This window comes from Kluyvera sp. CHPC 1.2972, assembly GCF_036759925.1.
Taxonomy (GTDB): Bacteria; Pseudomonadota; Gammaproteobacteria; order Enterobacterales; family Enterobacteriaceae; genus Kluyvera.
The window spans coordinates 1-56,639 of record NZ_JAPKIB010000021.1 but is presented as its reverse complement, the minus strand read 5'-3'; the positions used below and the strand labels follow the sequence as shown (position 1 = coordinate 56,639).

Below are 56,639 nucleotides of genomic sequence, written 5' to 3'. Positions count from 1 at the left end.
GCACTTAGACAGGCTGAAAAGGCTGGTGCAGTAATAACATCCCTTGCAACACTGGCGGCGCAACTGGCTCCTGACTTTTCCAAAGAGCCGGGTAGGACAATGTTGTCTGTCATCTCAAATATCAAATGCTGACAGGATAATGGCATGGGGACAACCTGAGCATGTGGGGCGTTTTCACTACACAATAAAAATGTGTGCTTCCCGCTCACAGCAGACCTGGCCAGGGGTGGGTCCCCCCTTCTCCATTCATAACCCTCTCGCCCCATTTCCATAAAAAACAACGCATTAAAGATTTCAACGTTGTGCCATTTTATTTACAATTGTAATGATAACCATTCTCATATTAATATAGCCGTGTGATAATTAACTTTTGATGCACTCCGTATGTCTGACCGCGCCACCACCACTGCTTCCTTAACGCTCGAGTCGCTTTACGGCGCACATCACGGCTGGCTGAAAAGCTGGCTGACGCGCAAACTCCAGTCTGCCTTTGATGCCGATGATATTGCCCAGGACACTTTTCTTCGGATAATGGGCAGCGATACGCTCTCGACAATCCGCGATCCTCGCTCCTTCCTATGCACTATCGCCAAGCGCGTGATGGTCGATCTGTTTCGCCGACATGCGCTGGAAAAAGCGTATCTGGAGATGCTGGCGCTGATGCCGGAAAATCTCGCGCCTTCGCCCGAAGAACGGGAAAGCCAGCTCGAATCCCTACAACTCATTGACAGCATGCTTGACGGGCTGAACGGAAAAACACGCGAAGCCTTTCTGCTTTCACAACTGGACGGTCTGACATACAGCGAGATTGCGCTGAAGCTCGGGATCTCCGTTAGTTCGGTGAAAAAGTACATGGCAAAGGCTACCGAACATTGTCTGCTGTTTCGTCTGGAGCACGGTCTGTGAACGCGTCTATCACCGATTCTCGCCGCCAGGCCTTGCGCTCGGCATCACACTGGTATGCCGTGTTGAGCGGTGAGCGCGTCAGCCCGCAGCAGGAAGCGCGCTGGCAACAATGGTACGAAGAGGACAAGGATCATCAGTGGGCCTGGCAACAGGTTGAAAACCTGCGCAGCCAGATCAGCCGCGTACCGGGTGATGTCGCCAGTCGGGCGTTGCACGATACGCGCCTCACCCGTCGTTACGTCATGAAAGGGCTGCTGTTGCTGCTCGGCGTGGGCGGCGGCTGGCAGCTCTGGCAATCTGAAACCGGTGAAGGTCTGCGTGCGGACTACCGCACCGCCAAGGGCGCGGTCAGTCACCAGCGGCTGGACGATGGCTCGCTGCTGACGCTCAACACGCAAAGCGCCGCGGACGTTCGTTTTGATGCGCATCAGCGCGCTATCCACCTCTGGTACGGCGAAATTGCTATCACCACCGCGAAAGACGCGCAGCTGCGGCCTTTCCGCGTAGTGACCCGCCAGGGCCAGCTCACCGCGTTAGGGACAGAATTTACCGTCTACCAGCAGGACAACATCACGCAGGTTGCCGTTCAACAACACGCTGTCGAAGTCATACTGGCAAACCGTCCACAGGAAAAACGTATCGTCAACGCTGGCGAGAGCCTGCGGTTTAGCGCGTCTGAATTTGGGGCAATAGCCTCAGAGGATGATGAAAGCGCCGCCTGGACACAGGGCGTTCTGAGCTTCAGCGATAAACCGTTGGGTGAGGTGATTGCCACGCTGAGCCGTTATCGCAACGGTGTGCTGCGCTGCGATCCGGCAGTGGCCGATCTGCGCCTGAGTGGGACGTTCCCGCTGAAAAATACGGATGCCATCCTGGACGTTATCGCCCGAACCCTTCCAGTTAAAATTCAGTCAGTTACGCGATACTGGGTCAATATCACACCGTTGTAAGAAAAATAATTCTCATTTCGATTGTCCTTTTTCCCCTTCTCATTCGACTCATAGCTGAACACAACAAAAATGATGATGGAGAAGGTATGACCCCTTTACGCGTTTTTAGCAAAACAACACCTCTGGTTAACGCCATTCGCCTGAGCCTGCTGCCGCTGGCCGGGCTGTCGTTATCCGCCTTCGCCGCGCAGGTTGATATCGCGCCGGGATCGCTCGACAAGGTCCTTAACCAGTATGCCGCACGCAGCGGAATTACCCTGTCGGTTGACGCCAGCCTGACGCGCGGCAAACAGAGTGACGGTCTTCACGGTGACTATGACGTTGAAACCGGTCTGCAACGCCTGCTGAACGGCAGCGGTCTGCAGGTGAAACCGCTGGGCAATAACAGCTGGACGCTGGAGCTTGCACCCACACCGCAAGAAGATGCTCTGACCGTGGTGGGCGACTGGCTCGGGGATGCGCGCGAAAACGACGTCTTCGAACATGCTGGCGCGCGTGACGTCATCCGCCGTGATGATTTCGCCAAAACCGGCGCGACAACCATGCGCGATGTGCTGAACCGCATCCCTGGCGTCACCGCCCCGGAAAACAACGGCACCGGCAGCCACGATCTGGCGATGAACTTTGGTATTCGCGGCCTGAATCCGCGCCTCGCCAGCCGCTCAACCGTATTGATGGACGGTATTCCGGTGCCGTTTGCCCCTTACGGCCAGCCGCAGCTTTCACTCGCGCCCGTTTCGCTCGGGAATATGGACGCCATCGACGTGGTGCGCGGCGGCGGTGCGGTGCGTTACGGGCCGCAGAGCGTGGGTGGTGTGGTGAACTTTGTCACCCGCGCTATTCCGCAAGACTTTGGTATTGAAGCCGGCATGGAAGGGCAACTCAGCCCCACGTCCTCACAAAATAATCCCAAAGAGACGCACAACCTGATGGTGGGCGGCACGGCGGATAACGGTTTTGGTACCGCCCTGCTTTACTCCGGCACGCGCGGCAGCGACTGGCGTGAGCATAGCGCGACGCGCATCGACGACCTGATGCTGAAAAGCAAATATGCGCCAAACGAGGTGCATACCTTCAACAGCCTGCTGCAATACTACGACGGGGAAGCTGACATGCCCGGCGGCCTGTCGCGCGCGGATTACAACGCCGACCGCTGGCAATCCACGCGCCCTAACGATCGTTTCTGGGGGCGCCGCAAGCTGGCAAGCCTCGGCTATCAGTTCCAACCGGATAGCCAGCATAAATTCAATATTCAGGGCTTCTACACCGAAACCCTGCGCAGCGGCTACCTGGAACAAGGCAAACGAACCACCCTTTCCCCGCGTAACTATTGGGTACGCGGCATTGAACCACGCTACAGCCAGAGCTTTATGATGGGCCCTTCCGCGCACGAAGTGGGCGTAGGATACCGTTATGTGAGCGAATCGACGCATGAAATGCGTTACTACACCGCCACCAGCAGCGGACAACTGCCGTCGAGCGCCAGCCCTTACGACCGCGACACCCGTTCCGGCACCGAAGCGCACGCCTGGTATCTGGACGACAAAATCGACATTGGCAACTGGACTATCACACCGGGTATGCGCTTTGAACATATCGAGTCGTACCAGGATAACGCCATCAAACGTACGCATGAGAACGTGAGCTATAACGCCCCACTTCCGGCGCTAAACGTGCTCTATCACCTCACTGACAGCTGGAATCTTTATGCAAACACCGAAGGCTCGTTCGGCACCGTACAGTACAGCCAAATTGGCAAGGCTGTGCAAAGCGGCAATGTGGAACCGGAAAAAGCGCGAACCTGGGAGCTCGGAACCCGATACGACGATGGCGCGCTGACGGCGGAAATGGGGCTGTTCCTGATTAACTTTAATAATCAGTATGATTCCAACCAGACCAACGATACCGTTACCGCACGCGGCAAAACGCGTCATAGCGGGCTGGAAACCCAGGCCCGCTACGATCTCGGCACGCTGATGCCAACGCTCGACAACGTTTCAGTCTACGCAAGCTATGCCTATGTCGACGCTGAAATTCGCGAGAAAGGCGACACCTACGGCAACCAGGTACCGTTCTCCCCGAAACACAAAGGCACGTTGGGCGTGGACTATAAGCCGGGCAATTGGACTTTCAACCTGAACAGCGATTTCCAGTCCAGCCAGTTTGCGGATAACGCCAACACCGTGAAAGAGAGCGCCGACGGCAGCACTGGTCGCATCCCTGGCTTCATGCTCTGGGGCGCACGTGTAGCCTATGACTTTGGTCCACAGATGGCAGACCTGAACCTGGCGTTCGGCGTGAAAAATATCTTCGACCAGGCGTATTTCACCCGCTCTTACGACGACAACAACAAAGGCATCTACGCAGGCCAGCCGCGCACGCTGTATATGCAGGGGTCGTTGAAGTTCTAAATCCCGGTTGCCCGGCCTGCATGCGGTTTTGTCGGTCGGGTAAGCGAAGCGCCACTCAACACAGGCAACTCACATGTTTACTCCATTACGCACGCTATTCGCCGCTCTGCTGCTGCTCAGCGGCCACCTCTTTGCCGCCACGGTTCATGACGAACATGGCACCTTTACCCTTGATAAAACGCCACAGCGGATAGTGGTGCTGGAACTGTCGTTCGCGGACGCGCTGGCTGCCGTCGATGTCAGTCCAGTTGGCATTGCCGACGATAACGACGCCACCCGCATTCTTCCGGAGGTTCGCGCCCATCTTAACCCCTGGCAGTCTGTTGGCACGCGTGCGCAGCCGAGTTTAGAAGCCATCAGCGCGCTGAAACCGGATCTGATCATTGCCGACAGCAGCCGCCATTCGGGTATTTACGGCGCTTTACAGCAGATCGCACCGGTGCTGCTGCTTAAGTCTCGCAATGAAACCTACGCCGAAAATCTACAGTCTGCGGCAATCATCGGCGAAGTCGTGGGCAAACAGGCGCAGATGCAGTCGCGTCTGGCGCAACACAAAAAGCAGATGTCAACGTGGGCCAGCCAGTTGCCAAAAGGCACGCTGGTGTTATTTGGTACATCTCGGGAGCAGCAGTTTAACTTTCACACCCAGGAGAGCTATACCGGGAGCGTTATGACCGCGCTGGGGCTGAAAGTGCCTGCCGCGGTGGCGGGTGCCGCTATGCCATCCATCGGCCTGGAGCAGTTGCTGGCGCTCAATCCGGCATGGTTGCTGGTTGCGCACTATCGTGAAGAGAGCATCGTGAAACGCTGGCAGCAAGACCCGCTGTGGCAGATGTTAACCGCGGTGCAAAAACAACAGACGGCATCGGTCGACAGTAACGCCTGGGCACGAATGCGCGGCATTTTCGCGGCCGAGCGTATTGCCAGCGACACGGCAAAAATCTTTCATCACCAGCCTTTATCCGATGTGAAATGACGGTTCTCAGACACCCGGCGCTGCAGTGGGGGCTTCCCCTTGCTGCGCTTATCGCCATATTCTGGCTGAGTCTGTTTTGCTACTCGGCCCTTCCTGTTTCTGGCGTTGACGCCATTCGCGCTCTGCTGCCCGGACATACACCGACGCTTCCACAAGCGCTGGTGCAAAACCTTCGTCTGCCGCGCAGCCTGGTCGCCATTCTGATTGGCGCAAGTCTGGCGCTGGCGGGAACGTTGCTGCAAACCCTGACGCATAATGCCATGGCCTCCCCTTCGCTGCTCGGCATTAACAGCGGCGCGGCGCTGGCGATGGCGCTCACCAGTGCCATCAGTCCGGTGTCGGTTACGGGTTACTCCATCGCCTTTATCGCCGCCTGCGGCGGTGGCATAAGCTGGCTGCTGGTAATGACCGCAGGCGGTGGATTTCGCCACACCCAGGACAGAAACAAACTGATCCTCGCGGGTATCGCGTTCTCGGCGTTTTGCATGGCCCTGACCCGCATCACCCTGCTGCTCACGGAAGATCACGCCTACGGCATTTTATACTGGCTCGCGGGGGGCGTATCCCACGCCCGCTGGCAGGAGTTCTGGCAGCTTTTCCCGCTTGTGGCGGTTGCTGTACCGGTGGTGTTGCTGCTGGCTAATCAACTGAACCTGCTTAACGTCAGCGACAGCACTGCCCGCACGCTGGGGGTGAATCTGACGAGGCTACGTTTAGTCATCAATATTCTGGTGCTGCTGCTGGTCGGTGCCTGCGTCAGCGTGGCGGGCCCGGTGGCGTTTATCGGCCTACTGATGCCGCATCTGGCTCGCTTCTGGGTGGGATTCGATCAGCGCAAAGTCCTGCCGATGAGCATGCTGATGGGCGCCACGCTGCTGCTATTAGCAGATGTTCTGGCCCGTGCGCTGGCCTTCCCTGGCGAATTGCCCGCCGGGGCCGTGTTGGCGCTGATTGGTGCGCCTTGCTTTGTCTGGCTGGTCAGGAGGCGCGGATGAAAATGGCGATAGTAATTTTCATCGCCCTCGCGCTAGTAGGATTTTCGGCGCTGTCGCTGCAAATGGGGGTAATTGCCGTTCCCTGGCGCGCCCTGCTGACCGACTGGCACACCGGGCGCGAGTATCATTACGTATTAACCGCCTACCGTCTGCCGCGACTGCTGCTGGCGCTGTTTGTCGGTGCCGCTCTCGCGGTGGCCGGCGTTCTGGTGCAGGGGATCGTACGCAATCCTCTGGCATCGCCGGATATCCTCGGCGTAAACCATGCCGCCAGCCTGGCCTCTGTAGGCGCACTGCTTCTTTTACCGTCACTACCGGTGATTGCACTGCCGCTGCTGGCCTTTGCCGGAGGCATGGCGGGCCTGATCCTGCTGAGAATGCTGGCGAACACCAGCCAGCCGATGAAGCTGGCGCTCACGGGTATCGCGCTTTCTGCCTGCTGGGCCAGCCTGACGGATTACCTGATGCTCTCGCGCCCGCAGGATGTCAACAGCGCCCTGCTCTGGCTGACCGGCAGCTTATGGGGCCGTGACTGGAGCTTTGTGACGATTGCCGTCCCGCTGCTGATGTTGTTTCTGCCGCTAAGTCTGGTTTTTTGCCGCGATCTCGACCTTCTGGCACTCGGCGATGCGCGCGCCACCACGCTCGGCGTGTCGGTGCCGCGTACCCGGTTCCGGGTTTTGCTGCTGGCGGTCGCCATGACATCAACCGGCGTAGCCGTCTGCGGCCCGATTAGCTTTATTGGTCTTGTGGTGCCGCATATGGTGCGCAGCATCATCGGTGGACGCCACCGCTGGCTGCTGCCCGTTTCGGCCCTGACCGGTAGCGCGCTGCTGGTCATTGCCGATCTGCTGGCGCGAATTATTCATCCCCCGCTGGAACTGCCCGCGGGCGTGCTGACCGCTATTATCGGCGCGCCGTGGTTTGTCTGGCTGCTTGTGAGAATGCGATAAATGACATTACGAACTGAAAATCTGACGGTCAGTTACGGTACCAATAAGGTGCTTGATGGCGTTTCACTCACTTTGCCAGCGGGAAAGACCACCGCCCTGCTCGGCCCTAACGGTTGCGGGAAATCGACGCTGTTAAACTGTTTTTCGCGGCTATTAATGCCGCAGTCCGGCGACATATTTCTCGACGATAATCCCATCAACGCGCTCTCATCGCGCCAGCTGGCCCGCAGGCTGGCGCTGCTGCCGCAGCACCATTTAACGCCAGAGGGAATTACCGTCCAGGAGCTGGTGTCGTACGGTCGTAACCCGTGGTTGTCACTCTGGGGGCGTCTTTCCGTTGAAGATAACGCGCGAGTCAATGCTGCCATGAACCAGACCCGGATCGACCATCTTGCCGATCGACGGTTAACCGATCTTTCCGGCGGTCAGCGTCAGCGCGCCTTTCTGGCAATGGTTCTGGCGCAGAATACGCCCGTTGTTCTCCTCGATGAGCCAACCACCTATCTCGATATCAATCACCAGGTAGAACTGATGCGGTTGATGGGCGAACTTCAGGCTCAGGGGAAAACGGTGGTCGCCGTACTGCACGACCTCAATCAGGCCAGCCGGTACTGCGATCATCTGGTGGTCATGGCGAACGGACATGTTATGGCGCAGGGCTCACCAGAAGAGGTGATGAACCCTGAATTGCTGAGAACCGTATTCAGCGTGGAAACGGAGATACACCCCGAGCCGGTATCCGGCAAGCCGATGTGTGTCGTGAGGTAGATGGCGTAACGCGGGTCATTAAGAAAGCACGCGTTATCAGTCTTTCTGTATTATCAACCGCGAATAGACGGTGGATTTACTTGGATCTGACGACGATAACGAGGCCATCTGATCGCTCACTTGCACAACTTTCCAACCCTGTTTTGCCAGTTCAGGCAGTGTACCCTTGATTCCCCCTCCACAAGTGAAAACGGTACTGTCAGTAATATCCTGACGCCCACTTGCCACCGCGCCAACTTCCGGGGAACCACAAAAGTGCGCTTCCCCGGCCACTGCCGATGCACTTAAGCCAAGCAGAACCATTATCAGCAACGATTTTTTCATCAGTTCCTCCTATTTATGATGTTATATGTCACCGCAGGTAAGGCCGAAACAGCTACATTTTTACATCGTTCCAGGTGAAGTATTTTGGTTCCGCGAAACGATTATTTGTGCTGCCTGATCTTATTGTCATGGGTTCAGCGCTGGTTACGGGGTATTTGAAGTCGACTCTGACAAAGCTGTGCTCGTTACATTTATATATAATATATTCACTCCAGACTTTTTCATCGCCCTCTCTGTCAGATTTGTAGGTGTCTACATCGCAGGTATCACTTTCATTCCCTATTTTTGCGAAAAGTTTACTAGCCGATAACTCTACCTTAGCGCCTTCAATAGTCAGTGTACGTGATTTAAAATCGTTGTCGTTACAACCCGCAAGAAGCAGAGTCAGTATCCCAGCATTGAGTAAGGTCGTTGTTTTCATAAACATTCCGCCAATGGATAAAAAAATAAAAATATTACAGTGCTCTGCTTTCAGCAAGCCAGCGTTAAATGCTTCGCAGGAAAGCACTAATAATAATGAGGTGTAAGAAGCATCAATCTATAAATTTGAATAAAGTCAAGTAAAGCGGCTAGGGAGAGAAATTAGAAAGGCGATAAGGCGTTAGAGAACGCAGAATCGATTGAAGCTTAAGATTGTCCGTGTCGATTCAGCCTGAAATCAGAAAACAATGCCGCGTAAGCGGCATTTTTCATTCCAATGATGCTCTTGAAAGCTATCGCCAACTTACTCTCCTCGCTCAAAACTGCCTGTCCGTTAACTGTCTTAGCTGGAGTGAGTCTGAAGCTCGATAGTTATCGCACAATAAACCTGCTTTTTTTGGCAGGCTTGACGGTCTCCTAAGGCACAAATATAGTCATTACTGTCCAGATTCATTGAAGCTTTAATTTCACTTAAAGTCTCCGAGGTTCAATATGACCATCCCCTTCATCCCTATATTAATAGGTAGCATCATTTACGCCATTCCGGTATTAGCGTTGTATTTTTCCGTGGGTAAGAGTATTAAACGACTGGCTCCATTAGTTCTCTTTTCAATCATATACACTGTTGGGAATTCCATATACTGGACTTATCGACAGATTGACGTGACGCTGATTATCACGTCTACCGTCATAGGATTTGCAGGTTTGATTTGCCTTGGGTTCATACACGTAAGCGCAAAAGGAAGACTGAAGTCATGGCTTCTTGCAAGTAGCGCCCTTATTCTATGTTCGATTATTCCAGTTGTACGGCTGCTAGTCTTTATCGGGCAAGTCTCGCCTACGTTTTTTTATCCGTTGATAACAGTGTTACTAGCGGTGGGAGTTTTTTCTTTGGCTTTCAACCGCGGTCTTGGTGCGCCATCGACTAACGGGAATGCATATCCAAACGGAACGACTTATAAGCCTTATTCTACCCAGACAGAGTTAGAAACGGATTTAGCCATCCATGGCAGATCTGTTTTGTCAGATACAACGCGAAGCGAAGCCGAACGAGAAAGACTTCGTCAAATTCTTAACGATAAGTACGACGATTAACTCGAGTCCTTCAATCGCCACGTTGTTAACGTGGCGCTTTAAAATCACCTGATCTGCCATCCGTTTTTCGTACGCCATATTTTTTATAATGTCCGCAGTTCACTCACGGCGAGCCTTTAGTTCAGTCACATCGTCCGCTTAGTGCCAGGATTGGGCTTTATCTCTCCGGTTCCACCCGAACATCCATCAGGATGTACTGCGCCGCTTTACGCGCATATTGATCAATCAAAGGAACCAGTCGAGTGAAATGTTCGCTGGCACAGTGTGCCTCTAGTGCTGCCCGGTCTGGCCACTCTTCAATGAAAATAAAATGCCCCGGATCTTTTTCGTCCCGGTATAAATCATAAGCAATACATAGAGGCTCTTTCTTCGTTGCCGCAATAAGCTCGCGGTAAAAAGGGAGTACGATGTCGATGCACTCGGGGTTGATAAAATCTTCGGCGATAACCTTTAGCATGCAAACGCCTTTATTAAAAATGGCACGAGCATTTTTACGTGTCAGGTATACACATTTTCCCTGCAACACCGCCTCATAACTGATACACTGGATATAATCACAGTGCAAGGGGCAAATAATGGCCGTTGAAATAAAATTTGTTGTCGTAAGAAAAGGTGAAGAGAAAATGACATTTGCCAGTAAGAAAGAGGCTGACGCTTACGACAAACTGCTCGACATGGCAGAAGCGTTCACTGATTTGCTGCTGCAAAGCGGGACGTCAATGGATGAAACACAGGCTGAGGATCTTGGGATGTATCTCGCCGAACAGAAAGTGGCCGTGCAGCATATTCTGCGCACCAGCAAACTGCCTGAACCCGGTAGCCTGGTTGAAACCGATGAACCAAAGTCAGATACCGCAGGCAGTAAAAAAATCAAAGCGGTTAAAGCGGCTTAAATACCAGCATGTCGCATCGCTGATCCTGAAGCCGTAAGCAGAATACTTCTCACGGCTTGCTACTGATTTAAGAGATAACGTCTGTATTTGTAGCCTGGCCGAGCGTAGCGACGCCGGGGTTGGCACCGTGGAGGATGGGTTTTGATTGGAGGTGCGGGTCTTTGGCTAGGTGCTTGCCCCCTCACCCTAGCCCTCTCCCCACGGGGAGAGGGAACGGTTGGGCAGATTAATAGCGTACGCAGACTGACTTCGTTTCACACCAGTCGTTCAGCCAGTCCGGCCCAAAATCGCGCCCGGTGCCCGACTGCTTCATGCCGCCAAACGGTAGGTTGGCGTCAATCAGCGTGTGGCTGTTGACCCATACCGTACCGGCCTGCAGGCGGTCAGTGTAGTTCAGCGCTTGAGTCAGGTCGCGGGTCCAGACGCTGGCAGTCAGGCCGAAGTCGCTGTCGTTGGCGAGACGCAACGCTTCTTCGCCGTCGGCGACGCGCACCAGGTTCACCACCGGGCCAAACACCTCTTCACGGGTTAAGCGCAGGTTGGCATCCGGGTTGATAACCAGCGTTGGCGGAATGTAGAAACCCTGCGCATCCGGACCAACGTTGCCGGTAATCAGCTCCGCGTTTTGTTTGCGAGCATCGTCCAGATAGGCCGCCACTTTGGCGCAATGCGCCTGAGAAACCACCGGGTTGATCTGCGTGGTCTCCAGCATACCAGGCCCCACCTGCAGCGATTTCACAGCTTGCTCGAAGCCGCTGACCAGCGTGTCGAACAGCGGCGCTTCAATGTAGATACGCGAACTGGCCGCACACACCTGCCCCTGATTGAGGAAGCTACCGGTCATCAACCCTTCGATAACCCAGGCCGGGTCAGCGTCTTTCAGCACGATAGCCGGGTTTTTACCGCCCAGTTCCAGCGTGACGCGGGTGAGTCTGTCGGCGGCAACGCGGGCGATCTGTTTACCGGTCGCGGTGGAGCCGGTGAAGCTCACTTTTGCCACGTGTGGGTGTGAGGTTAACGCCGCACCGCACTCGGCGCCGCTGCCGGTGACCACATTGAATACGCCTTCCGGTACACCCGCCTCGATAGCCAGTTCAGCCACGCGCAGCAGGGTCAGCGGCGTGGTCTCCGACGGTTTGATGACAATAGAACAGCCTGCGGCCAGCGCCGGCATCACTTTCCACATGCCGATCATCAACGGGAAGTTCCACGGCACAATGCCCGCGACGACGCCAACCGGCTCTTTTTTGGTCCACGCCTGATAGCGCGCGCCCTGCGGGAACGGAATGGAGACATCCAACGTGCGGCCGCTGATTTTAGTGGTCAGCCCGGCGGTGTAGCGCATCCAGTTCAGGGTGCAGCCCACTTCGAAGGCGCGGGAAATATTGATGGATTTACCCTGCTCCAGCGTTTCCAGCTGAGCCAGCTCTTCACCGTGCTGCTCAACGAGGTCAGCAAAGCGCAGCAAAATGCGTTCGCGCTCGGCAGGGGTGCGCCCGGCCCAACTACGGGAGACAAATGCACGCCAGGCAGACATCACCGCTCGGTCGACGTCTGCCGCGTTGGCGTCGGCCGTGGTGGCAATCGCCTTGCCCGTTGCCGGGTCCCAGACGGTGAGACGTTTTTCACTCTGCGCCGCCTGCTGCGCGCCATCAATAAACAGGCCATGCTGACGGTCTAAAAACTGCTGCACGCTCGGGAGCAGTGCTACCTGTGCTGAGGACATATCGTCTCCTTATTCTTCGCGGTTAGTCATTTCAGTCTACGGCGGGTCTGGAGAAGTCGCTTTCGTCTCTGTGACATTCGCTTTAGCGGCTGTGACAGAGACCGCAATTAGACAGATTGCTCTGGCAGAAATGTGCAACAGGTAATAGTTCTTTCATATATTCCCCCGCTAACCCTTGTTAAAGGCAACATAAATGCAACAATGCCAAAACATTTTCATTGCAGAGATGGCGTATGGCAGCGGTAAATGGCGGTGAGACCTATCAGGCGTGGCTGGCGAAAATCAATCAGGTGTGCGGCCATTTTGCCGCGCGTCCGTTGGAGGGCGACTTTCACGGTGAGATAGACACCAGCTATGCGGGCAGCCTCAAGCTCAGTACCGTCACCACCCGCAACGTCAATCTGTTCCGCACCCGTCAGGAGATACGCAGCGGCAACGATGCCTGGTTCTACACCGTGTTTCAGCTCGCCGGTCAGGCCGATATTGAGCAGGACGATCGTCAGGTTAAGCTGGAAACCGGCGATATGACGCTGATCGACGCCTCACGCCCCTGTTCTATCCTCTGGCAGCAAACCTCACGTCAGGTCTCGCTGTTACTACCCCGCCAACTGCTGGAAAATCAGCTGCGCGGCAGTGGAATTAGCGTTGCCACCCGTCTCGATAAGTCTCTGCCGATGGTCCAGCTTAGCCAGCGTTTGCTGCATGAGAGCATGAGCAGCCCGCAGCTTTCCGCTAGCGAGAGCGAAGCGGCGCTGGATGCCATGGTCTGCCTGCTGCGCCCGATGCTGCATCAGCAAGAGGTCGCCCCGTCCCGCCGCGAGAAGCAGTTTCAGAAGATTATGCTGCTGATTGATGACGCGATTCAGGAAGAGCATCTGCGCCCGGAGTGGCTCGCCGATGAAACCGGCATGTCGGTAAGAAGCCTGTACCGGCTGTTTGCCGATAAAGGTCTGGTGGTGGCGCAGTACATCAAAAACCGTCGTCTGGATCTCTGCGCGAAGGCGCTACAGAGCGCGCCGGACGACGAAAAGCTGGCCGGAATCGGCTATCGCTGGGGATTCAGCGACCACAGCCACTTCTCCACCGCCTTCAAACAGCGGTTTGGTATTTCGCCGGGCGAATACCGTAAGCGCGGTCGCTAAACGAAAATCAGATCAATTATCTTCCACCAGTTGTGACACATCGCTGCTGTTGATTTCGCGCGCGTTGCCGTCCTGATCGGTGTAGCTGGTCATGCCGGTCTCTTTATCGAGCTTCGGTTTCCCCTGCGTCACAATCGTCTGACCGCTTTTAGTGGTCATCACATAGTTAGTGGTACAGCCCGTCAGCGCCAGCAACATTGCCCCTGCGCACAGGAAATATAAAGACTTTTTCATGTTCTCTCCGTTCATTGTCCCCGCCAGCGGCAGAGTTGAGTCGACATATTGTATGCCTGATACAGAGAAATGGGGTATCGACGGGATGTAACAGAAGATAACGTGATGATTTCCGGGAGATCAACTGACCTCCCGGTTTGCCGCTTACAGCGCGATACGAATCACATCGTCAGGCGCAGTGGCCTCTTTCTGACGAGTCGATTCCTGCTTCACGCTGACGTAGAGCGTTTTACCGTCGGCGGAGAGCGTCAGGCTGTTCGGGAAGGTCGGGGTTTTGATGGTTTTGGTGACTTTATAGTCTTTCGCATCAATTACCGTCACGGTGCCCGCTTTACGCTGGGTCACGTAAACTTCGTTACGAGCCGGGTTAAACAACACGGCCAGCCCTTCCTGGGTATCCACCTTCGACAGCACTTTGCCGTCTTTCAGGTTTACCACCAGCAGTTCCGGCTGTTTGGAGTCGGTGATAAAGGCACGCTGACCGGCCTTATCCAGGCTGATGTTGATATAGAAGTGCTCTTTGCCATCGTCCTGCAGTTTCTGACGCGTCAGAATTTTGTTGCTCGCGGTGTCGATGGTGACCAGTTCGCCGTCGCCGTTGGTCACGTACAGGCGTTGTTTATCGGCGTCAACCGCCAGGCCAGTGCCAAAGGTGCCGGTACCGGTGATGGTGGTTTTCAACGTCAGCTTGTCGCCGTCGACAACCCAAACAGAGCTGCCGTCTTTGCCTATGCCGGTGATATAGACGGTATTGGTTTTCTCATCCACCGCCAGTTCACGCGGCTGCAGCGGCTTAACCGTTTCGCTACGCTCACGGCCATCCAGCACCAGACGGCCTTTCACATCGCCGGTTTTGGCGTCAATCGCGGTCACGGCACCGTTGATGGTGTTACCAAACCACAGGGTCTGGGTCTGGTTATTCAGCGTCGCGCCAAACGGTTTGAGATCGTTATGAATAACCTGCGTCACTTCCAGCGTAACCGGGTCGAGACGATAAACAATACCGCCCTTATCGGTCTTACGACTTTGTGAGGTGGCCAGCCACAGCGCATTTTCCTGCTGGCTGTAGGCCATTTCATATGCCCCTTTCCCGACCGCTTTACGCAGCATTTCATCTGCAGCATGCGCGCTAAAGCTCCCCGCCAGCAGGAAAGCACTCAGTAACAGAGAACGGCGCAGACGCGGCGCGGACGATTGACGTAATGACATGACGACTCCCTTTGATGAACGTAGTTTTTTCTGCTGCACATCGCTTCTGGCTCCGCAGCGTCGTAGCGCTACGTTTTGTAGATGCGAATAGTAATCATTAATTTATGTAAAGTGGAGCTTTTATTACGCTCAGCAACCAAATAGTTGCTATTTCATCACCGGAAATTAACGATTTATGCTGCTAAAGTTTTCAATATATTTACAAAAGTATTAACCTATTCGGGTCTGTTCCATTTGGTACATTTTGCGAGTTTTTCATGAAAATCATAACCGTACGCTCAGTAACGCTGCCAGCGCTGCTGTTGCCGCTTGTTTTTGCTCCTTTTTCCTGGGCCAATGATGAACAAACGTTAATCGTCACCGCCGCGCCGCAGGCGGTTTCCGAACTGGATACCCCCGCCGCCGTGAGTGTGGTCGATGGCGAAGATATGCGTCACGCCGCGCCGCAGGTTAACCTTTCTGAATCGTTGGGCGCCGTACCGGGCTTACAGGTGCAAAACCGCCAGAACTACGCGCAGGATCTCCAGCTCTCTATTCGCGGTTTTGGCTCCCGCTCGACCTTTGGCGTGCGCGGCATTCGTCTGTACGTTGACGGCATTCCAGCCACCATGCCCGACGGTCAGGGGCAAACCTCGAATATCGACATCGGCAGCGTCGATCACGTTGATGTGCTGCGCGGCCCCTTCTCTGTCCTCTACGGTAACGCCTCCGGCGGCGTGGTCAACGTCACCACCCAGAGCGGGAAGCAACCCACCACGATTGAAGCCAACAGCTATTACGGTAGCTACGGCACCTGGCACTACGGTATGAAGGCCAGCGGTGCGGTGGGCGACGGCACCCAGGCGGGCGATGTCGATTACACGGTATCGACGAATCGATTCACCACCCACGGTTACCGTGACCACAGCGCGGCGCGCAAGAACCTCGCCAATGCCAAGCTCGGCGTGCGGATTAACGATGCCAGCAAGCTGACGCTGCTGTTTAATACCGTTGATATTAAAGCCAACGATCCCGGCGGCCTGACCAAAAGTGAAATGGAAGCCGACCGCCAGCAGTCACCCCGCGGCGATCAGTACAACACACGCAAGAGCGTCAAGCAGACCCAGGCGGGCCTGCGTTATGAACGCCAGCTCAGCGAGCAGGACGACCTGAGCGTGATGATGTACGCAGGGGAACGCCAGACTACGCAGTATCAGTCGATCCCTTATGGGCCGCAGCTGAAACCAAGCCATTCCGGCGGCGTTATCGATCTCGATCGCCACTATCAGGGCATAGATACCCGCTGGACGCACCATGGCGAGCTGCTTATCCCGGTGACCTTCACCACCGGGCTGAACTACGAAAACATGAACGAGAAACGCCGGGGCTACGAAAACTACGTCATGAACGGCTCCACGCCGGAATACGGCGAGAAAGGCAATTTGCGCCGTAACGAGCGCAACCTGATGTGGAACCTCGACCCGTACCTGCAAACCCAGTGGCAGCTAACCGAAAAGCTGACTTTGGACGCAGGCGTGCGCTACAGCTCCGTGTGGTTTGACTCCAACGACCACTACGTCACCGCCGGCAACGGCGACAGCAGCGGCGATACCCGCTACCACGAATGGCTGCCTGCGGGATCGTTAAAGTACGCGATCACCGATGCCTGGAACGTGTATGCCAGCGTTGGCCGCGGCTTTGAAACGCCTACCATCAGCGAGCTTTCCTACCGTTCCGGTACGGCAAACGGGTTGAATCTGGATCTCAAGCCATCGACCAACGAGACCTATGAAATCGGCAGCAAAACGCGCATTGGCAACGGCCTGCTCAGCGCCGCGCTGTTCCAGACCGATACCACCAATGAGATCGTGACCGACAGCAATACCGACAGCCGAGCCAGCTATAAAAACGCCGGTAAAACCCGTCGTCAGGGTGCTGAATTGGCTATCGATCAGCAGTTTGCCGAAAACTGGCGCGCCAAAGCGGCCTGGACCTGGCTTAACGCCACCTACCGCAGCGACGTCTGCGGCGACGGCAGCTGTAACGGCAACCGCATCCCAGGCATCGCGCGCAATATGGGCTTCGCCTCGCTGGGCTATGAACCAGAAAGCGGCTGGTACGCGGGGGCTGACGTGCACTATATGGGCGATATTATGGCGAATGATGCCAACACCGCCCGCGCGCCGTCATGGACCGTCGTTGGCCTGAACACCGGCTACAAGTTCAACCTGAGCAACTGGACGCTGGACGTTTTCGGGCGCGTGGATAACCTGTTCGACCGCGAGTATGTTGGCTCGGTTATCGTTAACGAGTCCAACGGGCGCTACTACGAACCGGCACCGGGCCGTAATTACGGCGTCGGCGTGAATGTCGCATGGCGTTTTGAGTAATAAAAAAAACGTTTCCGGGGCACCCCGGAAACGTATTTTCAGAAAGGCGTTAATGGCGATACTGTTGTTTCAGGAAGGAGGTTGATTCGTCGATAATTTGCGATATTGCCGAATAACTCGCCGAGGCGTCTCTTTTTTCCAGCGCACTCAATAATGATTCATACACATTTTGATGCTGAAACGGTTCTACTGAATTTAAATATAAATAATGAAGACTCGGCCCCGCTCGCACCCATAATTGCTCAATCATCGTCACCAATGTTGGCATTTCCGCATAGTCGTAAATCTGAAAGCGAAATTGATAATTGGTCTGCAGCATACGGGTGACATCCCCTGCTGCCTTGGCCTCATGGAAAGTGTTAGAGAGGCGACTTAATTCCCCCATTCTTTCCTGGGTTATATTAATCGCGGCTGCGGCTGTCGCCATCCCTTCGAGATTTTTTCGAATCTGATTAATCTCAAGATACCCAGAATTGGTGAGCACCGGCACCATAAAAGCCTGCGCAGGCGCTGCCTGCAACGCCCCTGAGGAGACCAGTCGTAGCAGTGCTTCCCGCACCGGCGTAATACTGATCCCCTGATTCACGGCAATTTCTCGCGTGACTAACCGTGCGCCAGGTTTTAACGCCCCGACAACCAGCGCATTCTTGATGTTATTCTCAATTTGTTGCGTCAAACTGATACGTTGTGCTTTAGCAAAATCCAGCATAATTATTATAACTCCGCGCTTTTATTTACCCAGACTATTTATAATTAATAGCTAGCGTTTTATTTTTTGCGCAGAAAATACGATATATATTTTTCACTCGCGTAGCTTTAAGCAATAATTAATAGAGTATTAACCGGCGGTAAACAATACGCTCGGGCCGCTCCCGGCCTGGATTAGAGCGGCACGTTGAGTCTGACAACCAGATAAGTACAGGGTTTGCCGCTATCGTTGATAAAGCGGCAGTCGTTTGGCGGCCCAAGCTCGAGACAATCTCCGGTCTGCATGCGGTGCGCGGTATCGCCCTCCATAAACAGCAGCTCGCCGTCCTGCACCCACAACAGCTGGCGCGCCATCGCGTAGGCCGACGCGGGCATCGGAATGTCGCTGCCCGCTGGAAGTTCAATCTGTACCAGATCAACCGGCAGTTCACCACGCGGGGAAACGTGACGGCGCAGGTAGTGGGTTTGCGGGTCGTGCCAGACCGGCTGGTCAGCAAAACGCAGCAGCTTCCCTTCCTGCATCTCCGCGCGGGCAATCAGCGTCGACATGCTGATACCGAAAGCGCCCGAAAGCCGCGCCAGCAGCGCCGCCGTGGGGCTGCTTTCGCCACGTTCAATTTTGTGGATCATCGCCCGGGAGACGCCCGCACGTTCGGCCAGATCGCTCAGCGACCAGCTGCGCGACTCGCGCTCAATGCGAATTCTTGCACCGATCCGTTGATTTAAGTTGTCTTCAATAGTATTCATATCGTAATAATATAGTGAACAACACTCAGGGTGCAACTCCATGTCTATTCGTTTTGCTACAAAAGAAGACTGCGCCGCCATTGCGGCAATCTACAACCATGCAGTGGTACATACCGCCGCTATCTGGAACGACAAAACCGTCGATACCGATAACCGCATCGCCTGGTTTGAAGCCCGCCAGTTGGGACACTTCCCGGTGCTGGTGAGCGAAGAGAACGGTAGCGTAACCGGCTACGCTTCCTACGGCGACTGGCGCAACTTTGATGGTTTCCGCCACACCGTCGAGCACTCGGTCTACGTCCATCCGGAACACCAGGGTAAAGGGCTGGGCAATATTCTGCTTGGTGCGCTGATTGAAGAGGCCCGTTGTCGCGGTAAGCACGTGATGGTGGCCGGTATTGAAGCACAGAACCACGCGTCGCTGCATCTGCACGAGAAGCACGGTTTTGTCACCACCGGGCAGATGCCGCAGGTCGGCACCAAGTTTGGCCGCTGGCTGGATCTCACCTTCATGCAGCTACAGCTTGATAACCGTAGCGATCCGGACGGACAGGCATGAATCAATCCCTCACGCTGACGTTCCTGATAGCCGCCGGCATCGGTCTGGTTATCCAGAACACGCTGATGGTGCGCATTACGCAGTCTGCCTCCACCATTCTGGTGGCAATGCTGCTGAACTCGCTGGTCGGCATTGTGCTGTTTGTCAGCATTTTGCTGATTAAACACGGGCTCGCGGGCGTGAGCGAGCTGGTGGCGACCATCAAATGGTGGACGTTGATCCCCGGCCTGCTGGGGTCGTTTTTCGTCTTTGCCAGCATCAGCGGTTATCAGTACGTGGGGGCGGCGACGACCATTGCGGTGCTGGTAGCGAGTCAGCTTATCGGTGGGTTGGTAATGGATGTCGTGAGAAGCCACGGCGTGCCCTGGCGGGCGCTGGTTGGGCCGGTGTGCGGCGCAGTGATGCTGATTGTCGGCGCGTGGCTGGTGGCGAAACGTCAGTTTTGATGCGGAGATTTCCCCGCGTCTCGTTGCTCGGCCGGGCTACCGGATGTCGTGAACAAACGTAGCCCGGCCAAGCGAAGCGCCGCCGGGAACCATGCCTGACTTAAAGAATCGTCCCACCGGAAGTAAGCTGCTCTTTACGCGCCTCTTCCTGCTCGCGCAGGTGCTGGCCATGATGAGAAATCGCCACGCGCAGGCGCTGCTGCTGAGTGAAACGATCTTCACGACTCAGCTCAGCATCATCGCTTAACACCACCAGCAATTCATTCATATGCGTAATCACGTTCTCTTGCACCGCGGCGTCCACGCGCGCGATGACCTCATCCAGATGTGACATATTCACTCCTTAATTAATTTTCACTTTCGAAAAATCGCTGCCCATCAGGCTAACGCTATAGCCGGTGATGTTGCTACGCGTGGCATAGAAGGTTTTGCCGTTCGCCAGCGCAATCCACGGCGCCTGCTGATAGAAAATCTCCTGCGCCTGACCGTAGAGCGCGGCACGCTTCGCCGGGTCGCTCACCACCAGGGCTTTTTTCACCAGGCCATCATACTCTTTATTGCACCAGCGCGCGGCGTTAGAGCCGGTTTTAATGCTGTCGCAGCCGAGCAGCGTATTAGCAAAGTTATCCGGGTCGCCGTTGTCCGACATCCAGCCGTACAGCGCGCTGTCGTGTTCACCCTTACGAATACCGGTGAGGTATTCACCCCATTCATAGCTGACGATCTTCGCTTTAATGCCCACTTTGGCCCAGTCGTTTTGGATCATTTCAGCAATGCGGCGCGAGTTGGGGTTATACGGACGCTGTACCGGCATTGACCATAGGGTCACTTCCGCGCCCTTCTCCAGCCCGGCCTGTTTCAGCAGCGCCTTCGCTTTTTCCGGATCGTAGCTGTAGTCTTTGAGATCTTTGTTATAGCCCATCATGTTCGGCGGAATCGGTGATTTCGCCACGGTGCCGGAGCCCATAAACACCGCGTTAACGATAGCCTGTTTGTCGGTAGCGTAGTTCAGCGCCTGACGCACCAGCACGTTATCAAACGGTTTTTTCTCGGTATTAAACGCCAGATAGCCGACGTTCAGCGCCTCAACGGCATGCAGCGTCAGATCTTTGTTGCCTTTAATAACATCAAACTGAACCGGTGACGGTGCCGGGATAATCTGACATTCGTTGGTTTGCAGCTTCGCCAGACGCGTTTCCACGTTCGGGGTGATAGCGAAGATCAGGTGTTTGGTCGGCACCTCGCCATCCCAGTAGTTCGGGTTCGCCAGGTAGCGAATCTGCGAATCGACTTTGTATTGCTGCAGCACGTAAGGACCGGTACCAATTGGCCAGTTGTCGACGTTTTCCGGGGTGCCTTTTTTCATCATCTGATCGGCATATTCCGCCGAGAGAATCGAGGCAAAATCCATTCCCCAATCGGCGAGGAACGCGGCGTTCGGTTCGCTCAGCACAAACTGTACGTGGTTATCATCAATCTTCTTCACCTCTTTAATCAGCTTATCGAGGCCCACATCGCTGAAGTACTCATAGTTGCCCTGCGACACCTTATGGTACGGGTGGTTAACGTCTTTCTGGCGCATCACCGAGAAGATCACGTCATCCGCGTTGAAATCACGCGTCGGTTTGAAGAATTTGTTGCTGTTGAACTTCACGCCTTGTCGCAGCGTGAAAGTATAGGTCAGGCCGTCCGGGGAGATGGTCCAGGCCGTTGCCAGAGAAGGAACCGGGGTATTTTTCACCGGATCAAAGTTGATCAGACGGTTATAGAGCACCTGCGAGCTGGCCACAAAAGAGGGGCCGGAGCTGGCAATCTGCGGGTTAAAGGATTCTGGCGATGCTTCGGAGCAGTAAACCAACGTGTCGGTGTTTGCCGCCATCGCGCCTGCCGGCAACAGCGCGCTGAATGCCAGCGCGAGGAGCGTTTTCCCTGTAGTGTTCCCTGTGATCATGGTTATAAGCCTTTCGATTTTATTATATGGACCGCTTAATAACAGCACAGGGGCAGATAACTGGCAAATAACCAAATCGCATAAATCATATTAAACGTTTTATTTTCAGTAGGTTAAATCGCATACAACGGTGTTTTTGTTGCCCCTCCCGGCGGATTGTATTGGTAGCAAATACAAGAAGATGCAAAGGTTTTGGGGAAGGCGTATGTCGCCAGAAACAACGATGTGTCACTATCTGGCGAGTTTAATCACAGTGGAGGCAAGCAGTGGGATTGTCTAAAAGAGTAAGGAACATGTTTATGCTGGCGGCAGTGGCGACTCTGGCTGCGGGCTGCGCGCCATTGCACCCTTCCGATTGCCATAAGACGACAGCACTGGGAAATTGCGGTTCTGGTCGCTGGGACGATCAGGATGAATGGGGGACGCAAGCGCGTGCCATCAGAGACGCAATCAATGCCGAGCTTGTTGAGCCTCAAAGCTGGAAAGGCAAAAAATGTCGGGTACATTTAGAATTTGAACAAGATGGTACGGTGACAAAGGTTTCAACAAGCTACGGCAATAAAGCCTATTGCGCAGCGCTAAAATCTGCCGCCCAGCGCGCGAAATTCCCGGCGTTCGCGACGCCGGCACTCTACCGGGATTTTCAAAAATCGCGTTTCGATATAACCGGTTAACCACATAACCGTTGGCCGGATAGGGCGTAACCGCCATCCGGCAACCACGCCCTACAGGCGCGATTTAGCTTAAGCCTAATCATTCAATGCCACGAGAATTACCCTATTTACCCCTCTCTTTCGCCGTTTGTTGCATTTGGCTTTGCGTAAAGTAATGACGTGAAGAAGTCTATGGGACAGGAACGTGGCAAAAACTCTTTTACGCAGTGGAAGTCTTGATGATTTCCAGGCCGTAGGCGGCGGCGGGCAAACCGTATTTCATTCTGCGCTTCAGGTGCGCGAAACCCTGCGTTTACGCAAACAGCTGGCGCTGGCCGATTGTCTGGCGATACCGCAGCTGAATGATGAAGGCGATCGCGTTGACTGGTATTCCCCAGTCGACGGCGAGATTATCGGCTGGAAAGCGGCCGACGAGGCTCAGCGCACCCGCGCGCTGCATTATTTAGAAGGCCTGCAGGAGAGCGCCCGCGCGCTCAGCAAAAAATGCCTGCAGTCGGAGAAAACCGCGCAGCAACTGTTCGGCGCGCTGCTGGAAAAATCACTGCAGTTCCCCGGCGAAAACCACCTGTTTCTGGTGGATGGCAAGCCGGTTATCAGCTTCTGGGGCTTTGTCAGCCTCAACGAAAGTGCCCGGGAAGATGCGCTCGACTGCCTGCGGTACGTTGAACCGGAGATAACAGAAGACGAGCCGGTCATTGACGTGGTGCCTGAGGTGGAAGAGCCGGAACCGGCAATCGTCACCTTTAGCGAAGCCGACGCCCCGCTAATCTCCGCCAACGAGCCGCTGATTAACGCCTATACGCTACCGGCGGAAGACGCTGAAGAGCCGCAGGCGCCGGAGCCTGTCACGGTTGCTGTCGCGCCAACAGCGCGCCGTCGGCGCTGGGTCTGGGGTCTGCCGCTGGCCGCCGCCGTCGCGGCAATGGCGATTGCCGTACCGTTAATGATCCCAAGCACCCAAGCCGAATCGGAACCCGTTACGCAGGCCACGCCCGCGCCTGCCCCCGTCGTGCTCAAAGGCCCCGCAATGCCGGTACTGATTAGCGACCTGCCACTGCACCAGGCGAGCGTGAAGGTTGAACCTGTCGCCGAGCCAGAAGAAAAACCGGTAGTGATCGCCGTGATCCCCAAAGATGCGATGGTGATGGACGCTGACCAGCTACGCGCCGGTACCACCCGCTTCCTCAATGGCACCTGGCGGGCGCAGATGGACGTCAGCGATGCTCATAGCGGCAAAGCACCCAGCCTACGCTATCAAATTCAGAATAACAAAGGCACCGCCCGCGTAGTGCGTGAAGGCAACATCGTCTGTAAAGCCGCGGTGTTCTCCGGCCTGCACCAGAACGGTGAGCTGATGATCAAAAGTCGCGGCAACGCGCAGTGCAGCGACGGCGCACGCTACCCGCTGCCGGAAATCAGCTGCAAGCCTGGCAACAGCAACGTTGCCGTCTGTACCGCACGGTTTGATGCTAAGACTGTTGTGCCGTTGACCTTTAAAAAGACGGGAGCCTAAGCCATGTTGGTCACCCTTTGCGATTACAAACAGAGCGTTACGCTGATTGCCAACAGCGGCGTGCAGTTCCTCGATTTCGGTCTCAGCCCGCAGGAGTCGCTGCAGCACGGGCGCTTCGTGCGCAAAACCGCCAACGGCCCGCTGCTGCGCCTGGATTATGATGTGGTAAACCAGCGCTATACGCTGCCTGGTGAACCCGGCCGCGCGCCAGAAGTGGTCAAACCCGAATCGACGCTCTCCCTGCACCACTCGCTGACGCTGCTCGACGGCGTCTGGCTGCCGCTGCCGTTCCTGCGCTTTAACCCGCCGCGCACCTTCGTGGAAGGGCCGGATAACTGGGCGCGCGTGCAGATACGAAAGCTGGCGGAACCGGACAGCGCGGGCAAAACCCACCGCGTAACGCTGGCGTTCGACAGCCAGATTAGCCCGGACGATGCCACGTCGCTCTCCCCGGTGGCGGGCGATCTGCTGAACGGCACCCGCTTTGCGCTGGCCTGGCGCGATATTGAAATTGCTGATTTCCTCGACCAGACCTGGATTGACGGCTGGCTGCGCGAAGTGTTCCAGCACGTCACCACCGCCCATGAGACCCGCAGCGAACGCGATATTGCCCAGGCGCTGCGCAGCTTTGAATATCAGGGACACTGGATGAACATCCTGGCGCTGCTCGGCGAACAGCTGACGGTGCCGGAAATTAAAATGGTCACCGCCACCCTTAGCACGCCCGCCATCCCGGTCGATTTAATTCTCGATGTGGGCAACACCCACACCTGCGGCGTGATCATTGAAGACCACGGCGACGCTAACGATGGCCTGCGCCAGACCGCCGAGCTGCAGGTGCGATCGCTTAGCGAGCCGCAGTACCTGAATGAACCGCTGTTTACCAGCCGGGTCGAGTTCTCGGAATCCCGCTTCGGCAAGCAGCACTTCTCGGTGGAAAGCGGGCGCGAAGACGCCTTTATCTGGCCTTCTCTGGTTCGCGTGGGCGATGAAGCGCGCAAGCTGGCGATGCAGCGCGCCGGCACCGAAGGCTACAGCGGCATCTCCAGCCCGCGTCGCTACCTATGGGATGAAACGCCGACGGTCCAGGATTGGCGCTTTAGCCAGATGAACAGCAAAACCCAGCGCGAACCTCTGGCGACCGCCTTCCCGCTGATGAACCTGATGAACGACGAAGGTCAGCCGCTGTTTACCCTGCCGCCGGACGAACGCATGCCGGTCTTCTCGCCGCAGTACAGCCGCAGCACCCTGATGACCCATATGCTCTGCGAACTGCTGGCACAGGCGCTGGGGCAGATCAACAGCGTGGCTACCCGTCTGCGCCTGGGCTTCCCGGCCTCGCCGCGCCAGCTGCGTACGCTGATCCTCACCCTGCCGTCGGCGATGCCGAAGCAGGAGCGCGAGATTTTCCGCCGCCGGATGTTTGAAGCTATCGCGCTGGTGTGGAAAGCGATGGGCTGGCACCCGCAGGACGACGATTTTGCCAACGTTCGTCTACAGGAAAAAAGCGTCGTGCCGATCCCGAAAATTCATATGGAGTGGGATGAAGCCAGCTGCGGTCAGTTGGTCTGGCTGTACAACGAAGCCATTTCCCATTTTGCCGGGCAGACCGAAGCGCTCTTCACCGCCATGGCGCGTCCGGACCGTCAACCGGAGGCTGGCGAAACGGCTGGTCGCACGCTGCGCATTGCCTCGCTGGATCTCGGCGGCGGCACCACCGATATGGCAATAGCCGAGTATCAACTGGACGATGGTATCGGCGGCAACGTCAAAATCACCCCACAATTGCTGTTCCGTGAAGGCTTTAAAATCGCCGGGGATGATGTGCTGCTGGATATTATTCAGCGCTGCATCCTCCCCGCGCTGCAAACCCAACTGCAAAAGTCCGGCGTCGCCGATGCGCAGGCGCTGATGGCCACACTGTTTGGCGATTCCGGGCGATTAGACACTCAGGCGGTGCTGCGCCAGCAGACCACCCTGCAGCTGTTTATGCCAATTGGCCACGCCATTCTCGCCGCCTGGGAGCAAAGCGACGTACAGGATCCGCTGGCCGGGCTGCACGCCACCTTTGGTGAGCTGTTATCGCAAACGCCAACCCGCAACGTGATGAACTACATCGGCCAGGCCATCGAGCATGCGCTGCCCGCCGGGAGCGCACCGTTTGATCTGCTCGCCGTGCCGCTGGAAGTGACCTTCAGCACCCTTCAGTCAGCAATGCTGGCAGGTGAATTTACCCTTGCTGGCCCGCTGCACGCCCTGTGTGAAGCCATTTCCCACTACAGCTGCGACGTGCTGCTGGTGACCGGGCGACCGGGCTGTCTACCGGGCGTTCAGGCGCTGATTCGTTATCTCCAGCCGGTACCGGTGAACCGCATGGTGTGGCTGGATAAATATCACGTTCACGAGTGGTATCCGTTCAGCCAGCAGGGCCGTATCGGTAACCCAAAATCAACCGCCGCCGTCGGCGCGATGTTGTGCAGCCTGGCGCTGGATCTCCGCCTGCCGCACTTCAACTTTAAGGCCGCGGATATCGGCGCCTACTCCACCGTGCGCTACCTCGGCGTGCTGGATAAAACCGTCAATACCCTGCGCGATGAGAACATCTGGTATCACGACCTTGACCTCGACAAGCCCGGCGCGAAGCTCGATGCCCGCCTGCATTTCCCGCTGCGCGGCAACGTCACCCTCGGCTTCCGTCAGCTCGCGAATACCCGCTGGCCCGCCACGCCGCTGTATACCCTGAGTATCAACTCGCCGGATCTGGCTCGTGCCATTGCCGGCGACGGCGTATTGCAGGTTCGCCTCAAGCTTCAGGGCGGCAGTAAACATGACGCACCGCAGTCGTTCGTGCTGAGCGATGCGTGGTTGCAGGACGGCACGCCGGTTTCGCCAGATGCCCTGACCCTGAAGCTAAATACGTTGGCCGACCGCCGTCATAGCGGCAGCCATTACTGGATTGATAGCGGGAGCGTATTCCTGAAATGACCACTGTAAATGCTGTAATGGACTGGCTTGCCACTGAGCGACACGCGCACCCGGCGCTGGATGATGACGCCGACGCATTGCTGATCCGCCTGCTGGCCCTCGACGCGCAACAGCAAACTCACCAGCAGGCGCTCACTTGCCGCGCCAGTATTGCGCTGTTCGGCCATTCGCAGCCCTCAAAGGCGCACCTGCTGCGTACGCTATGCGGCAGCGGCGAAGGCCGTTTAACGGTGCAGAGCGGTAGCAAAACGCTCGACTATTTTAGCCATATCAATCCCGGCCATGGCCTGCCCCAAATGGCGTTGCGCTTTAGTCGCGACCAGTCCACGCCGGATGATGCCTTCCCGCTGCGCCTGAAATTGATACGCGAAGCAGAGCTGGTGCAGCTGTTTATCGCTCATGCCTGGCAGCGCGGTGATATTCGCCCGCCGGACAGCAGCGTGATTGCCGAGCGTCTGCGCGGTTGGCAGAGCCTACGCCAGCCGCAGCCGGTGCCGGGGCTAACCGCCACCGATATCGCCGCCATCAGCCGCTTCTGGCGCGATACCTTACCGGGCAACTATCAGCAGATTGACGATGCATTGTGGTATCAGTTTGCGCATCTGCTGCCGTCGCTGGATCTCAGCGCCCGCGCCCGCGCCTGGTCACTGCTCTGGGGCGAACAGCAGGAGCTGACTCAGCAGTGGCTGACGCTCGCGCACACGCTGCATCAACTCGGCAATCGCCGGGAAGTCATGGCGCCGCTGAGCTTGCTGGTGGATGCTTTTACTCTGCCGATGGACGCCTTTTTAACGCCGGGCGGCGAAAGCGACGATGCGGTGCTGGTACACCCGCTGACTCGCGATGGCTACCAGAATGCGGTGAGCGTTCCGATAACCACGCTGGCGCAACTCACTTTGGAACTGGTGCTCAGTACCGAACATGGCGTGCTGGATAACGTAGATATCATCGACATTCCCGTACCGCCGCTGGTTGATGAAGCGCCGCTGTGGACCAGCAAATGTCGCTGGCTGCTCGACTACTATCGCCAGCAGCAGCAGCCGGATATCCTGCTCACCTGCAACGCCACGGCGCAGCGCAGTGCGATCCCCTCTTCTGCTAAAACTCTGCTGCGTTGGGTGAATGAAACCCAGCCAGTGCAGGAGAACAAGCTGCCGGGGCTGGTGTGGGCGATTACGCCAGAGGACGATCGTTTTATCCACAAACGTCATTTCGATGAAGCCATTCAGCAGTTAGTCGGTAAACCGGGTCAGCACTGGGGCACGCTGCAGGCACTGGATCACAGCAGCTTGCAGCGCCTGATCGAGTGGCTGTCGCAGGCATCACAGCCGGAATTACGTCAGCGTCGCTTTGCGGCCATCAGTAGCGCCCGTCAGCAGCAGCTGCGAACGCTATGCCAGCCGCTGCTGGCGTCTGCGCAGCCGGATAAAGCGCGGGTCGAGGCGATGATCCGCGAGCTGCAAACCCACGCGGCCCGCCACGGCGAGCTGCTGGAAAGTCTGTTACCTGAGCTGGCGGCATTTGATGCGTTATGCCAGGTGCAGCAGCAGCATGAAGAAAAAGTGAGCGGCCTGTTTAACGATGCGGTGGACCTGTTTGCCGCGCCGGAAACGGTCGCATCAACTCCGCTGACGCATCAGGATAATGGTTCGCAGGCCTATGCGCTGTGGTGTAAACACTTGCGTCAATGGAGTCGCCAGCCGCACGCACATTTCAGCAGCGACACCCAGCAACAGTTAGCCCTGTCCCTGCTCATCGCCAGCCAGCGTCTGTCGCTGGCTCAGCAGCTACGACGCGCCAGCACCGGGCAGCAAGCCGGTGCGGCCCAGCTTCGCGCAATTATCGGCAACTTTATCAACTGGCTGGGTTATGCCGAACAGCCAGTGGCGCAGCGCCCGGCCAGCCGCATTGCGAAAGGCAGCGCTATTTTCGTGCAACCCACAGCGGCATCCCGTACGCGTTTGACCCAGCTTGGCGAACAACCGGTACACGCCGCCACCCGCTACGTCTATGACTGGCTGGTCGCACTTTACGCCCGTAGCACCGAACCAGGCGAAGCCGTCAATCTTCTGGCGTTGCGCGATGATGCGCAGCAACGGCTGCATACGCTTCTCAGGTAACCCTCGGCGGCACAAGGATGTGAACCGCTCTCAAAAGCTGAAAAAAAGCGTGCGAAATCCGCCCGATGGATATTCAACCTGCCCACGCCTCTTTACACTCGATGGATAACCCGAGTCGATAAGAGGCTGTCATGACCATCACCTGTACCCTGTATATTCACGGCGAAGCGTGCGCGGCGCAAAACGCTGCCACCTTTACCCGTCTGAATCCGGTGACTCAAACCGTTGCCAGCGTCGCGCCCGCCGCCACGTTGACCGATGCCACCCGCACCGCCGATGCCGCCGCCGCGGCGTTCCCGCAGTGGCGCGATACGCCTCCCGGTGAACGTCGTCGTTTGCTGTTGGCCGCCGCCGATGAGCTGGAAAAACGCCACGAGCAGTTTGTCGCCACCATGAATGCCGAAACGGGCGCTACGCCGCAGTGGGCCGGGTTTAACGTGCACCTCGGGGCTGATATTCTGCGCGAAGCCGCGGCGTTAACGACGCAGATCGACGGTCAGGTAATCCCATCGAACATTCCCGGCAATCTGGCGATGGCCACCCGTCAGGGCGCTGGCGTCGTGCTCGGCATGGCGCCGTGGAACGCACCGATTATTCTGGCGGTACGCGCCATCGCCACGCCGCTTGCCTGCGGCAATACGGTGATCCTCAAAGGTTCTGAACTCTCACCCGCCACCCAAGGACTGATTATCGATTCACTGGCGGTGGCGGGCTTCCCGGCGGGGGTGGTGAACTATCTGACCTGCGCCCCGCAGGATGCGCCCGCGCTGGTCGAAAGTTTAATTGCCCACCCCGGCGTGCGGCGGATTAACTTCACCGGTTCGACGCCGGTTGGCCGCCTCATTGCGCAGACCTGCGCTAAATACCTCAAACCCGTTGTCCTGGAACTGGGTGGTAAAGCGCCGCTGCTGGTGCTGGATGACGCCGATATCGACCAGGCCGCCGCCGGGGCAACCTTTGGTGCGTTCGCGAACGCCGGGCAGATTTGCATGTCGACCGAACGCATTATCGTTGAACAGGCGATTGCCGAGCCGTTTATTGCCGCACTGGTTAATCGGGTGAACGGCTTGCCAGACGGGCTGTTAGGGTCGGTGGTCGATAAGAAAACCGTGGATCGCTGCAATGCGCTGATTGACGACGCGCTGGCGCACGGCGCAACGCTGCTGACCGGTGGGAAAGCGGATTCAACGTTGATGTCGGCGACGCTGCTGGACGGCGTTACGCCAGCAATGCGCCTCTGGCATGAAGAGTCTTTCGGCCCGGTAAAAGCAGTGATCCGCGCAATCGACGAACAGGATGCGCTGCGGATTGCCAACGATAGCGCTTACGGCTTATCGTCGGCGGTCTACAGCCGCGATACCGCCCGGGCGTGGAACGTGGCACAAAATCTGCAAACCGGGATCTGCCACATTAACGGTCCGACGGTGCACGATGAAGCGCAGATGCCGTTCGGCGGCACCAAAGATTCCGGGTACGGTCGCTTTGGTGGACGTGCGGGGATCCATGAGTTTACTGAGCTGCGCTGGGTTACGATGCAGACGCAGCCGCGACGGTTACCTTTCTGACCCGCTGCGATCTCGGCGGCGCTTCGCTTGGCCGGGCTACATATTCGCGATGTAGCCCGGACGAGGCGCAGCCGACTCCGGGGAGGCACCGGCTCTACTTCTCCCAGTGCGTATTCCACTCCCACAAGCGGTTGAAATTCACGTCGTTAAGCTGCCGTGAACTCTCCGCATTCGCCTTATACGGCCTCGCCGTGGTGGCCGCCGCGCCCCACGGCGACAGCGCGTCGTAGCCGCTATCAACGGTGCTATCGACAATCAACGCCTGCCCATTCGCCGTTTTGCCCGCCAGGTAACCCGTTTTCCCTGCCCCTTGATCCCACGCGCGGCCAAGCTTGGCCTTAAACGTACCTTTATATCCGTCGTCGGTGGTAAAACGGCTGTTCTTCACCAAGAATCCGTACGGGTTATCCGGCAGCGTATTGGGGGCCAGTACGTAGGCTTCCGGCGAGCGGCGGCTGGATACCGTGTGGAAATGCACCCGGTCGAACACCACGTTGGCGCGACCAAATACATAGTCCACATCTCCTTCAACGTAGCTGTCCTGCACCAGAACGCGATAAAGACGATCGGTCAGCGCATCGTTGTGACGGTCGCTGATATTGAGATACAGCGTATCCTGACGCCCCAGCAGACGAACGCGCTGGAGCTGAATGCGATCGCCATCGGTGCGCAGCGCCACGCCCTGATGGGTACCGCCGTCAACCGTGTCCAGCAGGCTGTTGGCAATCGTCAGGTTATAGAGTTGCAAATCATGGCTTTGCGCCCAGAATACGGCGGCGCAGTTAGTGCCTATCAGCGCGCTGGTTCTGCCAGCACAAAGCGCGTACTGATAATAGGCCGGGGAGCTCGGCGGATAGCGGTTGGCGTTGACGATGTCACGGTATTTTGCCGGGCTAAACTGCGAGTCCAGCGCGAACTCAATACGCACCGCGTCGGCCTGTTTACCGGTACCAAAAAGGGTGATGGGCGGGGCATCGTCAGGGATATAAACCGTGCCGCTATAAACACCGGGATCGATTCGGATATAGAGACGCTCGTGGCCTTTGTGCTGGGCGATGGCGGCATCAATCGCCTGCTGAATATCGCTAAAAGGCGCGCCGGACTTTGCTACCCGCCACGGAGTATCGTTATCGGGAACGATGGGCTTGGGCTGCCAGGCGCCCTGGAGATGGTTGAGCATTCCACCGCGAGCAAAGTAGTTTTCAGCGGTATAGGCGGAAGCTTCCTGCGCCGTCAACTGTGGCCGGGTTGTGGTGCCGGTTGACGAGGAAGCGACGCAGCCCTGTAGCACCAGCGGCATACAGAGCAGCGTCGACATCCCTGGGTAACGTAGTCTTGTCATCGGTTCTCCATTAACAATGTTAAACAGAAAAGGATTACCGATAATAATGGAACTGCGTTTTATTTTTTCACTGCACGATCACGCTTTCTCCGCGTCAATCTCATCAAACACCTGCTGAGCCAGATGCATGGTGGCATTTGCTGCGGGCAGCCCGCAGTAAAGCGCCGAATGCATAATCAACTCTTTCAACTCATCGCGGGTGACGCCGTTATTAAACGACGCACGCAGATGCATTTTCAGTTCGGCTTCGCGGTTCAGCGCAATCAGCATCGCGATGGTTATCATACTGCGCGTGTGGTGATCCAGCCCCGGACGGGTCCAGGTTTCACCCCAGGCGTAGCGCGTGATAAAGTCCTGAAACTCTTCGTTCAACGGTGAGAGTTTCGCCACGGTGCGGTCAACATGGGCATCGCCCAGCACTTTACGTCGTACCGCCATCCCCTGCTGATAACGTTCGTTATCCGCCATGATTCCTCCGTAAAAACGCCACCAGCGCGGCGTTAAATTCGTCGCTGGCTTCAATATTTGAGAGATGCGAAGCCGGGAGTTCGACCTGGAATGCGCCGTCTATTTGCTGATGCAGATAGTCGGCATCATCCACGGTGGTGACCGGGTCATGCTCACCGGCGATGATCAGCATTGGCAGGGTAATCGCTGCCACTTCAGCCCGCAGATCCGCCGCCGCGAGCGCATCGCAGCACTCGGCGTAACCTTCGGCTTCAGACTCAGCCAGTTGATGGCAAAGCTGTTCAACGACCGCTGGCTGATGCTGACGAAACGCCGGGGTGAACCAGCGATCGGCGGAACCGGCAGCCACTACGCCCATTCCTTCACTGCGCACGGTGCGCGCACGGGAGAGCCAGCCCGCTTGTTCGCCAATCTTCGCGGCAGTGTTCGCCACCGCAATAGCGTCAAAACGTTCCGGCGCAAAGCGCGCCAGCCACAGCCCGGTCAGGCCGCCCATTGAAATGCCGCAGAAGCTGGCACGGTCGATATTCAGGTGTTCGAGCAGCGAAATAACGTCTTCCCCAAGTTGTGACAGCGTCACTTTTCCGCGTTTGGTTGTTTGCCCGTGACCGTGCGTATCGTAGCGCAGTACGCGGAAGTATTCGGTCAGCGCAGGCATTTGCGCGTCCCACATGGAGAGCGTGGTGCCCAGTGAGTTTGATAACACCAGTACCGGTGCCTTTTCCGGTCCGTCGAGGCGATAATGGATATTCATGTCCCTAACTCCTGAAAGCGCGCCAATACCTGGCGCACAAAGTGGTCCGCGCTACCGACAGCGTTTGCCGGGTCCAGTAGCTGCGTAAGTTGCTCTGGGGAAAGATGCTGGCTCACCAGCGGATCGTTTTCCAGCAGCGGTCGTAACGGGCAATCAAGCGCAATCGCCCGGTGGCAAATCGTTTCAATCAAATGGTGGGCATCGGCTTTACCAAGATGCGCCGCCAGCGCCTGGGTGACCGATTCCGCCATCACCAGGCCATGGGTGAGATGCAGGTTATCACGCATTTTTTGCGTATTAACCTGCATCCCTTTTACCAGATATTCGCTGTTTTCCAGCACCCCGCCCACCAGCATTATCAGCTGCGGCAACGTTTCCCATTCCGCCTGCCAGCCGCCCAGCGCGCGTTCGTGCTGTTGGATCTGACTGACATACAACGTTGCCATCAGCCCCGGGACTCTGGTCGCCGCGGCCAGAATCGCGGCGCAGCTGACCGGGTTACGTTTATGCGGCATCGCGGAGGACCCCCCGCGCCCTTCGGCTATCGGCTCGCTCACTTCCGCCACTTCCGTTTGCATCATTAAAGCAAAGTCGTTGGCAAATTTACCCAGCGTCCCGCACAGCCCGGCGTACCAACCCGCCAGTTCAATCAGGCGATCGCGCTGGCTATGCCACGGCGTATCGGGAAGCGTCAGGTTCAGTTCAGCAGCCAGGGCCAGTGCGACCTCCGGCCCCTTCTCTTTTAGCGATGCCAGCGTGCCCGCTGCGCCACCGAACTGCAGCGACAGCACGCGCGGACGCATTTGCACCAGCCGTTCCTGCCAGCGCAGCAGCGCATCCAGCGTACCCGCCAGCTTCAGTCCGTAGGTGATGGGCAGCGCATGCTGCATCCAGGTGCGCCCCGGCAGCAGCGTGTGCTGATGATGCGTAACCTGTTCCGCCAGCACACGGATCAGTCGCGCTAGCCGTGTCTCGGTTTCTCGAAGCGCCTGCAGAAGCTGGAGCATCAAACCCGTATCAATGGCATCCTGGCTGGTCGCGCCCCAATGGACGTAACGTGCCGCCTCCGGGTCAGCGATTTTCACCCGCTGGGTAAGCTGTTTGACCAATGGGATCGCCAGATTACCCGCGCTTGCTGCCGAAGTAGCCAGCGCCGGAAGGTCGATAAGCGATGCCCGGCAGGCAGCGGCAATCGGTGCCACCGCCGCAGCCGGGATCACGCCGCAGCGCGCCTGCACCGTCGCCAACGCGGCTTCAAAATCCAGCATCCCCTGAACGAGGCGTTCATCGCTGAACATGTCCGTTAATGCTTCAGTGCGCAATAGCGGGGTCAACACACTCATTCCAGCTCCTTATACGCGTTCAATAATCAGCGCGATCCCCTGGCCTACACCGATACACATGGTGCAGAGCGCATAACGCCCGCCGGTACGACGCAGCTGGTAGGCGGCCGTCATCGCCAGTCGCCCGCCCGACGCCCCCAACGGATGGCCCAGCGCAATCGCCCCGCCGTGCGGGTTAACGTGCGCGGCATCGTCCGGCAGCCCTAAATCACGCAGTACCGCCAACGCCTGCGCGGCGAAGGCTTCATTCAACTCGATAACATCCATCTGCGCCAGCGTTAACCCCGTTTGCGCCAGGACTTTACGCACTGCCGGTGCCGGGCCAAAGCCCATGATGCGCGGCGCCACCCCGGCAGTGGCGATCCCCACTACCCGCGCCAGCGGTTGGAGATCGTTCTGCGCCATCGCCAGTTCACTGGCCAGCAGCAGCGCGCAGGCCCCGTCGTTAACGCCGGAGGCGTTGCCCGCCGTGACCGTCGCATCCGGGCGCACTACGCCTCTTAATTTTGCCAGCGCCTCAAGCGAGGTGCTGCGCGGGTGCTCATCCTGGCTAAAAATCAGCGGTTCGCCTTTGCGCTGCGGGATATGCACCGGGACTAGCTCATCATTAAATACGCCGTTGGCCTGCGCCAGCGCGGTACGCTGCTGGCTACGCAGGGCAAACGCGTCCTGATCCGCGCGCGCAATAGCGAAATCAATCGCCACGTTCTCCGCCGTTTCCGGCATGGAGTCCACGCCGTAGCGGGCTTTCATCTGGCTATTAATAAAGCGCCAGCCGATGGTGGTATCTTCCATTTTCATGCTGCGGCTGTAGGCGCTTTCCGCTTTGCCCATCACAAACGGCGCGCGCGACATGCTTTCTACACCGCCGGCAACCATCAACTGCGTTTCGCCGCTCTTAATCGCCCGCGCTGCCACGCCGATGGCGTCCAGGCTGGAGCCGCAAAGACGGTTAATGGTGGTACCCGGTACCGTTTCCGGCAGCCCGGCCAGCAGCAGTGCCATGCGTGCGACGTTACGGTTATCTTCACCCGCCTGGTTGGCGCAGCCGTAAATCACATCGTCGATACGAGCCGGATCAAGCCCCGGGTTTCGTTCAAGAAGCGCTTTCAGCGGCAGGGCCGCAAGATCGTCCGCGCGGACGCTTGCCAGAGTACCACCAAAACGACCGAACGGAGTGCGTACCGCGTCGCAGATAAATGCTTGATTCATCATTGTTCCTTAAGCGATTTCCGCTACGGCGTTATAGGAAAGCGTTACCGGGGTCATTCGCTGCAATTCTTCAAAAGAGAGACCGTTAAAGATTTCACGCACCACTGGACCGCTGGCGGTAATGTCGATCACTGCCAGGTCGGTATAGATGCGGCTCACGCAGCCTACGCCGGTCAACGGATAGGTGCAGTGCTCAACCAGCTTGCACTCACCGTCGCGCGTGAGGTGGTCCATCATCACAAAGACCTGACGCGCGCCAACGGCTAAGTCCATCGCGCCGCCTACCGCAGGAATCGAGTCCGGCGCACCGGTACTCCAGTTGGCGAGATCGCCCTGCGCAGAAACCTGATAGGCACCCAGCACACAGATATCGAGGTGGCCGCCGCGCATCATGGCGAACGAGTCGCCGTGGTGGAAGTAGCAACCGCCCTGCAGTAAGGTAACGAACTCTTTACCAGCGTTAATCAATTCCGGGTCTTCTTCCCCCGGCTCGGGCTTCGGCCCCATGCCCAGCAGGCCGTTTTCGCTGTGCAGAAAGACTTCTTTATCCGTTGGCAGGTAGTTGGCGATGCGCGTCGGCAAGCCGATGCCTAAATTGACGTAGGCCCCTTCCGGGATATCCTGCGCCACACGTTTAGCCATATCGTCACGAGAGAGTTTTTGCATCATGGGCTCCTTAGGCGCGCTGTGCCTGGACGTTGAGGTTTTCCAGCGAGAAAACGCGCTGCACAAAAATACCGGGCGTGACGACGTTCTCCGGGTCCAGTTCTCCCAGCGCCACTAAATGGGTCACTTCAGCAATCGTTGTTTTTGCCGCGGTAGCCATGATCGGCCCAAAGTTACGCGCCGCTTTGCGATACACCAGGTTGCCCCAGCGGTCGCCCTGATGGGCTTTAATCAGCGCAAAATCTGCTTTAATCGGGTACTCCAGCACATAGTGGCGACCGTCGATTTCCCGCGTCTCTTTGCCTTCCGCCAGCGGCGTGCCGTAGCCCGTCGGGGTGAAAATTGCCCCAAGCCCGGCGCCTGCGGCCTGAATGCGTGCCGCCAGGTTGCCCTGCGGTACCAGCTCAAGCTCCACTTTGCCACGGCGGTAGAGATCATCAAAAATCTGCGAATCGACCTGGCGTGGGAATGAACAGATCATCTTGCGCACGCGTCCGGCTTTCAGCAGCGCCGCGAGGCCAATTTCACCGTTACCGGCGTTATTGTTGATGATGGTCAGGTCGCGTGCGCCCTGCTCAATCAACGCATCAATCAGCTGCGTCGGCTGTCCGGCGGGCCCAAAGCCGCCAATCATTATTGTCGCCCCGTCGTGGATACCCGCAACGGCATCGGTCAGCGTCGACACACTTTTATCGATCATCAGGTTGCTCCTTGGTGTGCGGTTATCGCACTTATATTCGTTGTTCGCACAAAATGTGACCCGCTTAACGATGCGGGTCAAGGGCGATAATCGAAATATGGTGCGATTATCGAACATCGTGTATGTTTAGCTGAAGAATGTGATCGGCTGCATAAACGGAGAGAAAAAGTGGAGAAACATCCAGACGATATTTTGACGGGCGACAACAGCGAACCGTTTAAAGGCGACCCGAACTTTATGGCGTCGCTGGCGCGCGGGCTGGAGGTGATTCAGGCCTTCACGCCGCAGCGCCGGGTGCTGTCGATTTCACAAATCAGCCAGAAGACGGGCATTCCGCGTGCTGCGGTGCGCCGCTGCTTGTATACGCTGGGCAAGCTCGGGTTTGTCTATGCGGAAGACGGCAAAAACTTTCAGCTGCGCCCGCGGATTTTATCCCTCGGCCACGCGTGGTTAGCCTCTACGCCGCTGGCGCGTTCGGCGCAGCCGGTGCTGCGTCATTTGAGTGAAATGCTCAATGAGTCCTGCTCTATCGCGACCCTCGATGGCGACGATATCCTGTATATCGCCCGCGCCTCCAGCTCGCGCATTATGACTATCGATCTCGATATCGGCAGCCGCCTGCCCGCCTGGTCAACCTCGATGGGACGCGTACTGCTGAGCTATCAGCCTGAAGAGAAGCTTAACGACATGCTGGCGCGCATCACCATGATTCGCTATACCCCGCAGACCATTTCATCCGTTGCCAAACTGCGCAGCGAGCTGAAGGCGGTTCGTCAGCAGGGATATGCGTTAAACGACCAGGAGTTAGAGATGGGCCTCCGTTCACTGGCGGTGCCGCTGTTTAATCCGCAAGGGCACGTGGAGGCGGCGCTGAACGTCGGCGTGCATGCCGGGCAGGTTTCCGCCGCTGAGTTGTTGGAACGAGTGTTGCCAGAGTTGCAAAAAGCGGCTTCTGAGCTGAGTTTGCTGCTGCGCTAACGGTTGCAGCAAGTCTAAATTTGAGCTAAATTTAGTTCGATTAGGCAAATGAAATGCAACAAACACTCGTCAAGCACGGAGAGCCCAATAAGGTGAGCGTCTATGAAAGTCGAAACCATTAGTTTTATCAAAAAAAATGCCGCTTCTCTCGATTTAGCTGAGCCTATTCTGGTCACTCAAAACGGCGTCCCCGCCTACGTCATTGAGGCATTTGACCAGCAGCAAGAGCGTGAAAATGCTATTGCGCTGTTAAAACTCTTAACGCTGTCTGAGAGCGATAAATCTGAAGGGAACGTTTTTTCAAAAGAACAGTTACTCGACGGCCTGGACCGTTAATCAGGAGCAGCCTTTTAATAAGGGCCATACATGGACAGAACCAAAGTTAGCATTGAATACACTGCGACGGTTAAAACCTGCCTTAACCATATCGCGAACTATCTCCGTAAACAGGAAATAGAGGTTAAGCCCATCGTGGCCGCCATTCTTGAGGAATTTGAGGGGAAAGTGAGTCAATTTCCTTCTTCTTGTCAGGTATGCCCAGAACTGTTGAAAATCGGGGTCGGTAAGTATCGCGAGTGCAATACTGCAGGCGGTTACCGCGTTCTGTATTCGGTAGAAGGCTCAGCGGTCACGGTGCATGCCATTCTTTCACAGCGTCAGGACATACAACAGCTTCTGTTTAAGCGCCTTATTCAGGCATAAGCACCGTCCCCACAGGATTTTGCTAGCGACTGCGTTTGGCGTGGCGCTCCCAGTTGTCTTGTTTTGCCGCTTCCGACTTTCGCAGCGCAACATAGCACGCCCCGCTGCCACCATGATGCGGTAGCGCGCTGCAAAACGCCTGTACGTTGTCGAATTCGGTCAACCAGCGGGCCAGGTAGCTGCGAATGATATTAGCGTGAGCGTTATCCGTTTTACCTTTACCGTGAATAATCAGTATGTTGCGAAGATTTTCTTTTTGCGCCTGGTGAATAAAGGCAAACAGGCTCTGCCGACATTTTTCGACCGGCTGATGCAGCAGATTCAGACTGGCCTGCTGGCCATATTTGCCTAGCCTAAGTTTATCCAGCACGCCGATTTGCAGCCCTTCGCGTTTAAACTCCAGCGGCGTAGCAAGCGGGACGATATCCAGAAAGCCGGTGGTGAGAAAATTATCCAGCTGCAGCGTGTCTATCTGCTGTCGGGTGCGGGTGTTTCGGGCTGGCTGCCAGTGAACATCATGGCACTGCTTCAGCGGCTGGACATCCTCCATGGCGTCAAGAAACAGCGATTTGTCGTCAAGATTCATGAGTCGTCCCCCTTCATTACGTCTGGCGCATACTATAGCCGGGTCGCCGGGCGGGCTCAATGCGTTGTCGGTGCGTTGCTGAGATTCTCACCGCCCAAATATCTTCATTCGCAACCTATCATTTATTTGAATAAATTAATTCATACTTAAATGTCGTAAATTGAGAATTAATTTTAAACATGTATTGTTAATACGTGAAATAAATCACCAAGAATTATCTGGAAAATTAACGCGAACCCGTTATAAATAGTAATACCCGCTGTTCGGAGCAAAAGTGGGCAACAGTACGGATACAATTGTGTGGTTGCTGCGGGGTCTGGCGATGTCGACAGGCCCCGATTTTTATTCAACTTCATGCTAAAAAAAAACACTTATTCATTTTTATCAGTAGATTACATACTGCTTTCACTGCTGGCGCTATATTAGCCCATGCTCACACGTTATTTTATATATCTATATATTCTCCTTATCCTGATAAATTATTAACATTCCTCCTAATTTATGGGGTTATACATCCGGGGTATAGAGAATGTTCGCATTCACATGGTATGGTGGAGTATAGGAATAATTCATTTAAATGAGAGCGTACTCATGCTGACTTTGCTCGAAGATAAAATTGCCACCCCGGTTGGGCCGCTTTGGATCCTCTGCGACGAGAATTTTCACCTGCGGGCGATTGAGTGGCAAGAACATAGCGATCGCATGGAGCAGTTACTGGACATTCACTACCGTCAGCAGGGCTATACCAGAGTGGCTTCACGTAACCCAGGCGGGCTCAGCCAGAAACTTATAGACTATTTCGAGGGTGATCTTGCCATTATTGACACGCTACCAACGGCCACCGGCGGCACGGATTTCCAGCGTGAAGTGTGGCAGACCTTACGCACCATCCCCTGCGGGCAGGTCATGCATTACGGTCAGCTTGCCGAACAGCTCGGCCGGCCAGGTGCGGCACGCGCGGTGGGTGCCGCCAATGGTTCTAACCCCGTCAGCATTGTCGTGCCCTGCCATCGGGTGATTGGCCGCAACGGCACCATGACCGGCTACGCGGGTGGTGTACAGCGGAAAGAGTGGCTTCTACGCCATGAACGCTACCTGTTACTTTGATTTTCTGTGCCTTATAGCCGGGATGTTTGCATCCCCTTTCACAATCGCACCGAAAAATTATTGATACATATCAATAATATAAATCACAACAGGAACTATCCCTTTTTAATATTGGGTGAATCCCCACGCCGAGACTTACCTGCTCCATAAAAAGATGTTAAAATTGACTAATATCAATTACGGCTTGAGCAGACCTATGATCCCGGAAAAGAGAATTATACGACGCATTCAGTCTGGCGGTTGCGCTATCCATTGTCAGGATTGCAGCATCAGCCAGCTTTGCATCCCGTTCACTCTTAATGAGCATGAGCTTGATCAGCTGGATAATATTATCGAGCGCAAAAAGCCCATCCAGAAAGGGCAAACCCTCTTCAAGGCCGGTGATGAACTGAAGTCTCTGTATGCTATTCGCTCCGGTACTATCAAGAGCTATACCATCACTGAACAGGGTGACGAGCAGATTACGGGCTTCCATCTGGCCGGTGATTTAGTGGGCTTTGATGCCATCGGGACAGGCCATCACCCTAGCTTTGCTCAGGCGCTGGAAACCTCAATGGTTTGTGAGATCCCGTTCGAGACGCTGGATGATTTGTCCGGTAAGATGCCGAACCTGCGCCAGCAGATGATGCGTCTGATGAGCGGTGAGATCAAAGGCGATCAGGATATGATCCTGCTGCTGTCGAAGAAAAATGCGGAAGAGCGTCTGGCTGCCTTTATCTACAACCTGTCACGTCGTTTTGCGCAGCGCGGTTTCTCTCCTCGTGAGTTCCGCCTGACCATGACCCGTGGCGATATCGGTAACTACCTCGGTCTGACGGTAGAAACCATAAGCCGTCTGCTGGGTCGTTTCCAGAAAAGCGGCATGCTGGCGGTGAAAGGCAAATACATCACCATCGAAAACAGCGATGCGCTGGCGGTGCTGGCGGGTCATACTCGTAACGTTGCCTGATAGGTTCTGCACTTCCCTGCCTAAAAACCCCGAATTTTCGGGGTTTTTTATATGAAACGGCCCCCTTATTTCCCCTGCCATTCACGCTGAACCATAACCTTTCTGCACATCAAATTTATCCTGTTTATTGATCTGGCAAAGGTTATCCCCTGTTTCATTCTCCATATATGAGTTATCTTTTACTGACAAACTGTGGTTACAGCTGTAAGGAGACCTGTATGGCCAAGTATCAAAATATGCTCGTTGCTATCGATCCTAACCAGGACGATCAGCCTGCGCTGCGCCGTGCTGTTTATCTGCATCAACGGATTGGCGGTCGCATTAAAGCCTTTTTGCCTATCTACGACTTCTCTTATGAAATGACCACCCTTTTATCTCCTGACGAGCGCACCGCAATGCGCCAGGGCGTAATTAGCCAGCGAACCGCATGGATCCGCGAGCAGGCGAAATTCTACCTGGAAGCAGGCGTTCCGCTGGAGATTAAAGTGGTGTGGCACAATCGGCCATTTGAGGCGATTATCCAGGAGGTCATCAGCGGCGGTCACGACCTGATGCTGAAAATGGCGCACCAGCACGACAAGCTTGAGTCGGTTATTTTTACCCCTACCGACTGGCACCTGCTGCGTAAATGCCCTTGCCCGGTCTGGATGGTGAAAGACCAGCCCTGGCCGGAAGGCGGTAAAGCGCTGGTGGCCGTCAACCTCGCCAGCGAAGAGGAGTACCACAACGCGCTGAACGAGAAACTGGTAAAAGAGACGATTGAGCTGGCAGACCAGGTTAACCACACCGAAGTTCACCTGATTGGCGCCTATCCAGTTACCCCTATCAATATCGCCATCGAACTACCTGATTTTGATCCAAGCGTTTATAACGATGCCATTCGCGGGCAGCACCTGCTGGCGATGAAATCACTGCGTCAGAAATTCGGCATTGATGAGAAGTTCACTCACGTAGAGAAAGGGTTACCTGAAGAGGTTATCCCGGATCTGGCCGCGCATCTGGATGCCGGTATCGTGGTGCTGGGTACGGTTGGCCGTACCGGTATTTCGGCGGCGTTCCTGGGGAATACTGCGGAACAGGTCATTGACCATCTGCGCTGCGATCTGCTGGCGATTAAGCCGAACGATTACCAGACGCCGGTGGAGATGGATGACGAAGAGGACGATTAACGGTCCTGGTGATTGATGGTAATAAAAAACCGGCTCAGTTCATCAGGCCGGTTTTTTTCTGTCTGGAGCAGAATCCCCGGCATCGCGATGTTTGGCCGGGCTACAGACGACACACCTATCAGTGGAGCCCTAGTCGCCAGGCAAAATCGATTTCTTCTTTAAGTTCAATAGCGGAAAGCGACATCAGGTCGGCAAATTCCAGCTCAAGCTGCTTAACGCGTTTCAGATATTGTGCGGGGGTTAACGGCGTGGTTTCACGGCGGAGATATTCGATGGCCAGTTGTGCAGGCGATAACAAGGTATCCATAATTTCCTCATAGGTGTGGACGACGTTGGGTAGTATAACACCGATGAGCGCGCAATTTTTGACCAAAAGCAATCAAGCAATAAATAAAAAAGCCGCCGGTCAGGCTGACGCGGCGGCTTAGCATTCACATTACCTATCAGAGCGCTTTCAGAATCGCATCCACGCTAGCTTTGGCATCGCCAAACAACATGGAGGTGTTCTCTTTAAAGAACAGCGGGTTCTGTACACCAGCGTAGCCGGTGTTCATGGAGCGTTTGAAGACGATAACGTTCTGCGCCTTCCATACTTCCAGCACCGGCATCCCGGCGATTGGGCTCTTCGGATCGTCCTGTGCGGCCGGGTTAACGGTGTCGTTCGCGCCGATAACCAGTACGGTATCGGTATCGGAGAAGTCGTCGTTAATCTCGTCCATTTCCAGCACGATGTCGTAAGGCACCTTCGCTTCCGCCAGCAGCACGTTCATGTGACCCGGCAGACGTCCGGCAACCGGGTGAATACCGAAACGCACCTTAATGCCGCGCGCACGCAGCTTGTCGGTAATTTCAGCCACCGGGTACTGCGCCTGCGCCACCGCCATGCCGTAGCCTGGGGTGATAATCACCGTATGGGAATTTTTCAGCATTTCAGCCGTCTCTTCCGCGGTGATTTCGCGATGCTCGCCCACTTCTTCGTCGCTACCGGTAGAGGAACCATCGGTACCAAAACCACCAGCAATAACGCTGAAGAACGAACGGTTCATCGCTTTACACATGATGTACGACAGGATGGCACCGGAAGAACCCACCAGCGCACCGGTGACGATCAGCAGGTCGTTGCTGAGCATAAAGCCCGCCGCCGCCGCCGCCCAACCGGAGTAGGAGTTCAGCATGGAGACCACTACCGGCATGTCCGCACCACCGATAGACGCCACCAGATGCCAGCCGAAAGCCAGCGCAATAACGGTCATTACCAGCAGGCACAGCACCTGGGTGCCGACGCTATCGGTACGCACGAAGGCCACCAGCAGCAAGAAGGAGACCACCAGCGCCGCCAGATTCAGCTTATGGCGGTTTGGCAGCATCAGCGGCTTAGAAGACATCTTGCCGCACAGCTTGCCGAACGCCACGATAGAACCGGTAAAGGTTACCGCACCAATGAAGATGCCGAGGAACACTTCGGTCAGGTGAATATTGACCAGAATCTGTTCCATGCCGGTTTCGTGCTGCAGGTAGCTGTTAAAGCCAACCAGCACCGCCGCCAGACCAACGAAGCTGTGCAGAACCGCCACCAGCTCCGGCATTTCGGTCATTTCGACTTTCTTCGCCAGGCGAATACCAATCGCGCCGCCGATGATCATCGCCAGCAGGATCCACGCTACGTTGCTGGTATCCGGCCCGAAGATGGTCGCAATCAGGGCGATAGCCATCCCGGCAATACCGTAGTAGTTGCCCTGCTGGGATGTTTCGTGTTTTGACAGCCCTGCCAGGCTAAAAATAAACAGGATCGCGGCAACAATGTATGCAGCTGTAACTAATCCTCCAGACATTTGTTAACCCCTTATCCTTTGCGGAACATTTTCAGCATGCGCTGAGTGACGGTGAAACCACCAAAAATATTAATGCTGGCGATCAATACCGCGATAAAACTCAGGAAGCTGACCCAGCCACCATGGCCAATCTGCAGGAGCGCGCCCACCACGATAATGCCGGAAATAGCATTCGTGACCGACATCAGCGGCGTGTGCAAGGCATGAGAGACGTTCCACACTACGTAGTAACCCACTACGCAGGACAGCGCGAACACCGTAAAGTGACCGAGGAACTCTTTCGGCGCGACGTTCGCTAACCAGCCGAACAGAATAATCACCAACGCCATCAGCGCGTATTTGCGCCATGGTGAGGCTGGCTTCGGCGCTTCTTTCGGCTCTTCAACCGCTTTCTTCGCCGCCTGAGGCTGGGCAGAAACCTGAATCGGCGGCGCCGGCCAGGTGACTTCGCCTTCGCGGATCACGGTCACACCGCGAATCACGACATCGTCAAAGTCGATGGTGACGTTGCCGTCTTTCTCTTTGCACAGCAGCTTCAGCAGGTTAACGAGGTTAGTGCCATAAAGCTGGGAGGATTGGGTCGGCAGACGACCCGCAAGGTCGGTATAACCAATCACCTTCACGCCGTTTGGCGTGGTGACGATTTGGTTTGCCACAGTGTATTCGCAGTTGCCGCCGTTCTGCGCCGCCAGGTCAACAATCACGCTGCCCGGGGTCATGGAATCCACCATTTCGCGGGTGATCAGCTTCGGCGCCGGTTTACCTGGAATTAGCGCCGTGGTCACAATGATGTCGACTTCTTTCGCCTGCGCAGCAAACAGCGCCATTTCCGCTGCAATAAACGCTTCGGACATCACTTTGGCGTAGCCATCACCGCTGCCAGCTTCTTCTTTAAAGTCCAGTTCAAGGAACTCGGCGCCCATACTCTGCACCTGCTCTTTCACTTCTGGACGCGTATCGAAGGCACGCACAATCGCGCCGAGGCTGTTGGCTGCGCCGATCGCCGCAAGACCGGCGACACCGGCACCAATCACCATCACTTTGGCCGGAGGCACTTTCCCCGCCGCGGTGATTTGACCGGTAAAGAAGCGACCAAACTCGTGCGCCGCTTCAACAATCGCACGGTAACCGGCGATGTTGGCCATTGAACTTAAGGCATCGAGCGACTGTGCGCGTGAAATGCGCGGCACGGAGTCCATCGCCATCACGTTAACGCCGCGTGCGGCAAGTTTCTCCATCAGTTCAGCATTTTGTGCCGGCCAGATAAAGCTGATCAGCGTAGCGCCAGGATTCAGCAATGCAATCTCTTCGTCCAGCGGCGCGTTAACTTTGAGGATAACGTCAGAGTGCCAGACCGCATCGCCAGAGACAATTTCGGCCCCGGCCTGAACAAACGCGTCATCATCAAAACTTGCCAGTTTTCCTGCACCACTTTCAATTGCCACGCTGAAACCGAGCTTAAGCAGCTGCTCCACCGTCTTCGGCGTTGCTGCGACTCGCGTTTCCTGGGCCCACCTCTCTTTTGGTACACCAATACGCATAACTATTCCCTTACATCGGTTCTAATTTGATGGTTTGCCATTTTGTCAGTATGTTGCAAATGCCCCGTCAGTGAACAAACAGGCGAGCAACCTGAATAAATAAAACAGTAACAAACTGTCTATAACCTACTGAAAATCCCGATTGTGATCTAGCTCCGAAAAACACTATTTTTGCATTAAATGCCAAATACCGAGTGGTGACGATTACAAACAGCGATATTTACCCCAGATTTGATTAGAGAGCCTCATAAATCGCTTCATCAGCGAGTGAAAACATGATTATTTGCGGGCATGATATGCCAATTAACATTCCATTAACTTAAAAAAGTCATAAGGTTGACCGGTTTTTCCGGTCAAGGGCCCGTTTTTTCAACATATCAGGAAAAGTTATCCAAAACCGTCATCAGCTTCGCATCTGAAGTTAAAAATGACGCAGACAGTCGTGTCGTTTCAATGCCATAATCAGGCGTTTTCCGTTTACAACATTTCCCGAATTTGGTTTGCGCAAGGCGAAGGATTATTTTTATGAAGCTTAAGAACACCCTCCTCGTGTCCGCCATGCTGACTGCCGCGGCCATGTCCGCACAAGCAGCAACCGAGCTGACCCCGGAGCAAGCGTCCGCACTGAAGCCCTATGACCGTGTCGTCATTACCGGCCGTTTTAACGCCATTGGCGATGCCGTTCAGGCGGTATCCCGTAAAGCGGACAAAGACGGCGCAGCCTCCTTTTACGTTGTCGACACCTCGGATTTCGGCAACAGCGGGAACTGGCGCGTAACGGCTGATTTCTACAAAGCCGATGCAGCAAAATCAGAAACCCCAAAAAACCGTGTGATCAACGGTGTTGTTGAGCTGCCAAAAGATCAGGCCGTTGAGCTGGTGCCATATGACACCGTCACCGTGCAAGGCTTCTACCGCAGCCAGCCAGAAGTGAACGACGCCATCACCAAAGCGGCGAAGGCTAAAGGTGCGGCATCATTCTTTATCGTTCGTCAGGTTGATGCCAACGACGGCGGCAACCAGCGCGTCACCGCGTACATCTATAAAGCCGATGCGGAAAAACGTGTTCTGCAGAGCCCGGATGCGATTCCAGCCGATTCCGACGCTGGCCGTAAAGCGCTGGCCGAAGGTGGCGAAGCCGCCAAACAGGTTGAAATCCCTGGCGTTGCTACTACCGCAGCCGTGGGCGCAGGCACCGGCGTAGGTCGCTTCTTTGAAACGCAGTCCTCTAAAGGCGGACGTTACAGTGTCACGCTGCCGGACGGCACCAAAGTGGAAGAGCTGAACAAAGTTGCGGCGGCCCAGATGGTTCCGTTCGACAGCGTCAAGTTCACCGGTAACTACGGCAACATGACCGAGGTTTCCTACCAGGTCGCGAAGCGCGCCGCGAAGAAAGGCGCGAAGTACTATCACATTACCCGTCAGTGGCAAGAGCGTGGCGGTAACGTCACCATCAGCGCCGACCTGTACAAGTAATCCTCAAAAGCCGGTGATACTCTCGCCGGCTTTTTTTCATCACGATTCTGTCCTCTCGTATCTGCGTATTTTTAAATCAGCCAACCCGTCTCACCATCCGTTTTTTATCTTTCCGCGTTCGATAGTGTGATTTTTTCAGACATACATTGTTGCATGTATGCATCGCTCTCCGTAAAATCGCCGCCTCAGCGCAATCCTCCATTTTTATGCGATTTCGCCAAATAAATATTCTTGTTCTTCTCCTTCCACGACAGGATTCTCATGGAAAAGAAATTAGGGCTTAGTGCTCTGACGGCGCTGGTGCTGAGCTCGATGCTCGGAGCAGGCGTTTTTAGTCTGCCGCAAAACATGGCTGAAGTCGCCAGCCCTGCCGCGCTGCTGATCGGCTGGGCCATCACCGGCGTTGGCATCCTGTTTCTCGCCGTGGCGATGCTGGTACTGACCCGCATTCGTCCTGACCTCGACGGCGGCATTTTTACCTATGCGCGCGAAGGTTTCGGCGAACTGGTTGGCTTCTGCTCCGCCTGGGGCTACTGGCTGTGCGCGGTCATCGCCAACGTCTCCTATCTGGTTATCGTCTTCTCGGCGCTGAGTTTCTTTACCGATACGCCGGAGATGCGTCTGTTTGGCGACGGCAACACCTGGCACTCCGTCGTCGGCGCGTCGATACTGCTGTGGATCGTCCATTTTCTGGTCCTGCGCGGCGTGCAGACTGCCGCCAGCATCAACCTGGTGGCAACGCTGGCGAAGCTAGTGCCGCTCGGACTGTTTATCGTGCTGGCCGCCCTTGCCTTCAACAGCGACCTGTTTACTCTTGATTTCCACGGCATCGATTTAGGCGTACCGGTCTGGGAACAGGTGAAAAATACCATGCTGATTACCCTGTGGGTGTTTATCGGCGTGGAAGGCGCCGTGGTGGTTTCTGCTCGTGCGCGCAATAAAAAAGACGTCGGGCGCGCGACATTGCTGGCGGTCATCTCAGCGCTGGGCGTTTATCTGCTGGTGACGCTGCTGTCGATGGGCGTCGTTGCACGCCCTGAGCTTGCTGAAATGCGTAACCCGTCGATGGCGGGCCTGATGGTGCGCATGATGGGCTCGTGGGGCGAAGTGGTGATTGCTGCCGGACTGATTGTTTCCGTCTGCGGCGCTTACCTGAGCTGGACGATTATGGCGGCGGAAGTACCGCTGCTGGCCGCGACGCACAAAGCGTTTCCGCGTATTTTTGCGCGCCAGAACGCCAATAATGCGCCGTCCGCTTCGCTTTGGCTGACCAACCTCAGCGTGCAGGCAAGCCTGGTACTGATCTGGCTGACCGGGTCAGACTACAATACGCTGCTGACCATCGCGTCCGAGATGATCCTCGTGCCTTATTTCCTGGTCGGCGCGTTCCTGCTTAAAATTGCGAATCGTCCGTTACACAAGCTTATTGGTGTCGGCGCCTGTGTATATGGCTTATGGTTATTGTATGCTTCTGGCCCCATGCACCTGCTGCTATCGGTCGTACTCTATGCGCCGGGGCTACTGGTCTTTATTTATGCGCGCCGCACCCATGTCGATAACGTCATGCTGAAGCGTCGCGAGTTGGCGTTAATTGGTTTGCTTCTGGTTGCCGCCGTACCGGCAACGTGGATGCTGGTGGGGTGACGCGCGTGGCCCCATCGTCTGAAATATAAGGAGAGTACGATGGGAAACATGCTGTCACGTCCGATTCTGATAACCGGTGGAGGCCGCCGCATTGGCCTCGCCCTTGCCCACCATTTCCTCACTCAGCAGCAGCCGGTTATCCTAAGCTACCGCACCCACTACCCGGCTATCGACGTGATGCAGCGGGCGGGCGCTGTCTGCATCCAGGCGGATTTCTCCACCGACGAGGGAATTTATACCTTCGCGGATGCGGTGAGAACCCACTGCGCCAGCCTGCGCGCGGTTATCCATAATGCCAGCGGCTGGCTGGCGGAGAGCCCTGGCGCATCCCTCAGTCATGTGCTGAACGCCATGATGCAAATTCACGTCCACGCCCCCTATCTGCTTAACCACGCGCTGGAAGATATGCTGCGCGGGCACGGGCACGCCGAAGGCGATATTATTCACTTTACCGATTATGTGGTGGAGCGCGGCAGCGATAAGCACATCGCCTATGCCGCCAGTAAAGCGGCGCTGGATAACATGACCCGTTCGTTCGCCCGCAAGCTGGCACCGGAAGTTAAGGTGAACGCGATTGCGCCTGCGCTGGTATTGTTTAACGAAGATGATGACGCAGAGTATCGCCAGAAAGCGCTCAATAAATCGCTGATGAAGATTGCTGCCGGGGAGAAAGAGATTATCGATCTCGTCGAGTATATCCTCGGCAGCTGCTACGTGACCGGGCGTACCTTTGCCGTCGACGGCGGCCGCCCGCTGGTCTAGCGCTTAGTGGAAACGCCCCCACAAAAAAATCAGCAGCCAGGCGCTGACGCCCCAGCAGGCCACCGCGCCTGCTAGCGCCAGCGGCAGGCGCATCATGCCGGTGAGGTACCACAACGACAACAGGTAGAGAAAATACGGGATAATCGACCACATGCCGAACACGATGGTCGTTCGCAGTGCTTCGATGCCTCTCTCACTGGCGACAATATAGTGAGCGATCAGCGCAAAAGTGGGAAACAGTGGGATCAGCCCCGCAATCGCGTAGTTTTTGGTTTTCGCTAAAATCCCGATCAGAACAACCACCAGCGCCCCAAGCAGCGCCTTAATTAACAATCCCATTGCATTATTTACCGATAAACAACATGTTGCCTGAGCATAACGGATGTCCGCTCATTTATAAAAGGGTAATGCGGCGCGGAAATTGAGAAAGCAGTGGTGGCAGGCGGTGGGCGCTCAGTGTATCGTAGCGTTTTTTCCGTCAGTGCGTAGAGTAATGAATAAGATCGTTTATGTTGAGGATGATCCGGATGTTGGGGCGCTGATCGCCGCTTATCTCGGAAAGCATGATATGGATGTGGTGGTCGAGCCGCGTGGCGACAACGCCGAAGCGACGATCGCCCGGGAAAATCCGGACCTGGTGCTGCTGGACATTATGCTGCCGGGCAAAGATGGCATGACGCTGTGCCGCGACCTGCGCGGCCAATGGACCGGGCCAATTGTACTGCTGACCTCGCTCGATAGCGATATGAACCATATTCTGTCCCTGGAAATGGGCGCCAACGACTATATTCTCAAGACCACCCCACCCGCTGTACTGCTCGCACGTCTGCGCCTGCATTTACGTCAGCGCCCCGCCGCCAGTAACAGCATCTCGCCAGCCCAGCCGATGCTGACGCCGCACAAAGCGATTCGCTTTGGTACCCTTTCCATCGACCCGGTGAACCGTCAGGTGCTGCTGAGCGGCGAGAGCATCGCGCTGTCGACGGCGGATTTTGATCTGCTTTGGGAGCTGGCGACGCACGCCGGGCAAATTATGGATCGTGATGCGCTGCTGAAAAACCTGCGCGGCGTGACCTACGACGGCATGGACCGCAGCGTGGACGTGGCGATTTCACGCCTGCGTAAGAAACTGCTCGATAGCGCCACCGAGCCTTACCGTATTAAAACCGTGCGTAATAAGGGCTATCTGTTCGCGCCGCACGCCTGGGAATAACACTCATCCCAACAGCATAATATGCTGACCTTAAAACTATAATCCCTGAGAGGCGGCACACCACCCCTCTCAAAAACAGCGTGTTTATGCTGCCAGTTGCGCACTAAACACGCTGCTGGCAATATTATCTATAAATCCGTTCGCTATTGCGTCAGTTCGGCCGTCGTCACGCTTCGCGCAAAGCCCGCTTCAAGCAGCCCCAACGTCACGTTGAAGATAGCTTCAGCGCTCAACCCCTCGCCCAGCGGAAAACTCAGTACCGCATCGCGAACGATCGTCATGTTCAACCCCAGATCGGCCCCGGATCGAATCGTTGAGTTAACGCAGAAACCGGCCACTGCGCCAATCACCGTTAATTCGTTAATGTTCTCGCGCTGTAGCCACTGGTAGAGATCGGTCGAACTGAACGCCGACGAGGTTCGCTTGATAAAGACCTTTTCTTCGCCCTGCTCCTCAAACCCTTCAACCGGCGGGAAATATGGGGAATCTTTTTGCAGGTCTGACCCCAGTTCTGTCGTTTCATGACGTACATGAAGCACGGTTTTCCCGGCCCTCCTGAAAGAAGCCAGAATCGTTTTCATATTCTCGATGCTCGCGGTGGGAAAATACTCTACGCCACGCGCGATTCTATCGCTGACAAACCGCTGCATATCAATAACCAGTAAAGCCTGCATAACGCCCCCGACAGTTCAGAAAAAAGACAAATTACGAGAATCATGGTGCGAAAACAAGCCGCTAAATATTGTTCAGCCTTCCCCGTCGGCCAAACGCATAAAGTCACACTTTTTGCATGCCATTTCAGAATCTTTCTCTCTATAATGCGCGACGGCACTATTATCCATCCGGGATAATAGGTTAATTAATTGAAAACAACTCTTTCCGGCATTTCAGGTGCTGAATGGGGCAAGAGGCTTAAAGATGTTCATTACACTCGCGTATATTGCGCTTTTTTTGATCTGCTCATGGGGCATTTTCGAAATAGATAAACGCAGTTCATCGCTTTCCCGCTCTGTCTTCGCGGCTATTTTTATCGGCGCGCTCATCGGGCTTTCTCTCCACTTTATCGCCAGCGACAGCAGAACCACCGTGATTGATTGGTACAGCGTGATTGGTAACGGCTACGTTAATTTATTAAAGCTGGTCGCCATTCCGCTGATCTTTATTTCCATTCTCTCAGCGATTAATAAGCTCGAAAATAATGCCGGGATCGGCAAAATGTCGCTGACCATCGTCGCCTGTATGCTGATTCTGGTGATGATCGCCGGATTTGTGGGTCTGACGATGGCGCATACCCTGGGGCTGAGCGCCAGCACCTTTGGGCAGATGCAGTCCACGCTGACCGCTGACGATGTGTCCAAAACCGCCGCCGTTTCACTGCCGCAACTCATCACCTCCTTGATTCCCACCAATCTGTTCCTCGACCTGACCGGTGCCAGAAGCGTTTCGGTGATCGGGATTGTAATATTTACGCTGCTGGCGGGTATCGCGCTGCTGAAAGTGAAAAAAGAGGCCCCGGAAGAAGGCGCGAAATTAAGCGCCGGCATTAACGCCATTCAAATTTGGATCATGAAGATGGTACGCATCGTTATTGCTCTCACCCCTTACGGGGTGCTGGCATTAATGGCGAAAGTCTTTTCCACCTATCAGCTCGCACAATTTACCAGCCTGCTCGGCTTTATTGTCGCCTGCTACCTGGCGGTGGCGATGATGTTTGTCGTGCACGCCATTTTGCTGGTGCTGAGCGGACATAACCCACTGCGCTATTATAAAACCGTCTGGCCGGTGTTGACCTTTGCCTTTGTTTCCCGCAGCAGCGCTGCGGCCATTCCGCTGGCAATTACCGCGCAGGAGAAATTTGGCGTACCAAGCACCATTGCTAATATTGCCGCCTCATTTGGCTCCAGCATGGGACAAAACGGCTGCGCCGGGATTTATCCGGCCATTATGGTGGCGATGATTGCGCCAACGATGGGTATCGACCCGTTCTCCGTACATTTCCTGGTGACGCTGTTGCCTGCCATCGCGCTGGGCTCCATCGGCGTGGCGGGTGTAGGCGGCGGCGGTACCTTTGCCGCGCTGATTGTGCTCTCCACCTTGAATTTTCCGGTGGCACTGGTCGGGATCTTTATTGCGATTGAGCCCATTGTGGATATGGCGCGTACCGCGCTGAACGTGAATGGCTCGATGATGTCCGGCGTGATTGCCAGCCGGATATTGACTAAGGACGAGACGACGCAAGAAACAGAAGCGTCGCTTAACTGATAGCACGCGCCTCGGTACCCTGAACGCCGAGGCGCGTTAACTGGCGGTGTCACTTAGAAAATATTAACGCAGCACAATTTTGCCTATCAGATAGGTCGTCGCTTGCCCGCCAATATGAACGCGGTCACCCAAGTGACGACAGCGCAGTTCCCCACCGCGATCCACGCCCTGATGCGCCATCATCTCCATTTTGTTCAGCTTTTCAGCCCAGTAAGGGATGAGCATGCTGTGCGCCGAGCCGGTTACCGGATCCTCAGCCACGGCTTCACCAGGACAGAAGAAGCGGCTGACAAAATCGTACTCGCCCGTCCCTGGTGCGGTGACGCAGACCATTTTTCCCAGCGGTACCATGGCGTTAATATTCGGCCGCAGCGCCTCGACCTGCTGTTGATTTTCCAACACCACCAGGTAATCACGCGCTACGCGCACGTCTTTGTATTCAGTGATACCCAACGCTTCCAGCAGCAAAGCGGGCGGCGCGGCCGGTTCGGTCTTCCAGGCCGGGAAATCAAGCGTTAACCACTCCCCATTGCGAGTCACCGTAAGTGGCCCGACAAAACGGGTATCAAAGTGAATCGTCGCATCGGGGAAATTCAGGTATTCAAAGATGACGTGTGCGGCCGCCAGCGTCGCGTGCCCGCAGAGGTTAATTTCCCCCTGGGTGGTGAACCAGCGGAGTTCAAAGCCATTATCCGTAGTGACAAAGAATGCCGTTTCCGATTGGTTATGCTGCTTCGCCATCTTCAGTAATGTCGCATCCGGCAGCCATTCGGTGAGCGGGCATACGGCAGCGGCATTGCCACCAAACGTGGTGGTGGTGAACGCATCTACCATATAGAAATCGATTTGTTGCATAGCCTAACCTCTCTTCAAGCGCAGGTGAATCCGCTCTTATCCCGTTGCGGAATGACACAATTTAGATTTTTTTTATGCACTTACACCATAACAGGTCTTATCCCCGACGCTCCAGATTTTCTTGCGTCGGGGACATTATGGCAGTGGAGAGTGAAGGAATAGAGAGAACGTATTATTTCAGTAGCTTTATCATCATCTGGCTAAACATCGGCACATCTTTGTTCAGCGAAAACGCTGGGTTAATTGCCTTGCGAGCAATCAACCCATCAATAAACGCAAACAGAATAATGGTCATTTCTTCCGGATGAATATCCTGGCGAAATTCCCCCGCCGTTATCCCTTGTTCAATGATTCCGGCAATACTTTTTCGCATAATGCAGTCGCTGGAAATAAAGGTTTCCTGTAGCTCAGGATTACGCGAGGATTCCGCCATAATTTCAACCCACAGGCGGTGCGTAACGGGATAGCCGACATCGCTGATGCAAGAGATGACCTGATGGCAAAGGCGTTCAAAATAACTGTCGCCGGAAAGTTGTTCATGCGAATTCAACGCTGAGTTCTGCTCTTCCAGTACAATCGCCCGAATAAGTTCATCCTTACCCTTAAAATAGGTGTACATCGCCCCCTGGCTAATGCCGGCTCGCGTCGCAATCTCACGCACGCTCGTCGCGCTGAAGCCTTTTTCCGCGAAACAGGCTGCGGCTGCGGTAATCAGCTTATGGTAAGTTTCAGTATCCTTTGACATATTCGCCCTTTGCTTTGCCCCAATAGCCAAACTTTACCGTCCTTTCACGCCGGTAGCCAGAAGCGATATGCCCTCTGACTACCGGACCTTACTTTTATTTCAGCAGCGGTAGTTCGCTCAGCATATTCTTCAGGTTCAGCATATCCCACGGCAAATGTTCCGCGAGGGTGACGCCGACGGCCTCAGTTTGTGAGGTGGCCTGATGAACTAACTTCAACACCTCCGCCATCGTCAGCTTGCCTTCCGCTACGTCGCCAAAATCATGTTCTCCTCTACCCGGCTGCGCGAACAGCACCGAACGGAATAGCGAAGGATCCAGAACGTCGAGATCGATATGAATGGCCAGATAAGCGATATTTTCTCGGGCAATCCACGCCAGTACCTCATGCGCGCCGTTTTTAATTTCTTCCGGACTCGAGGTTGCGATGCGATGCGTGTCGAGGTATTCCCGTTCATAGGCCAGCGGATGGTGGATTCCAGCGATCATCACTTTTTCCGGCGAAAGTGGAGCGGTAACGCTCGCCACCAGATCGTTATCCCCCGTTCCCATTAACGCACCCAGCACGTGGGCATGTGCGTTTGGATACTGCGCAGCAGTTTGGACGTCAGGGTGAGAATCAATCCACAGTACACCTAGCTTATCGCCGTATTTATTCAGCAAATGGGCGAACGGTGCCAGCGAAACCAGACAATCACCGCCTAAAACAACTATCGCATCGGGGTTGTGCTTCTCAATAAGCGCGGTCGCATCACGCAGCTGTTGAATAATCTGCGGTTTGCCGGTGATACCATCTACCTGAGTGAGGGTTTCGGCGTCAGGTAATGCGACAGGAACCTCTTCTACCGGCCCTTTCGCGGTGGGCGCGAGAAAGGAGAGTAGCTGTGACCCAAGGTAATAAGGCGGGTTATTGCCTCCCTGCCATTGAGGGAAATCGAGTCGAAGCGTTTTTTTGCTCATAATGTCTCAACCATAAACACAAAATGAATGAACGTTCATTCATTATCTGCTTAGGATGTAAATTAAGCAAGCAGGATGCTAAACAAGATGAGCGGGCCATCAAATGCCCAGCAATCTCTTCTGCGCTAAGGTTACTGCGTAACCTTACGAGCCTCAGCGTCCTGAACACTGAGGCCCTGACAATCACGATGAGTACATCCCGTTTAATTCAATTCCCGACGATTAATCAACATACCAGTACAGCACATCGCCACGATCGGACATCATCAGAAACCAACGCCAACCCCCACGCCAATCCCATAGTTGTCCGCCGTATCCGCCGACATATTTACCTTACCAACGACATGATCGTTAAAGTTAACTGATGCCCCGACGGCTAGTGCAGACTCTCCGTTATATTCTCCGGCTCCGGCACCAAACATAACGTGCTGGTTAGTTTGCACCTGTGGAATGGCAGCCATAGCCATAGCACCAGAAATGCCCGCGTTTGCCTGCTTCTCGTTGTGCTCCACTTCGTTCTTCAGTGCATTGAACTGCGTGTTATTCTCTCTATTCATATTCTGTATTTCTGAATGCAAAGAATGTAAGTCATCATTCTGACGGCTCAGCTGCGTTGTATTGTTATTAACTCGCTGATTCGTGCTGGAGATTGAATTTGTATTATTCGTCACCCCCTGGGTATTTGAATCGCCACGGATAATCTAGACACTTCCGAGCCGTTGATAATACTGGTTTT

The 56,639-nt window shown here is 55.6% G+C and carries 56 protein-coding genes (1 of these 56 running past the window's edge); 29 read left to right on the top strand and 27 right to left on the bottom strand.

What is annotated here, in order from left to right:
• The 8 genes from V6944_RS21440 to fecE form a co-directional block, all read left to right on the top strand.
• A protein-coding gene (locus tag V6944_RS21440; protein ID WP_333500442.1) for an isochorismatase family protein crosses the window boundary here: on the top strand, positions 1–132 show its end. 456 nt of this gene lie to the left of the window's left edge; 132 of the gene's 588 nt are visible here — the last part of the coding sequence; its start codon lies beyond the left edge, outside the window; the stop codon is at positions 130–132.
• A 252-nt stretch (positions 133–384) separates the two neighbouring features.
• Positions 385–906, top strand: a complete 522-nt coding sequence (gene fecI, locus V6944_RS21435; protein ID WP_333500441.1) for a ferric citrate uptake sigma factor FecI — start codon at positions 385–387, stop codon at positions 904–906.
• Positions 903–1,856, top strand: a complete 954-nt coding sequence (fecR, locus tag V6944_RS21430) for a ferric citrate uptake sigma factor regulator FecR (protein WP_333500440.1) — start codon at positions 903–905, stop codon at positions 1,854–1,856. Before fecI ends, fecR begins: the two co-directional genes overlap by 4 nt.
• 86 nt (positions 1,857–1,942) lie before the next feature.
• Entirely contained in the window at positions 1,943–4,267 is a 2,325-nt protein-coding gene (fecA, locus tag V6944_RS21425) for a TonB-dependent Fe(3+) dicitrate receptor FecA (protein ID WP_333500439.1), read from the top strand.
• Between the two features lie 73 nt (positions 4,268–4,340).
• On the top strand, positions 4,341–5,243 hold the full coding sequence (locus V6944_RS21420) for a Fe(3+) dicitrate ABC transporter substrate-binding protein FecB (protein WP_333500438.1): 903 nt from the start codon (positions 4,341–4,343) through the stop codon (positions 5,241–5,243).
• On the top strand, positions 5,240–6,238 hold the full coding sequence (fecC, locus tag V6944_RS21415; RefSeq protein WP_333500437.1) for an iron-dicitrate ABC transporter permease FecC: 999 nt from the start codon (positions 5,240–5,242) through the stop codon (positions 6,236–6,238). Before V6944_RS21420 ends, fecC begins: the two co-directional genes overlap by 4 nt.
• Entirely contained in the window at positions 6,235–7,191 is a 957-nt protein-coding gene (gene fecD / locus V6944_RS21410) for a Fe(3+) dicitrate ABC transporter permease subunit FecD (RefSeq protein WP_333500436.1), read from the top strand. The genes fecC and fecD overlap by 4 nt, the downstream gene beginning before the upstream one ends.
• Positions 7,192–7,959, top strand: coding sequence for a Fe(3+) dicitrate ABC transporter ATP-binding protein FecE (gene fecE, locus V6944_RS21405; protein WP_333500435.1), 768 nt, complete (start codon positions 7,192–7,194; stop codon positions 7,957–7,959).
• A gap of 36 nt (positions 7,960–7,995) precedes the next feature.
• Here fecE and V6944_RS21400 read toward each other — a convergent pair whose 3' ends face one another.
• The 3 genes from V6944_RS21400 to V6944_RS21390 all read right to left on the bottom strand — a co-directional run bounded on the left by V6944_RS21400 (position 7,996) and on the right by V6944_RS21390 (position 10,255).
• Complete coding sequence (locus V6944_RS21400; RefSeq protein ID WP_333500434.1) at positions 7,996–8,283, bottom strand: hypothetical protein; 288 nt, start codon at positions 8,281–8,283, stop codon at positions 7,996–7,998.
• 52 nt (positions 8,284–8,335) lie between these two features.
• Positions 8,336–8,704: a hypothetical protein gene (locus V6944_RS21395; protein WP_333500433.1), complete on the bottom strand. Its 369-nt coding sequence runs from the start codon at positions 8,702–8,704 to the stop codon at positions 8,336–8,338.
• 1,251 nt (positions 8,705–9,955) lie between these two features.
• Positions 9,956–10,255 (bottom strand): putative quinol monooxygenase, encoded by a 300-nt coding sequence (locus tag V6944_RS21390; RefSeq protein ID WP_333500432.1) that lies wholly within the window; start codon positions 10,253–10,255, stop codon positions 9,956–9,958.
• Positions 10,256–10,373: 118 nt separating this feature from the next.
• On the opposite strand from V6944_RS21390, the gene V6944_RS21385 reads away from it, so the two are divergent.
• Positions 10,374–10,691, top strand: coding sequence for a YebG family protein (locus V6944_RS21385; RefSeq protein WP_333500431.1), 318 nt, complete (start codon positions 10,374–10,376; stop codon positions 10,689–10,691).
• 226 nt (positions 10,692–10,917) lie between these two features.
• Here the strand turns inward: V6944_RS21385 and V6944_RS21380 are convergent, their stop codons facing one another.
• Positions 10,918–12,417: an aldehyde dehydrogenase family protein gene (locus V6944_RS21380; RefSeq protein WP_333500430.1), complete on the bottom strand. Its 1,500-nt coding sequence runs from the start codon at positions 12,415–12,417 to the stop codon at positions 10,918–10,920.
• Between the two features lie 233 nt (positions 12,418–12,650).
• Here V6944_RS21380 and feaR point away from each other — a divergent pair, with 233 nt between their 5' ends.
• Complete coding sequence (gene feaR, locus V6944_RS21375) at positions 12,651–13,559, top strand: transcriptional regulator FeaR (RefSeq protein ID WP_333500429.1); 909 nt, start codon at positions 12,651–12,653, stop codon at positions 13,557–13,559.
• Positions 13,560–13,571: 12 nt separating this feature from the next.
• Here feaR and V6944_RS21370 read toward each other — a convergent pair whose 3' ends face one another.
• Positions 13,572–13,793: a YgdI/YgdR family lipoprotein gene (locus tag V6944_RS21370; RefSeq protein ID WP_333500428.1), complete on the bottom strand. Its 222-nt coding sequence runs from the start codon at positions 13,791–13,793 to the stop codon at positions 13,572–13,574.
• A gap of 144 nt (positions 13,794–13,937) precedes the next feature.
• Positions 13,938–15,002 carry a 7-bladed beta-propeller protein YncE gene (gene yncE / locus V6944_RS21365; RefSeq protein WP_333500427.1) on the bottom strand — a complete coding sequence of 355 codons (1,065 nt, stop codon included), beginning with the start codon at positions 15,000–15,002 and terminating at the stop codon, positions 13,938–13,940.
• A 257-nt stretch (positions 15,003–15,259) separates the two neighbouring features.
• Between yncE and pqqU the strand changes: the two genes are divergently transcribed.
• On the top strand, positions 15,260–17,371 hold the full coding sequence (pqqU, locus tag V6944_RS21360; protein ID WP_333500426.1) for a TonB-dependent receptor PqqU: 2,112 nt from the start codon (positions 15,260–15,262) through the stop codon (positions 17,369–17,371).
• A 49-nt stretch (positions 17,372–17,420) separates the two neighbouring features.
• On the opposite strand, the gene V6944_RS21355 is transcribed toward pqqU, so the two are convergent.
• Together V6944_RS21355 and V6944_RS21350 are read right to left on the bottom strand one after the other, a co-directional pair.
• Positions 17,421–18,080, bottom strand: a complete 660-nt coding sequence (locus V6944_RS21355; protein WP_333500425.1) for a GntR family transcriptional regulator — start codon at positions 18,078–18,080, stop codon at positions 17,421–17,423.
• 173 nt (positions 18,081–18,253) lie between these two features.
• On the bottom strand, positions 18,254–18,826 hold the full coding sequence (locus V6944_RS21350) for a helix-turn-helix domain-containing protein (protein WP_333500424.1): 573 nt from the start codon (positions 18,824–18,826) through the stop codon (positions 18,254–18,256).
• Positions 18,827–18,866: 40 nt separating this feature from the next.
• Between V6944_RS21350 and V6944_RS21345 the strand changes: the two genes are divergently transcribed.
• Positions 18,867–19,385: a GNAT family N-acetyltransferase gene (locus tag V6944_RS21345; RefSeq protein WP_333500423.1), complete on the top strand. Its 519-nt coding sequence runs from the start codon at positions 18,867–18,869 to the stop codon at positions 19,383–19,385.
• Positions 19,382–19,831, top strand: a complete 450-nt coding sequence (locus V6944_RS21340; protein WP_333497298.1) for a DMT family transporter — start codon at positions 19,382–19,384, stop codon at positions 19,829–19,831. Before V6944_RS21345 ends, V6944_RS21340 begins: the two co-directional genes overlap by 4 nt.
• Positions 19,832–19,931: 100 nt before the next feature.
• On the opposite strand, the gene V6944_RS21335 is transcribed toward V6944_RS21340, so the two are convergent.
• Together V6944_RS21335 and V6944_RS21330 are read right to left on the bottom strand one after the other, a co-directional pair.
• Positions 19,932–20,165, bottom strand: coding sequence for a DUF2526 family protein (locus V6944_RS21335; protein ID WP_185666226.1), 234 nt, complete (start codon positions 20,163–20,165; stop codon positions 19,932–19,934).
• 9 nt (positions 20,166–20,174) lie between these two features.
• Positions 20,175–21,782: an ABC transporter substrate-binding protein gene (locus V6944_RS21330; RefSeq protein WP_333500422.1), complete on the bottom strand. Its 1,608-nt coding sequence runs from the start codon at positions 21,780–21,782 to the stop codon at positions 20,175–20,177.
• 299 nt (positions 21,783–22,081) lie between these two features.
• On the opposite strand from V6944_RS21330, the gene V6944_RS21325 reads away from it, so the two are divergent.
• The 5 genes from V6944_RS21325 (at position 22,082) to V6944_RS21305 (ending at position 30,639) form a co-directional block, all read left to right on the top strand.
• Positions 22,082–22,456, top strand: coding sequence for a cell envelope integrity TolA C-terminal domain-containing protein (locus V6944_RS21325; protein ID WP_333500421.1), 375 nt, complete (start codon positions 22,082–22,084; stop codon positions 22,454–22,456).
• A gap of 184 nt (positions 22,457–22,640) precedes the next feature.
• Positions 22,641–23,969: an SrfA family protein gene (locus V6944_RS21320; protein WP_333500420.1), complete on the top strand. Its 1,329-nt coding sequence runs from the start codon at positions 22,641–22,643 to the stop codon at positions 23,967–23,969.
• Positions 23,970–23,972: 3 nt separating this feature from the next.
• Positions 23,973–26,954, top strand: coding sequence for a virulence factor SrfB (locus V6944_RS21315; RefSeq protein WP_333500419.1), 2,982 nt, complete (start codon positions 23,973–23,975; stop codon positions 26,952–26,954).
• Entirely contained in the window at positions 26,951–29,074 is a 2,124-nt protein-coding gene (locus V6944_RS21310) for a virulence factor SrfC family protein (protein WP_333500418.1), read from the top strand. The genes V6944_RS21315 and V6944_RS21310 overlap by 4 nt, the downstream gene beginning before the upstream one ends.
• A 131-nt stretch (positions 29,075–29,205) precedes the next feature.
• The gene (locus tag V6944_RS21305) at positions 29,206–30,639 is read left to right on the top strand and encodes an aldehyde dehydrogenase (protein ID WP_333500417.1); all 1,434 of its coding nucleotides are present in this window, start codon (positions 29,206–29,208) and stop codon (positions 30,637–30,639) included.
• A gap of 94 nt (positions 30,640–30,733) precedes the next feature.
• Here V6944_RS21305 and V6944_RS21300 read toward each other — a convergent pair whose 3' ends face one another.
• The 7 genes from V6944_RS21300 to V6944_RS21270 all read right to left on the bottom strand — a co-directional run bounded on the left by V6944_RS21300 (position 30,734) and on the right by V6944_RS21270 (position 37,124).
• Complete coding sequence (locus V6944_RS21300; RefSeq protein ID WP_333500416.1) at positions 30,734–31,981, bottom strand: putative acyl-CoA thioester hydrolase; 1,248 nt, start codon at positions 31,979–31,981, stop codon at positions 30,734–30,736.
• A gap of 78 nt (positions 31,982–32,059) precedes the next feature.
• Positions 32,060–32,449, bottom strand: a complete 390-nt coding sequence (pcaC, locus tag V6944_RS21295) for a 4-carboxymuconolactone decarboxylase (RefSeq protein ID WP_333010866.1) — start codon at positions 32,447–32,449, stop codon at positions 32,060–32,062.
• A complete protein-coding gene (gene pcaD, locus V6944_RS21290; protein ID WP_333500415.1) occupies positions 32,439–33,203 on the bottom strand; it encodes a 3-oxoadipate enol-lactonase in 765 nt (254 codons plus the stop codon). Before pcaD ends, pcaC begins: the two co-directional genes overlap by 11 nt.
• Positions 33,200–34,546 carry a 3-carboxy-cis,cis-muconate cycloisomerase gene (locus V6944_RS21285; protein ID WP_333500414.1) on the bottom strand — a complete coding sequence of 449 codons (1,347 nt, stop codon included), beginning with the start codon at positions 34,544–34,546 and terminating at the stop codon, positions 33,200–33,202. The genes pcaD and V6944_RS21285 overlap by 4 nt, the downstream gene beginning before the upstream one ends.
• 9 nt (positions 34,547–34,555) lie before the next feature.
• The gene (gene pcaF, locus V6944_RS21280) at positions 34,556–35,758 is read right to left on the bottom strand and encodes a 3-oxoadipyl-CoA thiolase (protein WP_333500413.1); all 1,203 of its coding nucleotides are present in this window, start codon (positions 35,756–35,758) and stop codon (positions 34,556–34,558) included.
• Positions 35,759–35,767: 9 nt separating this feature from the next.
• Complete coding sequence (locus tag V6944_RS21275; protein WP_333500444.1) at positions 35,768–36,424, bottom strand: 3-oxoacid CoA-transferase subunit B; 657 nt, start codon at positions 36,422–36,424, stop codon at positions 35,768–35,770.
• A gap of 10 nt (positions 36,425–36,434) precedes the next feature.
• The gene (locus V6944_RS21270) at positions 36,435–37,124 is read right to left on the bottom strand and encodes a 3-oxoacid CoA-transferase subunit A (RefSeq protein WP_333500412.1); all 690 of its coding nucleotides are present in this window, start codon (positions 37,122–37,124) and stop codon (positions 36,435–36,437) included.
• 168 nt (positions 37,125–37,292) lie between these two features.
• Here V6944_RS21270 and V6944_RS21265 point away from each other — a divergent pair, with 168 nt between their 5' ends.
• The 3 genes from V6944_RS21265 to V6944_RS21255 all read left to right on the top strand — a co-directional run bounded on the left by V6944_RS21265 (position 37,293) and on the right by V6944_RS21255 (position 38,804).
• A complete protein-coding gene (locus tag V6944_RS21265; RefSeq protein ID WP_333500411.1) occupies positions 37,293–38,102 on the top strand; it encodes an IclR family transcriptional regulator domain-containing protein in 810 nt (269 codons plus the stop codon).
• Between the two features lie 102 nt (positions 38,103–38,204).
• Positions 38,205–38,438, top strand: coding sequence for a type II toxin-antitoxin system Phd/YefM family antitoxin (locus V6944_RS21260; protein WP_333500410.1), 234 nt, complete (start codon positions 38,205–38,207; stop codon positions 38,436–38,438).
• 30 nt (positions 38,439–38,468) lie between these two features.
• Entirely contained in the window at positions 38,469–38,804 is a 336-nt protein-coding gene (locus V6944_RS21255) for a type II toxin-antitoxin system RelE/ParE family toxin (RefSeq protein WP_333500409.1), read from the top strand.
• Between the two features lie 22 nt (positions 38,805–38,826).
• Here the strand turns inward: V6944_RS21255 and smrA are convergent, their stop codons facing one another.
• Positions 38,827–39,390, bottom strand: coding sequence for a DNA endonuclease SmrA (gene smrA / locus V6944_RS21250; RefSeq protein WP_333500408.1), 564 nt, complete (start codon positions 39,388–39,390; stop codon positions 38,827–38,829).
• Between the two features lie 591 nt (positions 39,391–39,981).
• On the opposite strand from smrA, the gene ogt reads away from it, so the two are divergent.
• The 3 genes from ogt (at position 39,982) to uspE (ending at position 42,615) form a co-directional block, all read left to right on the top strand.
• Positions 39,982–40,497 (top strand): methylated-DNA--[protein]-cysteine S-methyltransferase, encoded by a 516-nt coding sequence (gene ogt, locus V6944_RS21245; RefSeq protein WP_333500407.1) that lies wholly within the window; start codon positions 39,982–39,984, stop codon positions 40,495–40,497.
• Between the two features lie 196 nt (positions 40,498–40,693).
• Entirely contained in the window at positions 40,694–41,446 is a 753-nt protein-coding gene (gene fnr / locus V6944_RS21240; protein WP_015964308.1) for a fumarate/nitrate reduction transcriptional regulator Fnr, read from the top strand.
• Positions 41,447–41,664: 218 nt separating this feature from the next.
• Complete coding sequence (uspE, locus tag V6944_RS21235; protein ID WP_123650393.1) at positions 41,665–42,615, top strand: universal stress protein UspE; 951 nt, start codon at positions 41,665–41,667, stop codon at positions 42,613–42,615.
• Positions 42,616–42,733: 118 nt separating this feature from the next.
• Here uspE and V6944_RS21230 read toward each other — a convergent pair whose 3' ends face one another.
• From V6944_RS21230 to pntA, 3 genes are all read right to left on the bottom strand, one after another.
• On the bottom strand, positions 42,734–42,922 hold the full coding sequence (locus tag V6944_RS21230; RefSeq protein ID WP_035895467.1) for a YdiH family protein: 189 nt from the start codon (positions 42,920–42,922) through the stop codon (positions 42,734–42,736).
• A 136-nt stretch (positions 42,923–43,058) separates the two neighbouring features.
• On the bottom strand, positions 43,059–44,447 hold the full coding sequence (pntB, locus tag V6944_RS21225) for a Re/Si-specific NAD(P)(+) transhydrogenase subunit beta (protein WP_035895466.1): 1,389 nt from the start codon (positions 44,445–44,447) through the stop codon (positions 43,059–43,061).
• Between the two features lie 11 nt (positions 44,448–44,458).
• Positions 44,459–45,988: a Re/Si-specific NAD(P)(+) transhydrogenase subunit alpha gene (pntA, locus tag V6944_RS21220; RefSeq protein WP_333500406.1), complete on the bottom strand. Its 1,530-nt coding sequence runs from the start codon at positions 45,986–45,988 to the stop codon at positions 44,459–44,461.
• Between the two features lie 525 nt (positions 45,989–46,513).
• Between pntA and ydgH the strand changes: the two genes are divergently transcribed.
• The 3 genes from ydgH to folM all read left to right on the top strand — a co-directional run bounded on the left by ydgH (position 46,514) and on the right by folM (position 49,870).
• The gene (gene ydgH, locus V6944_RS21215; protein WP_333500405.1) at positions 46,514–47,464 is read left to right on the top strand and encodes a DUF1471 family protein YdgH; all 951 of its coding nucleotides are present in this window, start codon (positions 46,514–46,516) and stop codon (positions 47,462–47,464) included.
• Positions 47,465–47,725: 261 nt separating this feature from the next.
• On the top strand, positions 47,726–49,108 hold the full coding sequence (locus V6944_RS21210; RefSeq protein ID WP_333500404.1) for an amino acid permease: 1,383 nt from the start codon (positions 47,726–47,728) through the stop codon (positions 49,106–49,108).
• A 39-nt stretch (positions 49,109–49,147) separates the two neighbouring features.
• On the top strand, positions 49,148–49,870 hold the full coding sequence (folM, locus tag V6944_RS21205) for a dihydromonapterin reductase (protein ID WP_333500403.1): 723 nt from the start codon (positions 49,148–49,150) through the stop codon (positions 49,868–49,870).
• Positions 49,871–49,873: 3 nt separating this feature from the next.
• On the opposite strand, the gene V6944_RS21200 is transcribed toward folM, so the two are convergent.
• Positions 49,874–50,209, bottom strand: coding sequence for a GlpM family protein (locus tag V6944_RS21200; RefSeq protein ID WP_333500402.1), 336 nt, complete (start codon positions 50,207–50,209; stop codon positions 49,874–49,876).
• A gap of 154 nt (positions 50,210–50,363) precedes the next feature.
• On the opposite strand from V6944_RS21200, the gene rstA reads away from it, so the two are divergent.
• Entirely contained in the window at positions 50,364–51,083 is a 720-nt protein-coding gene (gene rstA, locus V6944_RS21195; RefSeq protein WP_333500401.1) for a two-component system response regulator RstA, read from the top strand.
• Between the two features lie 143 nt (positions 51,084–51,226).
• Here rstA and V6944_RS21190 read toward each other — a convergent pair whose 3' ends face one another.
• Positions 51,227–51,757: an isochorismatase family protein gene (locus V6944_RS21190; protein WP_333500400.1), complete on the bottom strand. Its 531-nt coding sequence runs from the start codon at positions 51,755–51,757 to the stop codon at positions 51,227–51,229.
• Positions 51,758–52,001: 244 nt separating this feature from the next.
• Here V6944_RS21190 and V6944_RS21185 point away from each other — a divergent pair, with 244 nt between their 5' ends.
• Entirely contained in the window at positions 52,002–53,345 is a 1,344-nt protein-coding gene (locus tag V6944_RS21185; protein WP_333500399.1) for a cation:dicarboxylate symporter family transporter, read from the top strand.
• A 63-nt stretch (positions 53,346–53,408) separates the two neighbouring features.
• On the opposite strand, the gene V6944_RS21180 is transcribed toward V6944_RS21185, so the two are convergent.
• From V6944_RS21180 to V6944_RS21165, 4 genes are all read right to left on the bottom strand, one after another.
• On the bottom strand, positions 53,409–54,200 hold the full coding sequence (locus V6944_RS21180) for a PhzF family phenazine biosynthesis protein (RefSeq protein WP_333500398.1): 792 nt from the start codon (positions 54,198–54,200) through the stop codon (positions 53,409–53,411).
• A 172-nt stretch (positions 54,201–54,372) separates the two neighbouring features.
• Positions 54,373–54,945 (bottom strand): TetR/AcrR family transcriptional regulator, encoded by a 573-nt coding sequence (locus V6944_RS21175; RefSeq protein ID WP_333500397.1) that lies wholly within the window; start codon positions 54,943–54,945, stop codon positions 54,373–54,375.
• 94 nt (positions 54,946–55,039) lie between these two features.
• Entirely contained in the window at positions 55,040–55,903 is an 864-nt protein-coding gene (locus V6944_RS21170; protein WP_333500396.1) for an arginase family protein, read from the bottom strand.
• 266 nt (positions 55,904–56,169) lie between these two features.
• A complete protein-coding gene (locus tag V6944_RS21165; RefSeq protein WP_333500395.1) occupies positions 56,170–56,460 on the bottom strand; it encodes a YadA C-terminal domain-containing protein in 291 nt (96 codons plus the stop codon).
• Positions 56,461–56,639: the final 179 nt, after the last annotated feature.

Bases quoted from the DNA above. Each gene is read 5' to 3' on its own strand.
- fecI (WP_333500441.1), top strand. From the start codon at position 385: ATGTCTGACCGCGCCACCACCACTGCTTCCTTAACGCTCGAGTCGCTT.
- fecA (WP_333500439.1), top strand. From the start codon at position 1,943: ATGACCCCTTTACGCGTTTTTAGCAAAACAACACCTCTGGTTAACGCC.
- V6944_RS21420 (WP_333500438.1), top strand. From the start codon at position 4,341: ATGTTTACTCCATTACGCACGCTATTCGCCGCTCTGCTGCTGCTCAGC.
- fecC (WP_333500437.1), top strand. From the start codon at position 5,240: ATGACGGTTCTCAGACACCCGGCGCTGCAGTGGGGGCTTCCCCTTGCT.
- fecD (WP_333500436.1), top strand. From the start codon at position 6,235: ATGAAAATGGCGATAGTAATTTTCATCGCCCTCGCGCTAGTAGGATTT.
- fecE (WP_333500435.1), top strand. From the start codon at position 7,192: ATGACATTACGAACTGAAAATCTGACGGTCAGTTACGGTACCAATAAG.
- V6944_RS21400 (WP_333500434.1), bottom strand. From the start codon at position 8,283: ATGAAAAAATCGTTGCTGATAATGGTTCTGCTTGGCTTAAGTGCATCG.
- V6944_RS21395 (WP_333500433.1), bottom strand. From the start codon at position 8,704: ATGAAAACAACGACCTTACTCAATGCTGGGATACTGACTCTGCTTCTT.
- V6944_RS21390 (WP_333500432.1), bottom strand. From the start codon at position 10,255: ATGCTAAAGGTTATCGCCGAAGATTTTATCAACCCCGAGTGCATCGAC.
- V6944_RS21385 (WP_333500431.1), top strand. From the start codon at position 10,374: ATGGCCGTTGAAATAAAATTTGTTGTCGTAAGAAAAGGTGAAGAGAAA.
- V6944_RS21380 (WP_333500430.1), bottom strand. From the start codon at position 12,417: ATGTCCTCAGCACAGGTAGCACTGCTCCCGAGCGTGCAGCAGTTTTTA.
- feaR (WP_333500429.1), top strand. From the start codon at position 12,651: ATGGCAGCGGTAAATGGCGGTGAGACCTATCAGGCGTGGCTGGCGAAA.
- V6944_RS21370 (WP_333500428.1), bottom strand. From the start codon at position 13,793: ATGAAAAAGTCTTTATATTTCCTGTGCGCAGGGGCAATGTTGCTGGCG.
- yncE (WP_333500427.1), bottom strand. From the start codon at position 15,002: ATGTCATTACGTCAATCGTCCGCGCCGCGTCTGCGCCGTTCTCTGTTA.
- pqqU (WP_333500426.1), top strand. From the start codon at position 15,260: ATGAAAATCATAACCGTACGCTCAGTAACGCTGCCAGCGCTGCTGTTG.
- V6944_RS21355 (WP_333500425.1), bottom strand. From the start codon at position 18,080: ATGCTGGATTTTGCTAAAGCACAACGTATCAGTTTGACGCAACAAATT.
- V6944_RS21350 (WP_333500424.1), bottom strand. From the start codon at position 18,826: ATGAATACTATTGAAGACAACTTAAATCAACGGATCGGTGCAAGAATT.
- V6944_RS21345 (WP_333500423.1), top strand. From the start codon at position 18,867: ATGTCTATTCGTTTTGCTACAAAAGAAGACTGCGCCGCCATTGCGGCA.
- V6944_RS21340 (WP_333497298.1), top strand. From the start codon at position 19,382: ATGAATCAATCCCTCACGCTGACGTTCCTGATAGCCGCCGGCATCGGT.
- V6944_RS21335 (WP_185666226.1), bottom strand. From the start codon at position 20,165: ATGTCACATCTGGATGAGGTCATCGCGCGCGTGGACGCCGCGGTGCAA.
- V6944_RS21330 (WP_333500422.1), bottom strand. From the start codon at position 21,782: ATGATCACAGGGAACACTACAGGGAAAACGCTCCTCGCGCTGGCATTC.
- V6944_RS21325 (WP_333500421.1), top strand. From the start codon at position 22,082: ATGCTGGCGGCAGTGGCGACTCTGGCTGCGGGCTGCGCGCCATTGCAC.
- V6944_RS21315 (WP_333500419.1), top strand. From the start codon at position 23,973: ATGTTGGTCACCCTTTGCGATTACAAACAGAGCGTTACGCTGATTGCC.
- V6944_RS21310 (WP_333500418.1), top strand. From the start codon at position 26,951: ATGACCACTGTAAATGCTGTAATGGACTGGCTTGCCACTGAGCGACAC.
- V6944_RS21305 (WP_333500417.1), top strand. From the start codon at position 29,206: ATGACCATCACCTGTACCCTGTATATTCACGGCGAAGCGTGCGCGGCG.
- V6944_RS21300 (WP_333500416.1), bottom strand. From the start codon at position 31,981: ATGACAAGACTACGTTACCCAGGGATGTCGACGCTGCTCTGTATGCCG.
- pcaC (WP_333010866.1), bottom strand. From the start codon at position 32,449: ATGGCGGATAACGAACGTTATCAGCAGGGGATGGCGGTACGACGTAAA.
- pcaD (WP_333500415.1), bottom strand. From the start codon at position 33,203: ATGAATATCCATTATCGCCTCGACGGACCGGAAAAGGCACCGGTACTG.
- V6944_RS21285 (WP_333500414.1), bottom strand. From the start codon at position 34,546: ATGAGTGTGTTGACCCCGCTATTGCGCACTGAAGCATTAACGGACATG.
- pcaF (WP_333500413.1), bottom strand. From the start codon at position 35,758: ATGAATCAAGCATTTATCTGCGACGCGGTACGCACTCCGTTCGGTCGT.
- V6944_RS21275 (WP_333500444.1), bottom strand. From the start codon at position 36,424: ATGCAAAAACTCTCTCGTGACGATATGGCTAAACGTGTGGCGCAGGAT.
- V6944_RS21270 (WP_333500412.1), bottom strand. From the start codon at position 37,124: ATGATCGATAAAAGTGTGTCGACGCTGACCGATGCCGTTGCGGGTATC.
- V6944_RS21260 (WP_333500410.1), top strand. From the start codon at position 38,205: ATGAAAGTCGAAACCATTAGTTTTATCAAAAAAAATGCCGCTTCTCTC.
- V6944_RS21255 (WP_333500409.1), top strand. From the start codon at position 38,469: ATGGACAGAACCAAAGTTAGCATTGAATACACTGCGACGGTTAAAACC.
- smrA (WP_333500408.1), bottom strand. From the start codon at position 39,390: ATGAATCTTGACGACAAATCGCTGTTTCTTGACGCCATGGAGGATGTC.
- ogt (WP_333500407.1), top strand. From the start codon at position 39,982: ATGCTGACTTTGCTCGAAGATAAAATTGCCACCCCGGTTGGGCCGCTT.
- fnr (WP_015964308.1), top strand. From the start codon at position 40,694: ATGATCCCGGAAAAGAGAATTATACGACGCATTCAGTCTGGCGGTTGC.
- uspE (WP_123650393.1), top strand. From the start codon at position 41,665: ATGGCCAAGTATCAAAATATGCTCGTTGCTATCGATCCTAACCAGGAC.
- V6944_RS21230 (WP_035895467.1), bottom strand. From the start codon at position 42,922: ATGGATACCTTGTTATCGCCTGCACAACTGGCCATCGAATATCTCCGC.
- pntB (WP_035895466.1), bottom strand. From the start codon at position 44,447: ATGTCTGGAGGATTAGTTACAGCTGCATACATTGTTGCCGCGATCCTG.
- pntA (WP_333500406.1), bottom strand. From the start codon at position 45,988: ATGCGTATTGGTGTACCAAAAGAGAGGTGGGCCCAGGAAACGCGAGTC.
- ydgH (WP_333500405.1), top strand. From the start codon at position 46,514: ATGAAGCTTAAGAACACCCTCCTCGTGTCCGCCATGCTGACTGCCGCG.
- V6944_RS21210 (WP_333500404.1), top strand. From the start codon at position 47,726: ATGGAAAAGAAATTAGGGCTTAGTGCTCTGACGGCGCTGGTGCTGAGC.
- folM (WP_333500403.1), top strand. From the start codon at position 49,148: ATGGGAAACATGCTGTCACGTCCGATTCTGATAACCGGTGGAGGCCGC.
- V6944_RS21200 (WP_333500402.1), bottom strand. From the start codon at position 50,209: ATGGGATTGTTAATTAAGGCGCTGCTTGGGGCGCTGGTGGTTGTTCTG.
- rstA (WP_333500401.1), top strand. From the start codon at position 50,364: ATGAATAAGATCGTTTATGTTGAGGATGATCCGGATGTTGGGGCGCTG.
- V6944_RS21190 (WP_333500400.1), bottom strand. From the start codon at position 51,757: ATGCAGGCTTTACTGGTTATTGATATGCAGCGGTTTGTCAGCGATAGA.
- V6944_RS21185 (WP_333500399.1), top strand. From the start codon at position 52,002: ATGTTCATTACACTCGCGTATATTGCGCTTTTTTTGATCTGCTCATGG.
- V6944_RS21180 (WP_333500398.1), bottom strand. From the start codon at position 54,200: ATGCAACAAATCGATTTCTATATGGTAGATGCGTTCACCACCACCACG.
- V6944_RS21175 (WP_333500397.1), bottom strand. From the start codon at position 54,945: ATGTCAAAGGATACTGAAACTTACCATAAGCTGATTACCGCAGCCGCA.
- V6944_RS21170 (WP_333500396.1), bottom strand. From the start codon at position 55,903: ATGAGCAAAAAAACGCTTCGACTCGATTTCCCTCAATGGCAGGGAGGC.
- V6944_RS21165 (WP_333500395.1), bottom strand. From the start codon at position 56,460: ATGAATAGAGAGAATAACACGCAGTTCAATGCACTGAAGAACGAAGTG.